The sequence below is a fragment of the Streptomyces sp. ISL-96 genome, assembly GCF_018614035.1.
In the GTDB taxonomy this organism is placed as follows: Bacteria; Actinomycetota; Actinomycetes; order Streptomycetales; family Streptomycetaceae; genus Streptomyces.
On sequence record NZ_JAGGPA010000055.1, the window covers coordinates 55676 to 110726 of the forward strand.

66 protein-coding genes and 1 pseudogene (2 of these 67 cut by a window edge) are annotated in these 55051 nt (G+C 68.9%); 57 read left to right on the forward strand and 10 right to left on the reverse strand.

What is annotated here, in order from left to right; all coding sequences use genetic code 11:
- From rplB to truA, 27 genes are all read left to right on the forward strand, one after another.
- Positions 1-552 carry the 3' portion of a 50S ribosomal protein L2 gene (gene rplB / locus J7E96_RS29040; protein WP_069927446.1) on the forward strand. Its footprint begins 285 nt before the window's first position, so the window shows 552 of its 837 coding nt (coding positions 286-837); its start codon lies beyond the left edge, outside the window; the stop codon is at positions 550-552.
- 12 nt (positions 553-564) lie between these two features.
- Positions 565-846, forward strand: coding sequence for a 30S ribosomal protein S19 (gene rpsS, locus J7E96_RS29045; protein ID WP_138894198.1), 282 nt, complete (start codon positions 565-567; stop codon positions 844-846).
- A 41-nt stretch (positions 847-887) separates the two neighbouring features.
- On the forward strand, positions 888-1235 hold the full coding sequence (gene rplV, locus J7E96_RS29050) for a 50S ribosomal protein L22 (protein ID WP_069927445.1): 348 nt from the start codon (positions 888-890) through the stop codon (positions 1233-1235).
- Complete coding sequence (gene rpsC / locus J7E96_RS29055) at positions 1235-2080, forward strand: 30S ribosomal protein S3 (RefSeq protein ID WP_214974338.1); 846 nt, start codon at positions 1235-1237, stop codon at positions 2078-2080. The genes rplV and rpsC overlap by 1 nt, the downstream gene beginning before the upstream one ends.
- A gap of 5 nt (positions 2081-2085) precedes the next feature.
- Positions 2086-2505: a 50S ribosomal protein L16 gene (gene rplP, locus J7E96_RS29060; protein ID WP_028812370.1), complete on the forward strand. Its 420-nt coding sequence runs from the start codon at positions 2086-2088 to the stop codon at positions 2503-2505.
- Complete coding sequence (gene rpmC / locus J7E96_RS29065; RefSeq protein WP_030368408.1) at positions 2505-2729, forward strand: 50S ribosomal protein L29; 225 nt, start codon at positions 2505-2507, stop codon at positions 2727-2729. Before rplP ends, rpmC begins: the two co-directional genes overlap by 1 nt.
- On the forward strand, positions 2729-3013 hold the full coding sequence (rpsQ, locus tag J7E96_RS29070) for a 30S ribosomal protein S17 (RefSeq protein WP_028812368.1): 285 nt from the start codon (positions 2729-2731) through the stop codon (positions 3011-3013). The genes rpmC and rpsQ overlap by 1 nt, the downstream gene beginning before the upstream one ends.
- Before the next feature lie 102 nt (positions 3014-3115).
- Positions 3116-3484, forward strand: a complete 369-nt coding sequence (gene rplN, locus J7E96_RS29075) for a 50S ribosomal protein L14 (RefSeq protein WP_003974257.1) — start codon at positions 3116-3118, stop codon at positions 3482-3484.
- A 2-nt stretch (positions 3485-3486) separates the two neighbouring features.
- On the forward strand, positions 3487-3810 hold the full coding sequence (rplX, locus tag J7E96_RS29080; protein WP_069927444.1) for a 50S ribosomal protein L24: 324 nt from the start codon (positions 3487-3489) through the stop codon (positions 3808-3810).
- A complete protein-coding gene (gene rplE, locus J7E96_RS29085; protein WP_028812366.1) occupies positions 3810-4367 on the forward strand; it encodes a 50S ribosomal protein L5 in 558 nt (185 codons plus the stop codon). Before rplX ends, rplE begins: the two co-directional genes overlap by 1 nt.
- A 2-nt stretch (positions 4368-4369) precedes the next feature.
- Positions 4370-4555, forward strand: coding sequence for a type Z 30S ribosomal protein S14 (locus J7E96_RS29090; protein ID WP_004571834.1), 186 nt, complete (start codon positions 4370-4372; stop codon positions 4553-4555).
- 210 nt (positions 4556-4765) lie between these two features.
- Positions 4766-5164: a 30S ribosomal protein S8 gene (gene rpsH / locus J7E96_RS29095; RefSeq protein ID WP_028812365.1), complete on the forward strand. Its 399-nt coding sequence runs from the start codon at positions 4766-4768 to the stop codon at positions 5162-5164.
- Positions 5165-5185: 21 nt separating this feature from the next.
- Positions 5186-5725 (forward strand): 50S ribosomal protein L6, encoded by a 540-nt coding sequence (rplF, locus tag J7E96_RS29100; protein ID WP_215135511.1) that lies wholly within the window; start codon positions 5186-5188, stop codon positions 5723-5725.
- 3 nt (positions 5726-5728) lie between these two features.
- Positions 5729-6112 (forward strand): 50S ribosomal protein L18, encoded by a 384-nt coding sequence (gene rplR / locus J7E96_RS29105; protein ID WP_028812363.1) that lies wholly within the window; start codon positions 5729-5731, stop codon positions 6110-6112.
- Positions 6113-6158: 46 nt separating this feature from the next.
- Positions 6159-6764: a 30S ribosomal protein S5 gene (rpsE, locus tag J7E96_RS29110; protein WP_214899101.1), complete on the forward strand. Its 606-nt coding sequence runs from the start codon at positions 6159-6161 to the stop codon at positions 6762-6764.
- Positions 6764-6946, forward strand: a complete 183-nt coding sequence (gene rpmD / locus J7E96_RS29115; protein WP_028812361.1) for a 50S ribosomal protein L30 — start codon at positions 6764-6766, stop codon at positions 6944-6946. The genes rpsE and rpmD overlap by 1 nt, the downstream gene beginning before the upstream one ends.
- Position 6947: 1 nt before the next feature.
- Positions 6948-7403 (forward strand): 50S ribosomal protein L15, encoded by a 456-nt coding sequence (gene rplO / locus J7E96_RS29120; protein ID WP_215135513.1) that lies wholly within the window; start codon positions 6948-6950, stop codon positions 7401-7403.
- A 235-nt stretch (positions 7404-7638) separates the two neighbouring features.
- Positions 7639-8952 (forward strand): preprotein translocase subunit SecY, encoded by a 1314-nt coding sequence (gene secY, locus J7E96_RS29125; protein ID WP_215135515.1) that lies wholly within the window; start codon positions 7639-7641, stop codon positions 8950-8952.
- Positions 8952-9614, forward strand: a complete 663-nt coding sequence (locus tag J7E96_RS29130) for an adenylate kinase (protein ID WP_215135517.1) — start codon at positions 8952-8954, stop codon at positions 9612-9614. Before secY ends, J7E96_RS29130 begins: the two co-directional genes overlap by 1 nt.
- Before the next feature lie 103 nt (positions 9615-9717).
- On the forward strand, positions 9718-10554 hold the full coding sequence (gene map / locus J7E96_RS29135) for a type I methionyl aminopeptidase (RefSeq protein ID WP_215135519.1): 837 nt from the start codon (positions 9718-9720) through the stop codon (positions 10552-10554).
- Between the two features lie 254 nt (positions 10555-10808).
- Positions 10809-11030 (forward strand): translation initiation factor IF-1, encoded by a 222-nt coding sequence (gene infA / locus J7E96_RS29140; protein ID WP_003956442.1) that lies wholly within the window; start codon positions 10809-10811, stop codon positions 11028-11030.
- 59 nt (positions 11031-11089) lie between these two features.
- Positions 11090-11203, forward strand: a complete 114-nt coding sequence (gene rpmJ / locus J7E96_RS29145) for a 50S ribosomal protein L36 (RefSeq protein ID WP_009740505.1) — start codon at positions 11090-11092, stop codon at positions 11201-11203.
- Between the two features lie 190 nt (positions 11204-11393).
- Complete coding sequence (rpsM, locus tag J7E96_RS29150; protein ID WP_028812356.1) at positions 11394-11774, forward strand: 30S ribosomal protein S13; 381 nt, start codon at positions 11394-11396, stop codon at positions 11772-11774.
- A gap of 65 nt (positions 11775-11839) precedes the next feature.
- Positions 11840-12244: a 30S ribosomal protein S11 gene (gene rpsK, locus J7E96_RS29155; protein WP_003956432.1), complete on the forward strand. Its 405-nt coding sequence runs from the start codon at positions 11840-11842 to the stop codon at positions 12242-12244.
- A 163-nt stretch (positions 12245-12407) separates the two neighbouring features.
- A complete protein-coding gene (locus tag J7E96_RS29160; protein WP_003956430.1) occupies positions 12408-13430 on the forward strand; it encodes a DNA-directed RNA polymerase subunit alpha in 1023 nt (340 codons plus the stop codon).
- A gap of 138 nt (positions 13431-13568) precedes the next feature.
- Positions 13569-14066, forward strand: coding sequence for a 50S ribosomal protein L17 (gene rplQ / locus J7E96_RS29165; protein WP_214974324.1), 498 nt, complete (start codon positions 13569-13571; stop codon positions 14064-14066).
- An 87-nt stretch (positions 14067-14153) separates the two neighbouring features.
- The gene (truA, locus tag J7E96_RS29170; RefSeq protein WP_215135521.1) at positions 14154-15026 is read left to right on the forward strand and encodes a tRNA pseudouridine(38-40) synthase TruA; all 873 of its coding nucleotides are present in this window, start codon (positions 14154-14156) and stop codon (positions 15024-15026) included.
- Here truA and J7E96_RS29175 read toward each other — a convergent pair.
- Entirely contained in the window at positions 15000-15887 is an 888-nt protein-coding gene (locus J7E96_RS29175) for a hypothetical protein (protein ID WP_215135523.1), read from the reverse strand. The genes truA and J7E96_RS29175 overlap by 27 nt on opposite strands.
- 47 nt (positions 15888-15934) lie before the next feature.
- Between J7E96_RS29175 and J7E96_RS29180 the strand changes: the two genes are divergently transcribed.
- The 4 genes from J7E96_RS29180 to glmM all read left to right on the forward strand — a co-directional run bounded on the left by J7E96_RS29180 (position 15935) and on the right by glmM (position 20293).
- On the forward strand, positions 15935-17563 hold the full coding sequence (locus J7E96_RS29180; protein WP_215135525.1) for an ABC-F family ATP-binding cassette domain-containing protein: 1629 nt from the start codon (positions 15935-15937) through the stop codon (positions 17561-17563).
- 227 nt (positions 17564-17790) lie between these two features.
- Positions 17791-18234: a 50S ribosomal protein L13 gene (gene rplM / locus J7E96_RS29185; protein ID WP_215135527.1), complete on the forward strand. Its 444-nt coding sequence runs from the start codon at positions 17791-17793 to the stop codon at positions 18232-18234.
- Positions 18235-18279: 45 nt separating this feature from the next.
- Positions 18280-18807 (forward strand): 30S ribosomal protein S9, encoded by a 528-nt coding sequence (gene rpsI / locus J7E96_RS29190; RefSeq protein WP_214974318.1) that lies wholly within the window; start codon positions 18280-18282, stop codon positions 18805-18807.
- A 127-nt stretch (positions 18808-18934) separates the two neighbouring features.
- A complete protein-coding gene (glmM, locus tag J7E96_RS29195) occupies positions 18935-20293 on the forward strand; it encodes a phosphoglucosamine mutase (RefSeq protein WP_215135529.1) in 1359 nt (452 codons plus the stop codon).
- On the opposite strand, the gene J7E96_RS29200 is transcribed toward glmM, so the two are convergent.
- Complete coding sequence (locus J7E96_RS29200; protein ID WP_215135531.1) at positions 20290-21234, reverse strand: DUF389 domain-containing protein; 945 nt, start codon at positions 21232-21234, stop codon at positions 20290-20292. The genes glmM and J7E96_RS29200 overlap by 4 nt on opposite strands.
- 12 nt (positions 21235-21246) lie before the next feature.
- Positions 21247-22248, reverse strand: coding sequence for a type I pantothenate kinase (gene coaA, locus J7E96_RS29205; RefSeq protein WP_215135533.1), 1002 nt, complete (start codon positions 22246-22248; stop codon positions 21247-21249).
- Between the two features lie 78 nt (positions 22249-22326).
- Here coaA and glmS point away from each other — a divergent pair, with 78 nt between their 5' ends.
- The 7 genes from glmS (at position 22327) to J7E96_RS29240 (ending at position 29502) form a co-directional block, all read left to right on the forward strand.
- A complete protein-coding gene (glmS, locus tag J7E96_RS29210) occupies positions 22327-24204 on the forward strand; it encodes a glutamine--fructose-6-phosphate transaminase (isomerizing) (protein WP_215135535.1) in 1878 nt (625 codons plus the stop codon).
- A gap of 4 nt (positions 24205-24208) precedes the next feature.
- Entirely contained in the window at positions 24209-24577 is a 369-nt protein-coding gene (locus J7E96_RS29215) for a holo-ACP synthase (protein WP_215135537.1), read from the forward strand.
- A 13-nt stretch (positions 24578-24590) separates the two neighbouring features.
- Positions 24591-26090, forward strand: a complete 1500-nt coding sequence (locus tag J7E96_RS29220; protein WP_215135539.1) for an NAD(P)H-hydrate dehydratase — start codon at positions 24591-24593, stop codon at positions 26088-26090.
- 216 nt (positions 26091-26306) lie between these two features.
- Positions 26307-27449, forward strand: a complete 1143-nt coding sequence (gene alr / locus J7E96_RS29225; protein WP_251070611.1) for an alanine racemase — start codon at positions 26307-26309, stop codon at positions 27447-27449.
- A 12-nt stretch (positions 27450-27461) separates the two neighbouring features.
- On the forward strand, positions 27462-28697 hold the full coding sequence (locus J7E96_RS29230) for an alpha/beta fold hydrolase (protein ID WP_215135541.1): 1236 nt from the start codon (positions 27462-27464) through the stop codon (positions 28695-28697).
- Positions 28669-29181, forward strand: a complete 513-nt coding sequence (tsaE, locus tag J7E96_RS29235) for a tRNA (adenosine(37)-N6)-threonylcarbamoyltransferase complex ATPase subunit type 1 TsaE (RefSeq protein ID WP_215135543.1) — start codon at positions 28669-28671, stop codon at positions 29179-29181. Before J7E96_RS29230 ends, tsaE begins: the two co-directional genes overlap by 29 nt.
- 138 nt (positions 29182-29319) lie before the next feature.
- Positions 29320-29502: a hypothetical protein gene (locus J7E96_RS29240; RefSeq protein WP_215135545.1), complete on the forward strand. Its 183-nt coding sequence runs from the start codon at positions 29320-29322 to the stop codon at positions 29500-29502.
- 23 nt (positions 29503-29525) lie between these two features.
- On the opposite strand, the gene J7E96_RS29245 is transcribed toward J7E96_RS29240, so the two are convergent.
- Complete coding sequence (locus J7E96_RS29245; RefSeq protein ID WP_308296184.1) at positions 29526-30095, reverse strand: hypothetical protein; 570 nt, start codon at positions 30093-30095, stop codon at positions 29526-29528.
- Between the two features lie 112 nt (positions 30096-30207).
- Between J7E96_RS29245 and tsaB the strand changes: the two genes are divergently transcribed.
- The 5 genes from tsaB to J7E96_RS29270 all read left to right on the forward strand — a co-directional run bounded on the left by tsaB (position 30208) and on the right by J7E96_RS29270 (position 33389).
- Positions 30208-30876 (forward strand): tRNA (adenosine(37)-N6)-threonylcarbamoyltransferase complex dimerization subunit type 1 TsaB, encoded by a 669-nt coding sequence (gene tsaB / locus J7E96_RS29250; RefSeq protein ID WP_215135549.1) that lies wholly within the window; start codon positions 30208-30210, stop codon positions 30874-30876.
- Positions 30877-30893: 17 nt separating this feature from the next.
- Positions 30894-31403, forward strand: coding sequence for a ribosomal protein S18-alanine N-acetyltransferase (rimI, locus tag J7E96_RS29255; RefSeq protein ID WP_215135624.1), 510 nt, complete (start codon positions 30894-30896; stop codon positions 31401-31403).
- Positions 31396-32496, forward strand: coding sequence for a tRNA (adenosine(37)-N6)-threonylcarbamoyltransferase complex transferase subunit TsaD (gene tsaD, locus J7E96_RS29260; protein ID WP_215135551.1), 1101 nt, complete (start codon positions 31396-31398; stop codon positions 32494-32496). The genes rimI and tsaD overlap by 8 nt, the downstream gene beginning before the upstream one ends.
- Positions 32493-32756: a hypothetical protein gene (locus J7E96_RS29265; RefSeq protein WP_215135553.1), complete on the forward strand. Its 264-nt coding sequence runs from the start codon at positions 32493-32495 to the stop codon at positions 32754-32756. Before tsaD ends, J7E96_RS29265 begins: the two co-directional genes overlap by 4 nt.
- A gap of 111 nt (positions 32757-32867) precedes the next feature.
- The gene (locus J7E96_RS29270; RefSeq protein WP_215135555.1) at positions 32868-33389 is read left to right on the forward strand and encodes a hypothetical protein; all 522 of its coding nucleotides are present in this window, start codon (positions 32868-32870) and stop codon (positions 33387-33389) included.
- Between the two features lie 46 nt (positions 33390-33435).
- Here the strand turns inward: J7E96_RS29270 and J7E96_RS29275 are convergent, their stop codons facing one another.
- The gene (locus J7E96_RS29275) at positions 33436-34629 is read right to left on the reverse strand and encodes a methyltransferase domain-containing protein (RefSeq protein ID WP_308296187.1); all 1194 of its coding nucleotides are present in this window, start codon (positions 34627-34629) and stop codon (positions 33436-33438) included.
- 82 nt (positions 34630-34711) lie between these two features.
- Here J7E96_RS29275 and J7E96_RS29280 point away from each other — a divergent pair, with 82 nt between their 5' ends.
- The 4 genes from J7E96_RS29280 to groL all read left to right on the forward strand — a co-directional run bounded on the left by J7E96_RS29280 (position 34712) and on the right by groL (position 38797).
- The gene (locus tag J7E96_RS29280) at positions 34712-35656 is read left to right on the forward strand and encodes a polysaccharide deacetylase family protein (RefSeq protein WP_215135557.1); all 945 of its coding nucleotides are present in this window, start codon (positions 34712-34714) and stop codon (positions 35654-35656) included.
- The gene (locus J7E96_RS29285) at positions 35653-36534 is read left to right on the forward strand and encodes a polysaccharide deacetylase family protein (protein WP_308296185.1); all 882 of its coding nucleotides are present in this window, start codon (positions 35653-35655) and stop codon (positions 36532-36534) included. Before J7E96_RS29280 ends, J7E96_RS29285 begins: the two co-directional genes overlap by 4 nt.
- Positions 36535-36777: 243 nt before the next feature.
- Positions 36778-37086 (forward strand): co-chaperone GroES, encoded by a 309-nt coding sequence (gene groES / locus J7E96_RS29290; RefSeq protein WP_215135559.1) that lies wholly within the window; start codon positions 36778-36780, stop codon positions 37084-37086.
- Positions 37087-37180: 94 nt separating this feature from the next.
- Positions 37181-38797 (forward strand): chaperonin GroEL, encoded by a 1617-nt coding sequence (groL, locus tag J7E96_RS29295; RefSeq protein WP_215135561.1) that lies wholly within the window; start codon positions 37181-37183, stop codon positions 38795-38797.
- A 72-nt stretch (positions 38798-38869) separates the two neighbouring features.
- Here the strand turns inward: groL and J7E96_RS29300 are convergent, their stop codons facing one another.
- Positions 38870-39565 (reverse strand): ester cyclase, encoded by a 696-nt coding sequence (locus tag J7E96_RS29300; RefSeq protein ID WP_215135563.1) that lies wholly within the window; start codon positions 39563-39565, stop codon positions 38870-38872.
- A gap of 216 nt (positions 39566-39781) precedes the next feature.
- Here J7E96_RS29300 and J7E96_RS29305 point away from each other — a divergent pair.
- A pseudogene (locus J7E96_RS29305) lies at positions 39782-40942 on the forward strand (DUF2264 domain-containing protein); the annotation flags it as partial.
- 16 nt (positions 40943-40958) lie between these two features.
- Here the strand turns inward: J7E96_RS29305 and J7E96_RS29310 are convergent.
- Both J7E96_RS29310 and J7E96_RS29315 read right to left on the reverse strand, forming a co-directional pair.
- On the reverse strand, positions 40959-41732 hold the full coding sequence (locus J7E96_RS29310) for an SDR family oxidoreductase (protein WP_215135565.1): 774 nt from the start codon (positions 41730-41732) through the stop codon (positions 40959-40961).
- A gap of 70 nt (positions 41733-41802) precedes the next feature.
- Positions 41803-42456, reverse strand: coding sequence for an MOSC domain-containing protein (locus J7E96_RS29315; RefSeq protein WP_215135567.1), 654 nt, complete (start codon positions 42454-42456; stop codon positions 41803-41805).
- An 80-nt stretch (positions 42457-42536) separates the two neighbouring features.
- On the opposite strand from J7E96_RS29315, the gene J7E96_RS29320 reads away from it, so the two are divergent.
- The gene (locus tag J7E96_RS29320) at positions 42537-43433 is read left to right on the forward strand and encodes a LysR family transcriptional regulator (RefSeq protein ID WP_215135569.1); all 897 of its coding nucleotides are present in this window, start codon (positions 42537-42539) and stop codon (positions 43431-43433) included.
- 80 nt (positions 43434-43513) lie between these two features.
- Here the strand turns inward: J7E96_RS29320 and J7E96_RS29325 are convergent, their stop codons facing one another.
- Complete coding sequence (locus J7E96_RS29325; protein ID WP_215135571.1) at positions 43514-43855, reverse strand: WhiB family transcriptional regulator; 342 nt, start codon at positions 43853-43855, stop codon at positions 43514-43516.
- Between the two features lie 391 nt (positions 43856-44246).
- Here J7E96_RS29325 and J7E96_RS29330 point away from each other — a divergent pair, with 391 nt between their 5' ends.
- The 6 genes from J7E96_RS29330 (at position 44247) to J7E96_RS29355 (ending at position 50081) form a co-directional block, all read left to right on the forward strand.
- Entirely contained in the window at positions 44247-44858 is a 612-nt protein-coding gene (locus J7E96_RS29330; RefSeq protein ID WP_003948568.1) for a response regulator transcription factor, read from the forward strand.
- A gap of 259 nt (positions 44859-45117) precedes the next feature.
- The gene (locus J7E96_RS29335) at positions 45118-45693 is read left to right on the forward strand and encodes a sigma-70 family RNA polymerase sigma factor (RefSeq protein WP_028812321.1); all 576 of its coding nucleotides are present in this window, start codon (positions 45118-45120) and stop codon (positions 45691-45693) included.
- A 149-nt stretch (positions 45694-45842) separates the two neighbouring features.
- Positions 45843-47345, forward strand: a complete 1503-nt coding sequence (gene guaB, locus J7E96_RS29340; RefSeq protein ID WP_215135575.1) for an IMP dehydrogenase — start codon at positions 45843-45845, stop codon at positions 47343-47345.
- 106 nt (positions 47346-47451) lie between these two features.
- Positions 47452-48576 carry a GuaB3 family IMP dehydrogenase-related protein gene (locus tag J7E96_RS29345; RefSeq protein WP_215135577.1) on the forward strand — a complete coding sequence of 375 codons (1125 nt, stop codon included), beginning with the start codon at positions 47452-47454 and terminating at the stop codon, positions 48574-48576.
- Between the two features lie 340 nt (positions 48577-48916).
- Complete coding sequence (locus tag J7E96_RS29350) at positions 48917-49405, forward strand: hypothetical protein (RefSeq protein ID WP_215135578.1); 489 nt, start codon at positions 48917-48919, stop codon at positions 49403-49405.
- 460 nt (positions 49406-49865) lie between these two features.
- Positions 49866-50081 (forward strand): hypothetical protein, encoded by a 216-nt coding sequence (locus tag J7E96_RS29355; protein WP_215135580.1) that lies wholly within the window; start codon positions 49866-49868, stop codon positions 50079-50081.
- Positions 50082-50254: 173 nt separating this feature from the next.
- On the opposite strand, the gene J7E96_RS29360 is transcribed toward J7E96_RS29355, so the two are convergent.
- Positions 50255-51517, reverse strand: coding sequence for a nucleotide sugar dehydrogenase (locus tag J7E96_RS29360; RefSeq protein ID WP_215135582.1), 1263 nt, complete (start codon positions 51515-51517; stop codon positions 50255-50257).
- A gap of 242 nt (positions 51518-51759) precedes the next feature.
- Between J7E96_RS29360 and J7E96_RS29365 the strand changes: the two genes are divergently transcribed.
- Together J7E96_RS29365 and J7E96_RS29370 are read left to right on the forward strand one after the other, a co-directional pair.
- Positions 51760-53469 (forward strand): glycerol-3-phosphate dehydrogenase/oxidase, encoded by a 1710-nt coding sequence (locus J7E96_RS29365; RefSeq protein WP_215135584.1) that lies wholly within the window; start codon positions 51760-51762, stop codon positions 53467-53469.
- Between the two features lie 271 nt (positions 53470-53740).
- Positions 53741-55051: the 5' portion of a serine/threonine-protein kinase gene (locus J7E96_RS29370; RefSeq protein WP_215135586.1), read on the forward strand. 603 nt of this gene lie beyond the right edge of the window; 1311 of the gene's 1914 nt are visible here — the first part of the coding sequence; the start codon lies at positions 53741-53743; the stop codon falls past the right edge of the window.

Here is a 55051-nt window from a genome sequence, read left to right on the forward strand (position 1 = left end):
CACTACGCAGACGGCGAGAAGCGCTACATCATCGCACCGCGTGGCCTCACGCAGGGTGACCGGATTGAGAACGGCCCTGGCGCCGACATCAAGCCCGGCAACAACCTGGCGCTGCGCAACATCCCGGTCGGTACGACCATCCACGCCATCGAGCTTCGGCCCGGCGGCGGCGCGAAGTTCGCCCGTTCCGCGGGTGCCTCCGTGCAGCTGCTGGCGAAGGAGGGCACGATGGCCCACCTTCGTATGCCTTCCGGTGAAATCCGCCTGGTCGACGCCCGCTGCCGCGCCACGATTGGCGAGGTCGGCAACGCCGAGCAGTCGAACATCAACTGGGGCAAGGCCGGCCGCATGCGCTGGAAGGGCGTCCGCCCGACCGTTCGTGGTGTCGCGATGAACCCCGTTGACCACCCGCACGGTGGTGGTGAGGGCAAGACTTCCGGTGGTCGTCACCCGGTCAGCCCGTGGGGTCAGAAGGAAGGTCGTACTCGCTCGCCGAAGAAGGCATCGAGCAAGTACATCGTCCGCCGCCGCAAGTCGAACAAGAAGCGCTAGGAGCGGGTTTAGATGCCGCGCAGTCTCAAGAAGGGGCCCTTCGTCGACGGACACCTCGTAAAGAAGGTGGACGTCCAGAACGAAGCTGGCACCAAGAACGTCATCAAGACCTGGTCCCGGCGCTCGATGATCATTCCCAGCATGCTGGGTCACACCATCGCGGTGCACAACGGCAAGATTCACGTCCCGGTGTTCGTCACCGAGTCGATGGTCGGCCACAAGCTCGGCGAGTTTGCGCCGACCCGCACCTTCCGCGGCCACGTCAAGGACGACCGCAAGTCGAAGCGCCGCTAAGGCGGGGTGCGATGACTATGAACGACACCGAAGGGACAACCATGGAAGCCAGGGCCCAGGCGCGGTACATCCGCGTCACGCCCATGAAGGCCCGCCGCGTGGTGGACCTTATCCGTGGCATGGATGCCACGGAGGCTCAGGCGGTCCTGCGTTTCGCCGCGCAGGCCGCGAGCGTGCCGGTAGGCAAGGTGCTTGACAGCGCCATTGCCAACGCTGCGCACAACTACGACCACACGGACGCCTCCTCGCTGGTCATCAGCGAGGCGTACGTCGACGAGGGCCCGACCCTGAAGCGGTTCCGTCCGCGTGCTCAGGGCCGTGCCTACCGGATCCGCAAGCGGACCAGCCACATCACCGTGGTCGTCAGCAGCAAGGAAGGTTCCCGGTAATGGGCCAGAAGGTAAACCCGCACGGGTTCCGGCTCGGCATCACCACGGACTTCAAGTCCCGTTGGTACGCCGACAAGCTGTACAAGGACTACGTCAAGGAAGACGTCGCCATCCGCAGGATGATGACGTCCGGCATGGAGCGCGCCGGCATCTCGAAGGTTGAGATCGAGCGCACCCGTGACCGCGTGCGTGTGGACATCCACACCGCACGTCCGGGCATCGTCATCGGCCGCCGTGGCGCCGAGGCCGACCGCATCCGCGGCGACCTCGAGAAGCTCACGGGCAAGCAGGTCCAGCTGAACATCCTCGAGGTCAAGAACCCCGAGATGGACGCTCAGCTGGTTGCTCAGGCCGTTGCCGAGCAGCTCTCGTCCCGCGTCTCCTTCCGTCGCGCCATGCGTAAGAGCATGCAGGGCACGATGAAGGCCGGCGCCAAGGGCATCAAGATCCAGTGTGGTGGCCGTCTCGGCGGCGCCGAGATGTCCCGGTCCGAGTTCTACCGCGAGGGTCGTGTGCCGCTGCACACGCTGCGCGCGAACGTGGACTACGGCTTCTTCGAGGCCAAGACGACCTTCGGCCGTATCGGCGTGAAGGTCTGGATCTACAAGGGCGACGTCAAGAACATCGCCGAGGTCCGTGCCGAGAACGCCGCGGCCCGTGCGGGTAACCGCCCGGCCCGTGGTGGCGGCCCGGCCGACCGTCCGGCCGGTGGCCGTGGTGGTCGTGGTGGCGAGCGTGGCGGCCGCGGCCGCAAGCCGCAGCAGGGTGCACCGGCAGCAGAGGCCCCCAAGGCCGACGCTCCCGCCACCTCTGCTCCGGCTGAGAGCACCGGAACGGAGGCCTGACCGAAATGCTGATCCCTCGTAGGGTCAAGCACCGCAAGCAGCACCACCCCAAGCGCCGCGGTATGGCGAAGGGTGGCACTGAGGTCGCATTCGGCGAGTACGGCATCCAGGCGCTGACCCCGGCGTACGTGACGAACCGCCAGATCGAGGCTGCTCGTATCGCGATGACCCGCCACATCAAGCGTGGCGGCAAGGTCTGGATCAACATCTACCCGGACCGTCCGCTCACGAAGAAGCCTGCCGAGACCCGCATGGGTTCCGGTAAGGGTTCTCCGGAGTGGTGGATCGCGAACGTGCACCCGGGTCGGGTCATGTTCGAGCTGTCCTACCCGAACGAGAAGATTGCTCGTGAGGCGCTCACCCGCGCTGCTCACAAGCTTCCGATGAAGTGCCGGATTGTTCGGCGCGAGGCAGGTGAGTCGTGATGGCGGCCGGTATCAAGGCGACCGAGCTGCGCGAGCTCAACGACGAGGACCTCGTCGCGAAGCTCCGTGAGGCCAAGGAAGAACTGTTCAACCTCCGCTTCCAGGCGGCGACCGGACAGCTCGAGAATCACGGCCGGCTCAAGTCCGTCCGTAAGGACATCGCCCGGATCTACACCCTGATGCGCGAGCGCGAGCTGGGCATCGAGACGGTGGAGAGCGCCTGATGAGCGAGAAGAATGTGACTGAGACGACTGAGCAGCGCGGATTCCGCAAGACCCGTGAGGGTCTCGTCGTCAGCGACAAGATGGACAAGACTGTCGTCGTCGCTGTCGAGGATCGCGTCAAGCACGCCCTGTACGGCAAGGTCATCCGCCGTACGAACAAGCTCAAGGCTCACGACGAGTCCAACGCCGCAGGCGTCGGCGACCGCGTCCTCATCATGGAGACGCGTCCGCTGTCGGCGAGCAAGCGCTGGCGCATCGTCGAGATCCTCGAGAAGGCCAAGTAATAACCCCTGAGGGGTATCCCTCAGGGCAGTTCCGCCAGGCTCGGTGAGGGGTCTCCGTAAGGAGCCCCTCGCCGGGAACCGGCAGACGATCAGGAGATAGACGTGATCCAGCAGGAGTCGCGACTGCGTGTCGCCGACAACACGGGTGCGAAGGAAATTCTCACCATCCGTGTTCTCGGTGGCTCGGGTCGCCGCTACGCGGGCATCGGCGACGTCATCGTCGCCACCGTCAAGGACGCGATCCCCGGCGGCAACGTGAAGAAGGGTGACGTCGTCAAGGCTGTCATCGTTCGCACCGTCAAGGAGCGCCGCCGTCCGGACGGCTCGTACATCCGCTTCGACGAGAACGCCGCTGTCATTCTCAAGAACGACGGCGACCCTCGTGGCACCCGTATCTTCGGCCCGGTGGGCCGTGAGCTGCGCGAGAAGAAGTTCATGAAGATCATCTCGCTCGCGCCGGAGGTGCTGTAAGCATGAAGATCAAGAAGGGCGACCTGGTTCAGGTCATCACCGGTAAGGACAAGGGCAAGCAGGGCAAGGTCATTCTGGCCGTGCCCCGCGAGAACCGTGTCCTGGTCGAGGGTGTCAACCGGGTCAAGAAGCACACCAAGGCCGGTCAGACCGCTCGCGGTTCGCAGACCGGTGGCATTGTGACGACTGAGGCCCTGATCCACGTCAGCAACGTTCAGCTGGTTGTGGAGAAGGACGGCAAGAAGGTCGTTACCCGCGTCGGCTACCGCTTTGACGACGAGGGCAACAAGATCCGCGTTGCCAAGCGGACCGGTGAGGACATCTGATGACTACCACCACCGCACCGCGCCTCAAGCTGCGCTACCGCGAGGAGATCGCGGGCAAGCTGCGTGAAGAGTTCTCGTACGAGAACGTCATGCAGATCCCCGGTCTCGTCAAGATCGTGGTCAACATGGGTGTGGGCGACGCCGCCCGCGACTCCAAGCTGATCGATGGCGCCATTCGCGACCTCACCACGATCACGGGCCAGAAGCCGGCCGTCACCAAGGCCCGGAAGTCCATCGCGCAGTTCAAGCTGCGCGAGGGTCAGCCGATCGGCTGCCACGTCACCCTCCGCGGTGACCGCATGTGGGAGTTCCTGGACCGTACGCTGTCGCTCGCGCTGCCGCGTATCCGTGACTTCCGTGGTCTGTCGCCGAAGCAGTTCGACGGCCGTGGCAACTACACCTTCGGTCTCACGGAGCAGGTCATGTTCCACGAGATCGACCAGGACAAGATCGACCGGGTCCGGGGCATGGACATCACCGTGGTCACCACGGCGACCAACGACGACGAGGGTCGTGCCCTCCTTCGTCACCTCGGCTTCCCGTTCAAGGAGAACTGACCGTGGCGAAGAAGGCCCTGATCGCTAAGGCGGCCCGCAAGCCGAAGTTCGCTGTGCGCGCGTACACGCGTTGCCAGCGCTGCGGCCGGCCGCACTCCGTCTACCGCAAGTTCGGCCTGTGCCGCGTGTGCCTTCGTGAGATGGCTCACCGTGGCGAGCTGCCGGGCGTAACCAAGAGCTCCTGGTAGTACGGGACTTCCCGTACTCCGGATGCTCTCGGTAAGTATCTGGTCGGCAGGAGCCCGACACCGCATGCCGTAGGCTTGCGGGGTTGGGCGCCTGCCGCCCTGACCGACTTACTACGCCGTAGGTCCCCGCACCGCACCCGTCCCGCCACTGAGTGGGGAGAGGGATGGCGCATACAGGAAACCCCGGCGAGAGAGGCCGAAGGCCAATTCATGACCATGACTGATCCGATCGCGGACATGCTGACTCGTCTGCGTAACGCGAACTCGGCGTACCACGACACCGTGGCTATGCCGCACAGCAAGATCAAGTCGCACATCGCGGAGATCCTCCAGCAGGAGGGCTTCATCACTGGCTGGAAGGTCGAGGACGCCGAAGTTGGCAAGTCCCTCGTCCTCGAGCTGAAGTTCGGCCCGAACCGTGAGCGCTCCATTGCGGGCATCAAGCGGATCTCGAAGCCGGGTCTGCGCGTTTACGCGAAGTCCACCAACCTGCCGAAGGTCCTCGGCGGCCTGGGCGTGGCAATCATCTCCACGTCCCACGGTCTCCTGACCGGCCAGCAGGCAGGCAAGAAGGGCGTAGGTGGGGAAGTCCTCGCCTACGTCTGGTAGTCGGGAACGGAGGAAAAGCTAATGTCGCGAATCGGCAAGCTCCCCATCCAGGTTCCCGCCGGTGTGGACGTCACCATCGATGGCCGCACGGTCGCGGTGAAGGGCCCCAAGGGTTCCCTCTCGCACACCGTCGCCGCGCCGATCGAGGTCACCAAGGGCGAGGACGGCACCCTCTCGGTGCTGCGCCCCAACGACGAGCGTCAGAACAAGGCCCTCCACGGCCTGTCCCGCACGCTGGTGGCGAACATGATCACCGGCGTGACCACGGGTTACACGAAGGCGCTCGAGATCAGCGGTGTCGGTTACCGCGTCCAGGCGAAGGGCTCCAACCTGGAGTTCGCCCTGGGCTACAGCCACCCGATCGTCGTTGAGGCCCCCGAGGGCATCACCTTCAAGGTCGAGTCGCCCACGAAGCTCAGCGTCGAGGGCATCGACAAGCAGAAGGTCGGCGAGGTCGCCGCTAACATCCGCAAGCTGCGGAAGCCCGACCCGTACAAGGCCAAGGGCGTCAAGTACGCCGGCGAGGTTATCCGCCGCAAGGTTGGAAAGGCGGGCAAGTAAGCCATGGCATACGGTGTAAAGATCGCCAAGGGTGACGCGTACAAGCGCGCTGCCATCAAGCGCCGCCACATCCGCGTCCGCAAGCACGTCTCCGGTACGCCGGAGCGTCCTCGCCTGGTCGTGACGCGCTCCAACCGCAACATCGTGGCTCAGGTCATCGACGACATCGCGGGCCACACGCTCGCGTCGGCGTCGACCCTGGACGCCTCGATCCGCGGCGGAGAGGCCGACAAGAGCGCCCAGGCCCAGCAGGTCGGCGCGCTTGTCGCCGAGCGTGCCAAGGCTGCCGGCGTCGAGGCCGTCGTGTTCGACCGTGGTGGCAACAGGTACGCCGGGCGCATTGCCGCTCTGGCTGACGCCGCCCGCGAAGCCGGGCTGAAGTTCTAAGCCCCGGTTCCGGGACTAACGGACGTAACAGAGAGAGGTAAATCCAATGGCTGGACCCCAGCGCCGCGGAAGCGGTGCCGGTGGCGGCGAGCGGCGGGACCGGAAGGGTCGCGACGGTGGCGCTGCCGCCGAGAAGACCGCTTACGTTGAGCGCGTTGTCGCGATCAACCGCGTTGCCAAGGTTGTCAAGGGTGGTCGCCGCTTCAGCTTCACCGCGCTGGTCGTGGTGGGCGACGGTGACGGCACTGTAGGCGTCGGATACGGCAAGGCCAAGGAAGTTCCCGCGGCCATTGCCAAGGGCGTTGAAGAGGCCAAGAAGAGCTTCTTCAAGGTTCCGCGCATCCAGGGCACCATCCCTCACCCGATTCAGGGCGAGAAGGCCGCGGGCGTCGTTCTGCTCAAGCCGGCTTCCCCCGGTACCGGCGTTATCGCCGGTGGCCCGGTGCGTGCTGTGCTCGAGTGCGCCGGCGTTCACGACATCCTGTCGAAGTCGCTCGGCTCGTCGAACCCGATCAACATCGTGCACGCGACTGTGACGGCCCTCAAGGGTCTGCAGCGTCCCGAGGAGATCGCGGCTCGCCGTGGTCTGCCCCTCGAGGACGTGGCCCCCGCGGCCCTGCTCCGTGCTCGTGCTGCGGGAGCGGGTGCGTAATGGCCCGTCTCCAGATCACGCAGACGAAGTCGTACATCGGCAGCAAGCAGAACCACCGCGACACCCTGCGTTCGCTCGGGCTCAAGCGCCTGAACGACGTGGTTGTCAAGGAGGACCGCCCCGAGTTCCGCGGAATGGTTCACACCGTCCGCCACCTCGTGACGGTTGAGGAGGTCGACTGACATGGCGGAAAACAACCCGCTGAAGGTCCACAACCTCCGGCCCGCCCCGGGTGCCAAGACCGCCAAGACCCGTGTGGGTCGTGGCGAGGCGTCCAAGGGTAAGACCGCAGGTCGTGGCACCAAGGGCACCAAGGCCCGTTACCAGGTTCCGCAGCGCTTCGAGGGCGGGCAGATGCCCCTCCACATGCGTCTGCCGAAGCTCAAGGGCTTCCGGAACCCGTTCCGCACCGAGTACCAGGTCGTGAACCTGGACAAGCTCGCCGACCTCTACCCGCAGGGTGGAGAGGTCACGGTGGCCGATCTGGTCGCCAAGGGTGCGGTTCGTAAGAACGAACTCGTCAAGGTGCTCGGCGCCGGCGAGATCTCCGTGGCGCTGACGGTGACGGTTGACGCCGTTTCCGCCTCCGCCAAGGAGAAGATCGCTGCCGCTGGCGGCACCGTCACCGAGCTCGTCTGAGAGACGAGCCCGATGGCTTGAACATCGACCGGGGATGCCTCACATATGGGGCATCCCCGGTTGGTCGTTCCAAGGGGGGCATCGTCGCCGGTATGGTGGCGTGCACCGTTAACTTCCGTGCGGTGCGTCCGCACGGCTTTTGACTGCTATTTGTTGCATTCGTTGTTCCGTCGGATTCGTCGATCCTCAATACCGTCACCTCTGACGCAGTAGCGCGGGGGTCGCAGGAGGCACCGTGCTCACCGCGTTCGCCCGGGCGTTCAAGACGCCCGACCTGCGCAAGAAGCTGCTCTTCACACTGGGCATCATCGTGCTGTACAGGCTCGGGGCCCATGTTCCGGTTCCCGGCGTCAACTACAAGAACGTGCAGATCTGTGTCGACTCGGCAGAGACGGGCGGGCTCTTCGGGCTCGTCAACCTCTTCAGCGGTGGCGCCCTGCTGCAGATCACGATCTTCGCGCTCGGCATCATGCCGTACATCACGGCGAGCATCATCCTCCAACTTCTGACCGTGGTGATCCCGCGACTGGAGGCCCTCAAGAAGGAGGGACAGTCCGGTACCGCCAAGATCACGCAGTACACGCGTTATCTGACGGTCGCCCTGGCCGTGCTGCAGGGCACCGGCCTGGTGGCCACCGCCCGTAACGGCGCCATCTTCCAGGGCTGTCAGGTCGCTGATCAGATCGTCCCGGACAAGTCCATCTTCATCACCCTGGTGATGGTCATCACGATGACCGCCGGCACCGCGGCCGTCATGTGGCTCGGTGAGCTCGTCACCGACCGCGGCATCGGCAACGGCATGTCGATCCTGATGTTCATCTCGATCGCCGCCGGCTTCCCGGGCGCCCTGTGGGCCATCAAGAAGCAGGGAGATCTCGCGAACGGCTGGATCGAGTTCGGTGTGGTGATCCTGGTCGGCTTCGCCATGGTCGGCCTCGTGGTCTTCGTCGAGCAGGCGCAGCGCAGGATCCCCGTGCAGTACGCGAAGCGCATGATCGGGCGGAAGTCCTACGGCGGTACGTCCACTTATATTCCGCTGAAGGTCAACCAGGCCGGTGTGATCCCGGTCATCTTCGCCTCGTCGCTGCTCTACATCCCGATGCTCATCGTTCAGTTCAGCGGTGGTGGCGCAAGCTCCAGCTGGGGCACGTGGATTCAGGCGAACTTCGTCGATGGCAAGCCCATCTACATCGCCACCTACTTCCTGTTGATCGTGTTCTTCGCCTTCTTCTATGTGGCGATTTCGTTCAACCCCGAGGAAGTCGCCGACAACATGAAGAAGTATGGTGGCTTCATCCCGGGTATCCGGGCAGGTCGGCCTACCGCCGAGTACCTGAGCTACGTGCTCAACCGGATCACTTGGCCGGGCTCGCTGTATCTGGGTCTGATCGCTCTTGTGCCGACGATGGCGTTGGCGGGCTTCGGCGCGAACCAGGACTTCCCCTTTGGTGGAACAAGCATCCTCATCATCGTGGGTGTGGGTCTCGAGACCGTGAAGCAGATCGAGAGTCAGCTCCAGCAGCGCAATTACGAAGGGTTCCTCCGCTGATGCGAATCGTCCTCGTCGGGCCGCCCGGTGCCGGCAAGGGAACGCAGGCTGCTTTCCTTGCCAAAAACCTGTCGATCCCGCACATCTCAACGGGCGACCTCTTCCGCGCCAACATCAGCCAGGGCACTGCCCTTGGCAAGCAGGCGAAGGCGTTCATGGACGCCGGCAACCTGGTGCCGGACGAGGTCACCATCGGGATGGCCAAGGACCGCATGGCCCAGGAAGACGCCAAGGGCGGCTTCCTGCTGGATGGCTTCCCGCGGAACGTCTCGCAGGCCGTGGCGCTCGACGAGTCGCTGAAGGCCGAGGGGCAGCAGCTGGACGGCGTGCTGGACCTGGAAGTCCCCGAGGACGAGGTCGTGAAGCGGATCGCGGGTCGCCGTACCTGCCGCAACGACTCGAGCCACGTCTTCCACGTGACCTACAGCCCGCCCAAGCAGGACGGCGTCTGCGATGTCTGCGGCGGCGAGCTCTACCAGCGCGGCGACGACACCGAGGAAACGGTGCGGCGCCGGCTGGAGGTCTACCACAGTGAGACCGAGCCGATCATCGACCACTACAAGGCTCAGGGCCTGGTGGTCACCATCTCCGCGCTGGGCAAGGTCGACGAAGTGACCAAGCGCGCGATGGAAGCCCTGAAGAAGTCCTCCGCCGAGGGCTGATCGAGCAAGCAGTGCAACGGTTGCGGCCGCGGTGTCCGAGAGGCGCCGCGGCCGTACTGTTGGGCGGGTACCAGTAGTTACAGCGAATGTGGAAGGCACACGCATGGTGGAGATCAAGACCCCCGAGCAGATCGCGAAGATGCGCGAGGCGGGGCTGGTCGTCGCCGCCGTCCACGCGGCCACGCGTGAGGCGGCCGTGCCGGGCGCCACCACCAGGGACCTGGACGAGGTGTCCCGCAAGGTGCTCGCCGAGCACGGTGCGAAGTCGAACTTCCTCGGGTACGGCGGTTTCCCCGCCACCATCTGTACGTCGGTCAACGAGGTCGTCGTCCACGGCATCCCGGACGAGAAGACGGTCCTCAAGGACGGCGACATCATCTCGATCGACGCCGGCGCGATCATCGACGGCTGGCACGGCGACGCGGCGTACACCGCCTTCGTGGGTACGGGGCACGCGCCCGAGCTGATCGAGCTGTCGCGGGTGACCGAGGAGTCGATGTGGGCGGGCCTCGCCGCGATGAAGCTGGGCAACCGGCTCGTCGACATCTCCAAGGCGATCGAGTCGTACATCCGCCGCCAGCCGCGTCCGGCGACGGGTAAGTACGGGATCATCGAGGACTACGGCGGGCACGGCATCGGCTCCGAGATGCACATGGACCCGCACCTGCTGAACTACGTCACGCGCAAGCGTGGCAAGGGCCCGAAGCTGGTCCCCGGCTTCTGCCTGGCGATCGAGCCGATGGTGAGCCTCGGTACGGCGCAGACGGATGTCCTGGAGGACAACTGGACCGTCGTCACCACCGACGGGTCCTGGTCCTCGCACTGGGAGCACTCGGTGGCGCTGACCGAGGAGGGACCGCTGGTCCTGACCGCGGTGGACGGCGGGAAGGCGAAGCTGGCGGAGTACGGGGTCACGGCCGCGCCCGATCCGCTGGGCTGACCCGGTTCGGCGGACGGAGTCCGGCGCAGCCGCTCGAAGCTTCTGAGGCGCCCCCGGGCGCCGAGCCCGCGAGGGCGGCGTTGAGAAGCGGCTCCGCTGGGCTGAACGGCGTAACGATCTTGACTGTTGGGCACACTTGCCGGATTCGTCTTTTCCGGGTGCCTGACGTAGACTGACTCGTCGGCTCGCGTGTACCCGTATGCCTGCATACGGATGCGTGAGTCGATCAAGGTAGCCGATTCGAAGGGCGAAGCGTGGCCAAGAAGCAAGGTGCCATCGAAATCGAGGGCACCGTGATCGAGTCCCTCCCGAACGCAATGTTCAAGGTGGAACTTCAGAACGGTCACAAAGTCCTAGCGCACATCAGCGGCAAGATGCGTATGCACTACATCCGCATCCTCCCGGATGACCGGGTCGTTGTGGAGCTGTCTCCGTACGACCTGACGCGTGGCCGGATCGTCTACCGCTACAAGTAGATCTTGCCCGCGCCCCGTGTTCCACGGGGTGATGGCACCGACCCGGAGAACCTCACCCCATGAAGGTCAAGCCGAGCGTCAAGAAGATCTGCGACAAGTGCAAGGTGATCCGCCGTCACGGCCGGGTCATGGTCATCTGCGAAAACCTGCGCCACAAGCAGCGCCAGGGCTGACGTACGACCCCCTGCATCTCGCAGAACTTCGCGCGACGCACGTAAAAACGTAATTACGCAGAACCCAGTGCCCACGGGTGCTGACACCTCCGGCGGAGGCCGGGGACCTGGTCCGTACGCTCCCTGACGGGAGTGGTCGGTGGCCACGGAGCGGTTCTGCGGAAGACCTCCGAGCAAACAGGAGCCATGAATGGCACGCCTTGAAGGCGTTGACCTCCCGCGCGAAAAGCGTATCGAGGTCGCCCTTACCTACGTCTTCGGCATCGGTCGTACCCGTGCCCAGGAGACTCTCGCCGCTACCGGCGTGAACCCGGACACGCGCGTTCGTGACCTGGCCGAAGAGGACCTGGTCAAGATCCGCGAGTACGTCGACGTCAACTTCAAGACCGAGGGTGACCTCCGTCGCGAGGTGCAGGCCGACATCCGCCGCAAGGTTGAGATCGGCTGCTACCAGGGTCTGCGTCACCGCCGCGGCCTGCCGGTTCACGGCCAGCGCACCAGCACGAACGCTCGTACCCGCAAGGGCCCGCGTCGCGCGATCGCCGGCAAGAAGAAGCCGGGCAAGAAGTAGTCCTCAGCCGGACGCTTATCAGCGGTCTTCGCTGTAGGACCGACCACCTCCCGTAGGAGATATAGATGCCCCCCAAGGGTCGTCAGGGCGCCGCCAAGAAGGTGCGCCGCAAGGAAAAGAAGAACGTCGCTCATGGGCACGCCCACATCAAGAGCACGTTCAACAACACGATCGTTTCGATCACCGACCCCTCGGGCAACGTGATCTCCTGGGCCTCCGCCGGCCACGTCGGCTTCAAGGGCTCGCGCAAGTCCACTCCTTTTGCCGCGCAGATGGCCGCCGAGTCGGCTGCCCGTCGCGCGCAGGAGCACGGCATGCGCAAGGTCGACGTCTTCGTCAAGGGTCCCGGCTCCGGCCGTGAGACCGCGATCCGCTCCCTCCAGGCCACTGGCCTCGAGGTCGGCTCGATCCAGGACGTCACCCCCACCCCGCACAACGGCTGCCGCCCTCCCAAGCGCCGCCGCGTCTGACGCTTCGCGTCCGACTCTGGTTGTTGCAGTGCGTTCGGAGTGAAGACCGACCTTCACTTCCGAACGCGTTGTACTCGGGCGGTACGGTCCTTCGGGCCGTGCCGCCCGTACCCTTGTAACAGTTGGCATCAAATAGTGGGTGCCAAGACTGGAGGCATTTCTCATGCTTATCGCTCAGCGTCCGTCGCTGACTGAAGAGGTCGTCGACGAGTACCGCTCGCGGTTCGTGATCGAGCCCCTCGAGCCGGGCTTCGGTTACACCCTCGGCAACTCCCTGCGTCGTACGCTCCTCTCCTCGATCCCCGGTGCCGCTGTCACCAGCATCCGGATCGACGGCGTCCTGCACGAGTTCACCACCGTGCCGGGTGTCAAGGAGGACGTGACCGACCTCATCCTCAACATCAAGCAGCTGGTGGTTTCCAGCGAGCACGACGAGCCGGTTGTTATGTACCTGCGCAAGCAGGGTCCCGGCCTGGTCACCGCTGCTGACATCGCCCCGCCGGCCGGTGTCGAGGTCCACAACCCGGACCTCGTCCTCGCGACGCTGAACGGCAAGGGCAAGCTGGAGATGGAGCTGACCGTCGAGCGCGGTCGCGGCTACGTCTCCGCCGTCCAGAACAAGCAGGTGGGCCAGGAGATCGGCCGTATTCCGGTCGACTCCATCTACTCGCCGGTGCTCAAGGTCACGTACAAGGTCGAGGCGACCCGTGTCGAGCAGCGCACCGACTTCGACAAGCTGATCGTCGACGTCGAGACCAAGCAGGCCATGCGCCCGCGTGACGCCATGGCGTCCGCCGGTAAGACCCTGGTCGAGCTGTTCGGTCTGGCGCGCGAGCTCAACATCGACGCCGAGGGCATCGACATGGGCCCGTCGCCGACGGACGCCGCGCTCGCTGCCGATCTCGCGCTGCCGATCGAGGAGCTTGAGCTCACCGTTCGTTCGTACAACTGCCTCAAGCGTGAGGGCATCCACTCCGTGGGTGAGCTCGTGGCGCGCTCCGAGGCCGACCTGCTCGACATCCGCAACTTCGGTGCGAAGTCGATCGACGAGGTCAAGGCGAAGCTGGCCGGCATGGGCCTGGCCCTCAAGGACAGCCCGCCCGGATTCGACCCGACCGCCGCCGCCGACGCCTTTGGCGCCGACGACGACGCGGACGCCGGTTTCGTCGAGACCGAGCAGTACTGATCATGCCCGGCGCCGGCGACTGAGGCTTTGTCCTCAATCGCCGGACGGGCTTGATGTGAAGACTTCCGCGCGGCGGCCGCCTCGCGGGAACTGACACCGGTACCTGATACGGCCGGTGCAGACATGAGGAGAATCACCATGCCGCGTCCCGCAAAGGGTGCCCGTCTGGGCGGCAGCGCCGCGCACGAGCGTCTGCTTCTCGCCAACCTGGCGAAGTCGCTGTTCGAGCACGGCCGCATCACGACGACCGAGGCCAAGGCCCGCCGCCTGCGCCCCGTCGCCGAGCGTCTGGTCACCAAGGCGAAGAAGGGCGACATCCACAACCGTCGCCTGGTGCTGCAGACGATCACGGACAAGAGCGTCGTTCACACGCTCTTCACCGAGATCGCTCCGCGGTACGAGAACCGCCCCGGTGGTTACACCCGCATCACGAAGATCGGCAACCGTCGTGGCGACAACGCCCCGATGGCGGTCATCGAGCTCGTCGAGGCCCTGACCGTGGCGCAGGCCGCCACCGGTGAGGCCGAGGCCGCGACGAAGCGTGCGGTCAAGGAAGACGCCCTCAAGAAGGACGAGGCTGTCGAGGACGCCGCTCCGGCCGCCGAGGCTGCCGAGGGTGAGTCCAAGGACGCCTGAGCGTTCTGCCACCACTGGGCGGGCCCGCATCACCCTTCGGGGCGGTGCGGGCCCGTTCTGTTTTTGTTGCTTTGAGAGGATTTGCGGGTGAGCGAGGGCATTGAGGGAGCGGCTCCCGGGTTCGTGCGGGTGCGGCTGGACCTTTCGTACGACGGGAAGGACTTTTCCGGGTGGGCGAAGCAGACCGAGCGGCGCACGGTCTGCGGTGAGATCGAGGACGCGCTGCGGACCGTGACGCGGTCCTCGGTGACGTACGAGCTGACGGTCGCCGGGCGTACGGACTCGGGCGTGCACGCGCGCGGCCAGGTCGCGCACGTCGACCTGCCCGAGGACGTGTGGGCCGAGCACCACGACAAGCTGCTGCGGCGGCTCGCGGGGCGGCTGCCGCACGATGTGCGGGTCTGGAAGGTCACGGAGGCACCCCCGGGGTTCAACGCCCGGTTCGCGGCCGTCTGGCGGCGCTACGCGTACCGCGTGACCGACAATCCGGGGGGCGTCGACCCGCTGCTGCGCGGACATGTGCTCTGGCACGACTGGCCGCTGGACGTCGACGCCATGAACCGGGCGGCCGAGAAGCTGGTCGGCGAGCACGATTTCGCGGCGTACTGCAGGCGGCGGGAGGGCGCCACCACCATTCGCACCTTGCAGGAGCTCAGCTGGGAGCGGGGCGCGGACGGTGTCATCACCGCTACCGTGCGCGCCGATGCCTTCTGCCACAACATGGTGCGGTCGCTGGTGGGCGCGATGCTGTTCGTGGGCGACGGGCACCGGGACGCGGACTGGCCGGGGAAGGTGCTGGCGGCGGGCGTACGGGACTCGGCCGTCCATGTCGTACGCCCGCACGGCCTCACGCTGGAAGAGGTGGGCTATCCGGCTGACGAGCTGCTGGCGGCGCGTGCCCGGCAGGCCCGCAACATGCGGACGCTGCCCGGGTCACCCGGCGGCGGTGGCTGCTGCTGACGCCTGGGTCTTTCCGCGCTGGTGGATCTGGCGGAAGGTGAACTCCGCGAGGTCGTCGCCGGTCGTGAAGACGTCCTGGTCGGACTCTGTGACGTTCTTGCCGCTGGTGAAGCCGGCGACGGTGAAGTAGGCGTAGCGGCCGTAGGCGTTGGTCGTCTTGCGGCAGATCGAGCCGCCCCGGCAGAAGGTCGGGACGCCGGCGCCGGGGAGGGAGGCCAGGCCGCCGCTCGCCTGCTCCTTGGCCTGCTGGGCCTGGGCGGCGGTGTCGAAGACCGCGACGCCGATGGTGACGGCCACGCCGTCCTTCGCGTACGTCGCGCGGATGACCTGGTCGCAGCCGTTGCTGGCGAGTACGGAGCCCAGCGCTCCCTGGGTCGCGGCGGAGCAGCTGGTGGTGCGGTTCGTCGCGCCCTTGGCGTACGCGCGGTCGCCCATCTTCAGCTTCTTGCCGGGGAAGAGGGTGTCGGCGCTCAGCGGCAGCTTGTCCTTCTGCGCGCTGGAGATGAAGTCCCTGGGGTTCGGTGGGGGCGGGGGCGCCTGGGAGGAGAAGGACGGGCCCGGCTGGGCGGACTCGGTGGGGAGGGTTTCGGGGGTCGGCAGCTCGGTCGCCGTGGTGTTGTTGGGGTCTGTGTTGTTGTTTGTGGTGACTACCGCTGTGGCGACGATCGCGCCGACTATCGCGGTCGCCAGGACGCCGCCGCCGATGTACATCCACCGCTTGCGGCGGGCGCGGGCGGCGGAGGCGTCGGCGAGTGCCGCCCAGTCCGGCGTGTCGGGTGCGGTGTGTGTTCCGTACGGATCCTGAGGGCTCTGCTGTCCCTCGGGGCCACCCCAGGAGGGCCCCCCTTGCCCAAAGCTCATGCCGCGCATCCTAATCCGGTTGGGTGATGCGGCGGACGGCGGCGACAATGCGGAGCATGGGACATCTTGAGGCCGCACACGTCGAGTACTACCTGCCGGACGGGCGGCCGTTGCTCGGCGACGTCTCCTTCCGGGTCGGGGAGGGCGCTGTCGTGGCCCTGGTGGGGCCCAACGGAGCGGGCAAGACGACCCTGCTCAAGCTGATCTCGCGGGAGCTGCAGCCGCATGGCGGCTCGGTGACGGTGAGCGGCGGGCTCGGGGTGATGGGGCAGTTCGTGGGGTCCGTACAGGACGAGCGGACGGTGCGGGACCTGCTGGTCTCGGTGTCCCAGGAGCGCATTCGGGAGGCCGCCGCGGCCGTCGACCGGGCCGAGCACGGGATCCTGACCGTGGACGACGAGAAGGCGCAGATGGCTTATGCGCAGGCGTTGTCCGACTGGGCGGAGGTCGGCGGGTACGACGCCGAGACCGTCTGGGACATGTGCTCCATGGCGGCGCTGGGGATTGAGTACGACAAGGCGCAGTTCCGCGAGGTGCGGACGCTCAGTGGGGGTGAGCAGAAGCGGCTTGTGCTGGAGGCGCTGCTGCGGGGGCCCGATGAGGTGCTGCTGCTGGACGAGCCGGACAACTATCTGGACGTGCCCGGCAAGCGGTGGCTGGAGGAGCGGCTGAAGGAGACCCGCAAGACGGTCTTCTTCGTGTCGCACGACCGTGAGCTGCTTTCGCGGGCCGCCGAGAAGATCGTGAGCATGGAGCCCGGCGCGACGGGGGCCGACGCGTGGGTGCACGGCGCCGGGTTCGACACCTTCCACGAGGCGCGGGCCGAGCGGTTCGCCCGGTTCGAGGAACTGCTGCGCCGGTGGGAGGAGGAGCGGGCGCGGCTCAAGGCGCTGGTGCTGAGGCTGCGGGGGCAGGCGGCGAGCAGCCCCGACATGGCCTCGCGGTACCGGGCCATGCGGACGCGGTTCGAGAAGTTCGAGGAGGCGGGGCCGCCGCCGGAGCCGCCGCGGAAGCAGGACATCCGGATGCGGCTGCGGGGCGGGCGCACGGGGGTGCGGGCCGTGGTGTGCAAGGGGCTTGAGCTGAGCGGGCTGATGAAGCCGTTCGACCTTGAGGTCTATTACGGGGAGCGGGTCGCCGTGCTCGGGTCGAACGGGTCCGGCAAGTCGCACTTCCTGCGGCTGCTCGCCGGCGAGGACGTCAAGCACACGGGGGAGTGGAAGCTGGGCGCGCGGGTGGTGGCCGGGCACTTCGCGCAGACGCACGCGCATCCCGAGCTGGTCGGGCGGACGCTCGTCGACATTCTGTGGTCCGAGCACTCCAAGGACCGGGGCGGGGCGATGGGCATGCTGCGGCGGTACGAGCTGGAGCGCCAGGGGGACCAGGCGTTCGACCGGCTGTCGGGTGGGCAGCAGGCGCGGTTCCAGATCCTGCTGATGGAGCTGGAGGGGACGACAGCGCTGCTGCTGGACGAGCCGACGGACAACCTTGACCTGGAGTCCGCCGAGGCGCTCCAGGAGGGGCTGGAGGCGTACGACGGGACGGTGCTGGCCGTTACGCACGACCGGTGGTTCGCGAAGGCCTTCGACCGGTATCTGGTGTTCGGGTCGGACGGTGTGGTGCGGGAGACGGCGGAGCCGGTGTGGGACGAGCGGCGGGTGGATCGGGTCCGGTAGGCGCCTGCGCCGGGCCGTTTTGACCCGTACGGGGCAGGCGGGTAAGCTTCCAGTTCGTTATGCGTATTGGCTTGGTCGTTCTCACGCGAGGGGCCCTTACGCCGGTCCACCGGGCCGATGACCAGCGGCAGGCAGACGGGTTGCGTCCCCGAATGCCGCCACGGCTGTCGTGATCGTCCGGGTGGCCTTGTCAGGACCCACTCACTGAAGAAGCGAAGGCTACGACCGTGCGTACGTACAGCCCCAAGCCCGGCGATGTCACGCGCCAGTGGCACATCATCGACGCGCAGGACATCGTCCTGGGCCGTCTGGCGACGACTGCCGCCACCCTCCTGCGGGGCAAGCACAAGGCGATCTACGCCCCGCACATGGACATGGGCGACTTCGTCATCATTGTCAACGCCGAGAAGGTTCACCTCTCCGGCAACAAGAAGACCCAGAAGATGGCGTACCGCCACTCCGGTTTCCCGGGCGGTCTCCGTTCGGTGCGCTACGACGAGCTGCTGGCGAAGAGCCCCGAGAAGGCCGTAGAGAAGGCCATCAAGGGCATGATCCCCAAGAACACCCTGGGTCGCCAGATGCTCTCGAAGCTGAAGATCTACGCAGGTCCCGAGCACCCGCACGCTGCCCAGCAGCCGGTGCCGTTCGAGATCACCCAGGTCGCGCAGTAGTTCCGGCCACACCCCCCTAAGAACGAAAGAAATCTGAGGAGAATCGTGGCCGAGACCACTGCAGAGACCCCCGTCGAGGGCACCGAGGCTGAAGAGACCTTCGCCGAGGTGACGACGTTCGAGTCCGAGGTGCCCGTCGAGGGTGAGTACACCTCCGAGTCGCTCGCAGGCCGCTTCGGCGACCCGCAGCCCGCCGCCGGCCTGGGCCGTCGCAAGAACGCCATCGCCCGCGTCCGGATCGTTCCGGGCACCGGCAAGTGGAAGATCAACGGGCGTACGCTCGAGGACTACTTCCCGAACAAGGTTCACCAGCAGGAAGTCAACGAGCCCTTCAAGGTGCTCGAGCTCGACGGCCGCTACGACGTCATCGCCCGCATCGCGGGTGGCGGTGTCTCCGGTCAGGCCGGTGCGCTCCGTCTCGGTGTCGCCCGTGCGCTGAACGAGGCGGACGTGGACAACAACCGCGCCACGCTGAAGAAGGCCGGCTTCCTCTCCCGCGACGACCGTGCGGTCGAGCGCAAGAAGGCCGGTCTCAAGAAGGCCCGTAAGGCGCCGCAGTACAGCAAGCGCTAATCCGCCTGCTCGCCTGTATCAGACGTTCGCCCCGGCGGCACCTCGTGTGCTGCCGGGGCGTTCGTTTATCGCTTTCTGGCTTTTCTCGCTTTGTAGCTGCATTTTCGGAGCATTTCGGAGGACACCAGTGGGACGACTCTTCGGCACTGACGGTGTGCGCGGTGTCGCCAACGCGGACCTGACGGCTGAGCTCGCGCTCGGTCTGTCGGTCGCGGCGGCGCACGTGCTCGCCGAGGCGGGCACCTTTGAGGGGCATCGGCCGACCGCCGTGGTCGGACGTGATCCGCGTGCGTCTGGGGAGTTTCTGGAGGCCGCCGTCGTGGCGGGCCTCGCGAGCGCGGGCGTGGACGTGCTGCGGGTCGGTGTCCTGCCGACCCCCGCGGTGGCGTACCTCACCGGGGCGCTCGGTGCCGATCTCGGCGTCATGCTCTCCGCGAGCCACAACGCCATGCCGGACAACGGTGTCAAGTTCTTCGCGCGCGGTGGGCACAAGCTCCCCGACGAGCTGGAGCACCGCATCGAGGCCGTGTACGAGCAGCACAGGGCCGGCGAGCCGTGGGCCCGGCCGACCGGGTCGGGCGTCGGCCGCGTTTCCGACTACGACGAGGGCTCCGACCAGTACATCGCCCATCTCATCGGTGTACTGCCGAACCGGCTCGACGGCGTCAAGGTCGTGCTGGACGAGGCCCATGGGGCTGCCTCGCGCGTCTCGCCGGAGGCCTTCGCCCGGGCGGGCGCCGAGATCATCACCATTGGCGCCGACCCCGACGGGCTGAACATCAACGACGGGTGCGGGTCCACGCACCTGGAGATGCTCCAGGCCGCCGTCGTCGAGCACGGTGCCGATCTTGGTGTCGCGCACGACGGGGATGCCGACCGGTGTCTGGCCGTGGACGCCGAAGGGCGTGAGGTCGACGGGGACCAGATCCTCGCCGTGCTCGCGCTCGCCATGCGGGAAGCCGGTCAGCTCCGTAAGAACACCGTGGTCGGCACCGTCATGTCGAACCTCGGCTTCAAGCTGGCCATGGAGCGCGAGGGCATCCAGCTCGTACAGACCGCCGTCGGCGACCGGTATGTGCTGGAGTCGATGAAGGCCGAGGGGTACGCCCTCGGTGGCGAGCAGTCCGGGCATGTGATCGTGCTCGACCACGCGACCACCGGCGACGGCACCCTCACCGGCCTGATGCTGGCCGCGCGGGTGGCCGCCACCGGGCGTACGCTCGCGGACCTCGCCGGGGTCATGAGCCGGCTGCCGCAGATCCTCATCAACGTGCCCGACGTCGACAAGTCGCGCGTCACCACCTCAGCCGAGCTGGCGGCCGCCGTCGCCGACGCCGAGCGTGAGCTGGGCGCCACCGGACGGGTACTGCTGCGGTCCTCGGGCACCGAGCCGCTGGTGCGGGTCATGGTCGAGGCGGCCGACATCGAGCAGGCGAAGGCGGTCGCGGGGCGGCTCGCCGATGTGGTGAAGTCCGCGCTCGGTTAGGCGGTCTTGTTCGCTGTACGCTCGCGCTGCCTTGCCCAGAGGTACTTCTGGACGAGCAGCGTGAGCGTACCGGCGACGACGATGCCGAGCAGGTTGAGCAGGAGCTGCTCGGAGGAGCCCCACGTCTGCTTCACCTGGCCGTAGCTCAGCGCCACGGCCGCGTTGGCCGCCGCCGGGACCGTCGTCACCGAGATGGCGACGCCGACCAGGGCGCCGGACTTGGCCGACGTGAGGGACAGCATGCCGGCCGCGCCCGCCAGTACGGCCACTACGAACGACAGCCGGTCCGGGGCGTAGATGAAGCCCGTGTTGGGGCGCTTCGCGGCCAGCATGGACTCGGTGAACAGGTTCGTCGCGTCCATGAAGAGGCTGAACAGGACCGTCACCGCCATCGCCGCCGCGAAGCCCACGATCAGTGCGGCGAACGAGCGCCAGGCCAGCTTCGGGGTGCGCTGCACCAGCGCCGTGCAGAAGCCGGCCAGCGGGCCGAACTCCGGGCCCACCGCCATCGCGCCCACGATCAGGATCGCGTTGTCGAGCACCACACCGCAGGCCGCGATCATCGTCGCCAGCGACAGGAACGCGATGTAGGTGACGGAGAGAGTCGACTCCTCGTGCGTCGCCTCTGACAGCTGCTCCCACAGCACCGCGTCCGCGCCCTCGCCCGGTGCGTCCTTCTCCGCCTTCGCGGCGCGGGTGGAGAGGGAGAGGTCGATGCTCTCCACGGCGATCGAGCCGCATTCGTCGATGCCCATCGCGCGGAGCGTGTTGATGAGGTCGTCGCCCGCCTCGCGCGCCACGTCGCACATGATCAGGTCGCCTGCCGGGTCGCGGGCGGCCCCGGGGAGAACGGCGACGTGTGCGGTGCCCACCGTCTTCTCCACCGTGCTTATGACCTCGTCGGTGCGGTCGGCAGGGACGATCAGGCGGAGGTGAAGCACGGTGTCGGTCCCTCAGAGTTTGCGGAGTGAGAGGCGTTTGACCTTGTGGTCGGGGCCCTTGCGCACAACCAGCGTGGCACGGCCGCGTGTTGGCGCCACGTTCTCCAGCAGGTTGGGCTTGTTGATGGTCCGCCACATCGTACGGGCGTAGTCCAGGGCCTCTTCCTCGGAGACCTGGGTGTACTTCCTGAAGTAGGAGGAGGGGTCCTGGAATGCCGTATCGCGCAGTTTGCGGAAGCGGTTGAGGTACCAGGTCTCGATGTCCTCGGCGCGCGCGTCGACGTACACGCTGAAGTCGAAGTAGTCGGCGAGACCGACCCGGGTGCGGCCGTCCTTGCCGGGGAGGGCGGGCTGCAGGACGTTCAGGCCCTCGACGATCAGGATGTCGGGGCGGCGGACCGTGAGGCGCTCGCCGGGCACGATGTCGTAGATCAGGTGGGAGTAGACGGGGGCGGTCACCTCGTCCTTGCCCGCCTTGATGTCGGCGACGAAGCGGGTGAGGGCTCGTCGGTCGTACGACTCCGGGAAGCCCTTGCGCGAGAGGAGGCCGCGCTTCTTGAGCTCCTCCATGGGGTGGAGGAAGCCGTCGGTGGTGAGCAGCTCGACGTGGGGGTGCTCGGGCCAGCGGGCCAGCAGGGCCTGGAGGAGGCGGGCGACGGTTGATTTGCCCACGGCTACGCTGCCGGCCACTCCTATGACGAATGGGGTGCCGCGCTGGGAGCCGTGGCCGTTGGCGGCGTCGCCGAGGAAGGTGTTCAGGGCGCCGCGCAGCCCCGAGGTCGCCTGTACGTAGAGATTGAGCAGGCGGGAGAGGGGGAGGTAGACGTCCCGTACCTCGTCGAGGTCGATGACGTCGCCCAGGCCGCGGAGCTTTTCGAGCTCCTCCGCGGTGAGGGGGAGGGGGGTCTTCTCGCGCAGCGCGCTCCACTCCGCCCGGGTGAGGTCCAGGTACGGCGAAGCGTCTGCCCGGCGCTGGGTGCCTCGCTGGGTGCCTTGTGGCGGCGAAGTGATCACATGGACATTGTCGGGTGCGCGGGGCTGTCGTGGGTGGTGTGCTCGGTCACGTGGGGGCGTCGGCCGTAGGGTGCGGACATGTGCGGAATCGTGGGGTACGTCGGCGGGCAGTCGGCGCTTGATGTTGTCGTCGCGGGACTGAAGCGGCTCGAATACCGGGGTTACGACTCGGCGGGTGTGGCCGTTCTCGCCGACGGGGGCCTGGCCGCGGGGAAGAAGGCGGGCAAGCTCGTCAACCTGGAGAAGGAACTGGTGGGTCGGCCGCTGCCGGCCGGGACCACGGGCATCGGGCACACCCGGTGGGCCACGCACGGCGGGCCGACGGATGCCAACGCGCATCCGCATCTGGACAACGCGGGGCGCGTCGCCGTCGTACACAACGGGATCATTGAGAACTTCGCGTCGCTGCGGGCCGAGCTCGCCGAGCGCGGGCACGAGCTGGGCTCGGAGACCGATACCGAGGTCGTGGCGCATCTGCTGGCCGAGTCCTTCTCCTCGTGCGGGGACCTGGCGGAGTCGATGCGGCTGGTGTGCCGGCGGCTCGACGGGGCGTTCACGCTGGTCGCCGTGCACGCGGACGAGCCGGATGTGGTGGTGGGGGCGCGGCGGAACTCGCCGCTGGTGGTGGGTTTGGGGGAGGGCGAGGCCTTTCTCGCGTCCGACGTGGCGGCGTTTATCGCGCATACGCGGTCGGCGGTCGAGCTGGGTCAGGACCAGGTGGTCGAGCTGCGGCGGGACGAAAGCGGTGGGGGCGGAGCAGCGGGGGTGTCGGTCGCGGTGACTGATTTCGACGGTGCGCCGGCACAAGTGCGGTCGTACCACATCGACTGGGACTCCTCCGCGGCCGAGAAGGGCGGCTACGACTACTTCATGCTCAAGGAGATCGCCGAGCAGCCGAAGGCTGTCGCCGACACCTTGTTGGGGCGGATCGATGCTTCCGGCTCGCTGCGGCTCGATGAGGTGCGGATCCCAGATGCCGTGCTGCGGGAAGTCGACAAGGTTGTGGTGGTCGCCTGCGGGACCGCCTTTCATGCGGGGATGATCGCGAAACTGGCCATTGAGCACTGGACGCGGATTCCCTGCGAGACCGAGCTGGCGAGCGAATTCCGGTATCGCGATCCCATTCTCGACTCGCGGACGCTGGTGATCGCGATCTCGCAGTCCGGCGAGACCATGGACACGCTGATGGCGCTGCGGCACGCGCGGGAACAGGGCGCGAAGGTACTGGCCGTATGCAATACGAATGGGTCGACCATTCCGCGGGAATCGGATGCGGCGCTCTACACGCATGCCGGGCCTGAGGTCGCCGTCGCTTCCACCAAGGCCTTTTTGACGCAGCTGGTGGCCTGTTATCTGGTCGCGCTTTATCTGGCGCAGGTGCGCGGGGCGAAGTGGGGGGACGAGGTCCGGGGCGTGGTGCGCGAGCTGTCAGAGATCGCGGGGGAGGTGGAGCGGGTCCTGGAGACCATGGAGCCGGTGCGGGAGCTGGCCCGGTCGCTGGCGGGGAAGGACACGGTGCTGTTCCTGGGGCGGCATGTGGGGTATCCGGTGGCCCTGGAGGGAGCACTCAAGCTGAAGGAGCTCGCCTATATGCATGCGGAGGGATTCGCCGCCGGTGAGCTGAAGCACGGGCCCATCGCTCTTATCGAGGACGATCTGCCGGTTGTCGTTGTTGTTCCTTCGCCTCGGGGGCGGTCTGTTCTGCACGACAAGATCGTGTCGAATATTCAGGAAATCAGGGCGCGGGGGGCCCGGACGATCGTGATCGCGGAGGAGGGGGACGAGGCGGTTGTTCCGTACGCCGATCATTTGATTTGGATTCCGGCCACACCGGTCCTTTTGCAGCCGTTGGTTTCCACTGTGCCGCTACAGGTTTTCGCGTGCGAGTTGGCTACCGCTCGGGGCAATGAGGTTGATCAGCCGCGGAATCTGGCCAAGTCCGTGACGGTGGAGTGAGCGCGTGATCATTGGGGTTGGGATTGACGTTGCCGAGATCGAGCGCTTCCGGTTGTCGATGGAACGTACGCCGCATCTGGCCGACCGGCTGTTCCTGAAGAGCGAGTTGAACCTGCCGAGCGGTGAGCGGCGCGGCATCGCCTCGCTCGCCGCCCGGTTCGCGGCGAAGGAGGCCCTGGCGAAGGCGCTGGGCGCGCCGGCCGGGCTGCACTGGACGGACGCGGAGGTGTACGTCGAGGACAGCGGGCAGCCGCGGCTGCGGGTGAGCGGGACGGTGCTGGCGCGGGCGGAGACGCTGGGAGTGCGGTCCTGGCATGTCTCGCTCAGTCACGACGCGGGGATCGCTTCCGCGGTTGTCATTGCCGAAGGGTGAGGTGTTTTTGCAGATGCGTGCTGCTTATGGCGTGGAGACCGTGCGGACCGCCGAGCGGGAGCTGATGGCCCGCCTCCCTGAGGGTGCGCTCATGCAGCGGGCCGCGGCCGGGATCGCGGCGGTGTGCGCGGGGCTGCTGGGGCGTGTTTACGGGTCGCGGGTGGTTCTGCTCGTCGGGAGTGGGGACAACGGGGGCGACGCGCTGTACGCGGGCGCGCGGCTGGCCCGGCGGGGGGCGGGGGTTTCCGCTGTGCTGCTCAACGCGGAACGGGTGCATGGGGGTGGACTTGCGGCGTTGCGGCGGGCTGGGGGGTCTGTGGCCGGTGAGGCATTTGGGGCCCTTGCACGGGCGGATCTTGTGATCGACGGGATCACCGGGATCGGGGGGAAGGGCGGGTTGCGGGACGCCGCTGTGCCGTTGGTGCGGGCCGCGCGGGACTCGGGGGCGGTTGTCGTCGCCGTGGACCTGCCCAGCGGGGTCGAGGCGGACAGTGGGGAGGTGCGGGGGGAGTGCGTGCGCGCCGATGTGACGGTCACCTTCGGTGCGTACAAGCCCGGGCTGCTGATCGACCCCGCGCGGGAGTACGCCGGAGTCGTGCGGCTGGTCGAGCTCGGGCTCGATCTCGAAGCGGCGGAGGCGGACGTCGAGGCGCTGCAGCACGACGATGTGGCCGCGCTGCTGCCGGTTCCGGGGGCGGAGAGCGACAAGTACCGGCGCGGAGTGGTGGGCGTCGTGGCCGGGTCGGAACGGTATCCGGGGGCGGCGGTGCTCGCGGTGGCGGGGGCGCTGCGGGGTGGCGCCGGGGCTGTGCGGTACGTGGGGCACGGGGCGGACGCGGTCATCGCGCGCTTCCCGGAGGCGCTGGTGCACGCGGGGCCGGCGTCGAAGGCGGGGCGGGTTCAGGCCTGGGTCGTCGGGCCGGGGCTGGGGGAGGACGCGGGCGGGGCGCTGGGGGATGTGCTGGCGTCCGATGTGCCGGTGCTGGTCGATGCGGACGGGTTGCGGCCGCTGGAGCCGGCGATGGTACGGGGGCGGGACGCGCCGACGCTGCTCACGCCGCATGCGGGGGAGGCGGCGGCGCTGCTCGGGGTTTCGCGGGAGGAAGTGGAGTCGGGGCGGCTGGTCGCGGTGCGGGAGCTGGCGGCGCTGTACGGGGCGACTGTGCTGCTGAAGGGGTCTACGACGCTGGTGGCGTCGGCTCCGGGGGCGGGGGCGGGTCCCGGGTTTGTGGGGGCGCGGCCGGTGCGGGTGAATCCGACGGGGACGCCCTGGCTGGCCACGGCGGGGAGTGGCGACGTGCTGTCGGGGCTTGCGGGGGCGCTGCTGGCGGCGGGGCTGGGGGCGGTGGACGCGGGGTCGGTTGCGGCGTACGTGCACGGGCTGGCGGGGCGGCTGGCGGCGGGTGGTGCGCCGGTGGGGGCGCTTGACGTGGCGGATGCGGTGCCGGGGGCTTGGCGGGGGGTTGTGGGGCGGGGGCGGGCCGCTCCGGGGGCACCGTTCGGGACTGCATGATTTAGGCGCGAAGCGGTGCCTTCCGCGAAGCCCGCGTCCTGCCCACAAATCACGCTCTACGTCCCGAACTACACCCCCTGCGCGTCCCGCCCCCTCGCGTTGTGGCTCTCCTGGCGGGCCCGTCTCGTCTCCTCCAGGGTGGCTGGTGTTGGGCTGGGGGTGTGAGGTGCGGCGGGGGTGGCGTGGGGCTCTGAGACACTTGGCGCGATGACCGCGATGACTCATACCCCCATGCGCGCCCGCGCCGAGATCGACCTGGCGGCCCTTCGGGCCAACGTGCGGGCTTTGCGTGCTCGCGCGGCGGGTGCCGAGTTGATGGCCGTGGTGAAGTCGGACGCGTACGGCCACGGCGCCGTGCGCTGTGCCCGCGCGGCTCTCGACGCGGGGGCGACCTGGCTGGGCACCGCGACGCCCGAAGAGGCGCTGGCGCTGCGCGCCGCCGGGTTCGACGGGCCGCTGCTGTGCTGGCTGTGGACCCCCGGCGGGCCCTGGCGCGAGGCGGTCGAGGCGGGCATCGACGTATCCGTGAGCGGGATGTGGGCGCTGGAGGAAGTGGTTGCGGCGGCGCGTGCGGCGGGGCGAGTGGCGCGCGTACAGCTGAAGGCCGACACCGGGCTGGGGCGCAATGGGTGCCAGCCTGCCGACTGGCCCGAGCTGGTGCGGCGCGCCCTGGAGGTCCGGGACGCTGTCAGGGTTACCGGGCTCTGGTCGCATTTCGCCTGTGCGGACGAGCCGGGGCATCCGTCGATCGACGTTCAGCTGGCTGTCTTCCGGGATCTGGTGGACTACGCCGAGAAGGCCGGTGTCGAGCCGGAGGTTCGGCACATCGCCAACTCGCCTGCCACGCTGACCCTGCCCGCGACCCATTTCGATCTCGTACGGACCGGCATCGCCATGTACGGCGTTTCCCCGAGCCCCGAGCTCGGCACGCCCGCGGACTTCGGGCTGCGGCCCGTGATGACGCTCGCTGCCTCTGTGGCGCTGGTCAAGCGGGTTCCGCAGGGGCACGGAGTCAGTTACGGGCATCACTATGTGACGGGCGAGGAGACCAGGCTTGCGCTGATTCCCGTCGGGTACGCCGACGGCATTCCGCGCCACGCGTCCGGCAGCGGGCCCGTGCTCGTCGGAGGCAAGTGGCGCCGGGTCGCCGGGCGGGTCGCCATGGACCAGTTCGTGGTCGACCTCGGGGCCGATGTGGTGGAGCCGGGGGACGAGGCTCTGCTGTTCGGTCCCGGCGACCGGGGGGAACCGACCGCCGAGGACTGGGCGCAGGCCGCCGGGACCATCGCGTACGAAATTGTCACCCGCATCGGATCGCGGGTACCGCGCGTCTATGTGAATGAGGACCCCGAAAGCTAGGAGAGCGGCACCGTGAGCGAGAGCAGCGCGCCCGGCGTGGTGGAGGTGGCGGCGGAGGCCGCGACCGCCGCCGCCAACGGCAACTGGCGGCGGGCGGGTGTGGCCGGCGCCGCGATAGGTGTGGTCGCGGCGGGCGCCGCCGCCGGTGTTGCCCTTGAGCGGCTGACGGTCGGCCGCGGCATGCGGAAGAAGGCACGGCTCGCGCTGGATGCCTCGGGTCCGTACGGCGCTCTGCGCGGGATGCCGGGGCAGGCCCCGGCGGACGACGGGACCGAGATCTACTACGAAGTGGACGAGGTGGAGGCGGACGGCGCCTCGTCGGGACCGCGACGGCGCCGGCTCTTCGGGCGTAAGACTCCGGCTCCTGTGACGGTCGTGTTCAGCCACGGCTTCTGCCTGAGTCAGGACTCCTGGCATTTTCAGCGGGCCGCCCTGCGGGGTGTGGTGCGGACCGTCCACTGGGACCAGCGCAGCCACGGGCGTTCGGAGCGCGGTGCGGCACAGGGGCGTGGTGTCGCGGTTGATATCGAGCAGCTGGGACGCGATCTGAAGGCCGTCATCGACGCCGCCGCGCCCGAGGGGCCGCTGGTGCTGGTGGGGCACTCCATGGGCGGCATGACGATGATGGCGCTGGCGGATCAGTTTCCTGAGATCGTCCGCGAGCGTGTGGTCGGTGCTGTTTTCGTCGGTACGTCGTCGGGGAAGCTCGGCGAGGTCAATTTCGGGCTGCCGGTCGCCGGTGTGAACGCCGTACGCCGCGTCCTGCCGCGCGTGCTGCGCGCCCTCGGTACGCAGGCGGAGATCGTCGAGCGTGGGCGGCGGGCGACGGCGGATCTGTTCGCCGGGCTCATCAAGCGTTATTCGTTCGGCTCGAAGGAGGTCGATCCGGCCGTGGCGCGGTTCGCGGAGCGGCTGATCGAGGGGACGCCGATCGACGTGGTCGCCGAGTTCTATCCGGCGTTCACCAATCACGACAAGGCGGACGCGCTGGAGATCTTCGCCGAGGTGCCGGTGCTGGTGCTCGCGGGCGACAAGGACCTGGTGACGCCCAGCGAGCACAGCGAGGGCATCGCGGATCTGCTGCCGGACGCCGAGCTGGTGATAGTCCCCGACGCCGGGCACCTGGTCATGCTGGAGCACCCCGAGGTGGTCACCGACCGGCTCGCGGATCTGCTGGCGCGGGTGGGCGCCGTACCGGCAGCCGCTAACGTTGGGACGTATGGAAGCACCGCACAGCCCGGCGGCTGATGTCACCGCCGTTCTTACTGTTCACTCGCCCGAATTGATGCAGGAGTTCGGGCGCCGGCTCGCCAAAGTGCTGCGGCCCGGCGATCTCGTGATGCTCACCGGCGAGCTCGGCGCGGGCAAGACGACGCTGACGCGCGGGCTCGGTGAAGGGCTCGGGGTGCGCGGCGCCGTGACGTCGCCCACGTTCGTCATCGCGCGCGTCCACCCTTCGCTGACCGGCGGTCCGGCGCTGGTGCATGTGGACGCGTACCGGCTGGGCGGCGGGCTCGACGAGATGGAAGACCTCGACCTCGATGTCTCGCTGCCCGACTCCGTGGTGGTGGTGGAGTGGGGCGAGGGGAAGGTCGAGGAGCTGTCGGACGACCGGCTGCACGTGGTCATCCACCGGGCGGTGGGGGACTCCGACGACGACGTGCGTGAGGTGACCGTGCGCGGTATCGGTGCACGGTGGGCCGGGGAGGACCTGGCCGCGCTGGGTGCCTGACGGAGTCTGGCGTCCGTACGTTCCGACAAGACGTCGGCAAGATGTTGCGCCGGTGCCGCCGCGCGTGGTCACATGGATACCGAGACCTGGTTAGGCCTACCTAACCACGCCTGCTCAACCGGAGCCCAGGAGGCATCCATGCCGGCTTCAGAACGCGACGCGCAAGAGCCTGTCTCCATGCGCGACCTACTGGCCTCGTGTGCGGCGGCCACGGCGGTCTCCACACCGCCGCGGGAGCCTGATGTGGCAGATGTGGCAGATGTGGCAGATGCTGCTGAGGTGCCCGTCGAGGAGCGCTCGGAACAGCGCGACGCCGCGTAGGTCTGTAATCCTTACGAGCGTATTTACGGGACGACGACGACCTTCACGCCGACCGTCGCGAAGCTCCACATCGCGTCGCCGTCGGCGCGCAGCATGCGCACGCCGCCGGTCCTGCTCTTCGGGTCCGGGCTCGGCATCGAGCCGTCGACCGCGGCGCTGAAACCGATCGGGACGCCTTCGAAGGTCAGGAACCGTACGACGTGTTCGACCTGGACTCCGTCGGAGCCGGTGATGATTCCCGAGCGTGAGCCCACCGCGTACGTACCGGGCGGCGGGCTGACCGTGCTCGGCACGACCTTGAACGTCCTGGTCGCCTTGCCCTTGCCGTTCACCAGCCACACCCGCCGCTCGGCCAGCGAGTAGACGACGCGGGTGCCCGTGCCCGACTGGGCCGGCACCGCCAGTACGTCCTTCACCACGGCCGGTCCCTTGGGCGGCTGCGAGGCGTGCGCCGCGGGGGTCTTGCCGACGGCGGGTTCGGCGAGCTGGGCGGGGGAGGGGGCGCTCGCCGACGCCTGGTAGGCGAGGAAAGCGACCGCCGCCACGGCTGCCGCGGTGAGCCCGGCCACGATTCCCGAGCTGCTCCTTGCCACCTTGCTCCACCTCATGTTCGTACTGCGCGCGTATTTGTGGTGACGGTAGCAGCCGGGGCCGGGAAGGACGGGGGACGCCGTGCGACCCGTGCGCGGGCCGTAGGCTGTTTGTGTGCTCCTGCTCGCCGTTGATACCGCCACTCCAGCCGTCACCGTCGCCCTCCACGACGGTGATTCCGTCGTCGCCGAGGCCGGCCAGGTCGACGCACGCCGTCACGGGGAGCTGCTGCTGCCCACCGTCGACCGGGTCCTCGCCGAAGCCGGTCTGAAACTCGACGCCGTGACGGGGGTCGTCGTGGGCGTCGGCCCCGGTCCGTACACCGGGCTGAGGGTCGGGCTGGCGACGGCCGAGACCTTCGGCCTCGTCCTCGGGGTGCCGGTCCACGGGCTGTGCACCCTGGACGGGCTGGCGTACGCCGCCGGGCTGGCCGGGATCACCGGGCCCTTCGCCGTGGCCACCGACGCGCGGCGCAAGGAGGTCTACTGGGCGCGGTACGCCGATGCCCGCACGCGCGTCTCCGAGCCCGCCGTCGACCGGCCCGCCGACATCGCCGAGCAGCTCGCGGACCTGCCGGTCGTCGGCTCCGGGGCTCTCCTTTACCCCGGGGAGTTCCCCGACGCGCGCGGACCCGAGCACCAGTCGGCGGGCGCGCTGGCGTCGCTGGCGGCGGAGAAGCTCGCGGCGGGGGAGGCCGGGGCGTTCCTGCCGCCGCTGCCGCTGTATCTGCGCCGGCCCGACGCGCAGGTCCCCAAGAACTACAAGGTGGTCACCCCGAAGTGACCGCGAGCTTGAGAGAAATGCGCTGGTGGGACATCGACCCGGTGCTCGAACTGGAGCGGGAGCTGTTCCCCGAGGACGCCTGGTCGCCCGGCATGTTCTGGTCCGAGCTCGCCCACGCGCGCGGGCCGCGGGCCAGCCGCCGCTATGTGGTGGCCGAGGAGGAGGACGGCGCGCTCGTCGGGTACGCCGGGCTTGCCGCCGCCGGGGGCCTCGGCGACGTACAGACCATCGCTGCCGCCCGTGATCAGTGGGGGACCGGGCTCGGGTCCCGGCTGCTCACCGAACTGCTGGGGCACGCGAGCGCCTTCGAATGCGCCGAGGTGCTCCTCGAAGTGCGCGTCGACAACACGCGGGCGCAGAAGCTGTACGAGAGGTTCGGCTTCGAGCCGATCGGCTTCCGGCGCGGCTACTACCAGCCCGGCAACATCGACGCGCTCGTGATGCGGCTGACGACGACGACCGACCCGGCGGAACCCGTGACCTCCGTACAAGAACAAGAACAAGAAACCGGGATTCACCATGGCTGACGAACCGCTCGTCCTCGGCATCGAAACCTCCTGCGACGAGACCGGCGTCGGCATCGTCCGCGGTACGACCCTCCTCGCCGACGCGATCGCGTCGAGCGTCGACGAACACGCCCGCTTCGGCGGTGTGGTGCCGGAGGTCGCCTCGCGCGCGCACCTGGAGGCGATGGTTCCGACGATCGAGCGCGCGCTGAAGGAGGCCGGGGTCGCCGCTTCGGATCTGGACGGCATCGCGGTTACGGCGGGTCCGGGGCTGGCGGGTGCGCTGCTGGTGGGGGTGTCCGCGGCGAAGGCTTACGCGTACGCGCTCGGGAAGCCGCTGTACGGCGTGAACCACCTGGCCTCGCACATCTGCGTCGACCAGCTGGAGCACGGTCCGCTGCCCGAGCCGACGATGGCGCTGCTGGTGAGCGGCGGGCACTCGTCGCTGCTGCTCGCCCCTGACATCACGAGCGACGTACGACCGATGGGCGCGACGATCGACGACGCGGCGGGCGAGGCGTTCGACAAGATCGCGCGGGTGCTGGATCTGGGCTTCCCCGGTGGCCCTGTCATCGACCGGCTGGCGAGGGAGGGCGATCCGAAGGCGATCGCGTTCCCGCGCGGTCTGACCGGGCCGCGCGACGCGGCGTACGACTTCTCCTTCTCCGGCCTGAAGACGTCGGTGGCGCGGTGGATCGAGGCCAAGCGCAGGGCGGGCGAGGAGGTGCCGGTGCGGGATGTGGCGGCGTCGTTCCAGGAGGCGGTCGTCGACGTACTGACGCGGAAGGCGGTGCGGGCCTGCAAGGACGAGGGCGTCGACCACCTGATGATCGGCGGCGGCGTGGCGGCCAACTCGCGGCTGCGGGCGCTGGCGGCGGAGCGGTGCGAGCGGGCCGGCATTCAGCTGCGGGTGCCGCGGCCGGGTCTGTGCACGGACAACGGGGCGATGGTGGCGGCGCTCGGTGCGGAGATGGTGGCGCGGGGGCGGGCGGCGTCGGACTGGGATCTGTCGGCGGATTCTTCGCTGCCGGTGACTGAGCCGCATGTGCCGGGTGCCTCGGCTCATGCGCATGACCACGTGCATGAGGTCAGCAAGGACAACCTCTACTCATGAGCGTCGTGCTGATGTGGGAGGCCCGCGCCGTCGAGGGGCGGGGCGCGGAGCTGTTGGAGTGGGCGCGGGCGCAGGCCCGGGTCCTGGCGGGTGAGCCGGTGCGCAGGGAGATCTTGCGGGCGCCGCAGGACCGGGTGCTCGTGATGACGTGGTGGGACGCGGAGTACGACGCCGGCCTGCCGGAACTGCCGGAGCCTGAGCGGGGGTTGGTTACGCGGGCGGTTCATCGCTGGCGTTTCGAGTCGGTCGACGCGGCCTGACGTAGTGTCGGGCGCATGTCTCGCCGTACGCCCCTGCCTCCGCCTCCGCCGCCCGAGCACATACGGGCCTGGCCCGGTCCGGAGGCGATGCTCGCCGACCGGGCGCGGGCCATGGACGAACTGATCGCGCGCGACCTCGGAGCCGGGCGGCTGGTGCGGTTCTGGCTGCTGGTGGGGGGTGCGGCGCTCGGGTGGGGGATCGTCGGGGCGGCCCTTCAGGCGTTCGATGGGCCGGGCGACCCGCTCACCGCGATCTTGGGCGCGGGGTTCGGTGCGGTTGGTCTGGCGTGCGTTGTGGTGTGTTGGATCTTCATCGGGATGGGTGTGTGGCGCGACCGTACGGTCCGTCAGCTGGTGGTGGACTGGGCTGAGGTGGGGCGCGGCCACGGTTTTTCCGCCGCGCAATGGCGACTTCCCGGGCTCAGCCTGGCGTGGCTGCTGTCGTCGGTCGTGGTGTGCGGGCTCGGGTTGTGGTCGTCGCTGGGGTTCGCGGTGCGGGCGCGGCCGGGTTCTGAGACTTACGCGGATGCGGTGTTCTTCATCGGGCTCGGGGTCATTTTGTGGGTGGCCGGGCTGTTCGGGGCGGTGAAGGCGGTGAAGCACTACCGGTGGGCGGTGCGGGCGCTTCGGTAAGGGGCGGGTTGGGGAAGCCCCCGGCAGGACACCGGCCAGCGCAGCGCTACGGGGCCGGGTGGCCGATCAGGACCGTCGGGGCGCCCGCGACTCGGGTGAGGAAGACCGTCGCCGAACGCGGGCCGGACAGTTTCATCTTGCGGCGGAGTTCCTCCGGCTCGATCGCCGAGCCGCGCTTCTTCACCGTCAGTACGCCGACCCCCCGCTCCCGCAGCAGCGCCTTCAGCTTCTTCAGGCTGAACGGGAGCTGGTCGGTGATCTCGTAGGCGGTGGCGTACGGAGTGGGGTGGAGTTCGTCCGCCGTCACGTACGCGATCGTCTCGTCGATCAGGCGGCCGCCCACCTGCCGCGCCACCTCCGCCACCAGATGCGAGCGGATCACCGCGCCGTCCGGCTCGTACAGGTAGCGGCCGACCTTGCCCGGCTCCGGATCCGGCAGGCCGGTGCCGAGGAGGCTGTGCGGGCCGGGGAGCAGGGTGGCCCGGATCGCCTTCGGGGCCGTGCCGAACCAGAACACCGCCTCCTTCACGTCGCCGCCGTCCGAGATCCACTCCGCTTCGGCGTCGTCCGGCACCGCCTCGTGCGGAACGCCCGGTGCGATCTTGAGTGCCGCGTGTGCGGACGTAAGGGCGGCTTCGATCGCCCAGGAGAGCGGCGGGGAGTACGCCTCCGGGTCGAAGATCCGGCCACGGCCGCCGCGTCGCGCCGGGTCTGCGAAGACCGCGTCGTACGGGGATGTGTCGATGGTCGTTACGTCGGCGCAGCGGACCTCGATGAGCGAGGCGAGGCCCAGCTCCTCCGCGTTGGCGCGCGCCACCTCCACCGTCAGCGGGTCGCGGTCGACCGCCAGGACCGAGATCCCGGCGCGGGCCAGCGCGATCGCGTCGCCGCCGATGCCGCAGCACAGGTCCGCCACGCTCCGTACGCCGAGCGCGGCGAAGCGCCCGGCGCGGTACGTCGCCACGGTCGTGCGGGTGGCCTGCTCGACGCCGTTCGGGGTGAAGAACATCCGGTACGCGTCCTCGGCGCCGAACTTCGCCACCGCCCGCTGCCGCAGCCGGGCCTGCCCGAGCGCCGCCGAGACCAGCGGGGCGGGGTGATCGCGGCGCAGCCGCGTCGCGGTCGCCAGCTCGTCCGCGGGGTTGTGGTCGCGGAGCGCGGCGAGGAGGGCGCGGCCCTCTTCGGTGCGCAGGGCGGCGAAGGATTCCACGGCGTCAGGGGTGTCGTTCACGCGGTCAATTGTGGGCCAGCCGGGGGACGGGGCGCGCCCGGTCGCGGTGTCGCCCCGACGACGGTGTCGTGGGCTGACAAGATCCATCGCCATGCAACTAGTACGACAAAAGGAAGAAATGATCGGGAAAGGTGGCCGGCAGGCCCGTATGGTCCTGGCCGTCCTCCTCGTCGCCGCCATCGTCTCCGCATGCGCCACCGAGCCCGCCGGCACGCCGGAGCCGGGCGGACAGCGCGCCGCCGCACCCCCCGCCGGCCAGGAGCAGGCGTACCGGCAGGGGCCCGCCCGGGATCTGGCCGGGTACGCCGAGCAGCTGCGGCGCGCCCAGACCGTGCGCGTCGCCGCCGCCAAGAAGTGGGGGCTCGCACAGCCGCCGCTCGCCGCACCCCCGCCGCCCGCCGTGAAGCCGAAGATCACCACGCGCAAGGGCTTCGGGGCGGGGCGCGGGCTGCCGCCCGTCTTCACCACCGTCCCGGTCGAGGAGAAAGTCGTCTTCCTGACGATGGACGACGGCGCGGAGAAGGATCCGAGGCTGCTGCGGATGATGACCGAGCTGGGCATCCCCTACAGCGCGTTCCTCAGCAACTACCTGGTGCGTGAGAACTACGGCTACTTCGAGCGGATGCAGGCGCGCGGCGTGTCCCTGCACAACCACACCCTCAATCACCGCTACATGCCCGGCCTTTCCTATGCCCAGCAGAAGCACGAGATCTGCGGAATGCAGACCGTCCTCCAGAAGCGGTACGGCAAGCGGCCCCGGCTCTTCAGGCCGCCGTACGGCAACTACAACGCCGACACCCTGCGCGCCGCCCGCTCCTGCGGCATCAAGGCCGTGCCGCTGTGGGCCGCCGAGGCGTTCCCGGACCGGATGGAGTGGCGCGAGTGGGACCGCGACCTGCATCCCGGCGACATCATCCTCACGCACTTCCGCGGCAAGAAGCAGTGGAAGGGCACCATGCCGGACATGATCCGGCGGGTCATGAAGACGGTCACCGCCAAGGGGTACGCCGTCGCCAGGCTGGAGGACTACCTGTGAGGCGCGGGCACCGGCCGCTGGCCGGACTGCTGGCGGCCGGTGCGCTCGCGCTCACCGGATGCGCGCAGTCGGTGGACCCGATCGAGCGGCTGGGGAGGAAGGCGGTGCGCAGCGTGGCGCCGAAGGTCGAGGGGGCGGGGGCGGCGGGGGCGGTGGGAGCCGGCGGGGCCGCGGCCGCCGGGGTGCACGGCGCACCGGCCCCGCGCGCCGGGGCGTACGCGCGGTGGGGACTGCGGGAGCCGCTCCGTCCGGCGCCGGCGCCTCCGGTCCGTAAGCCGGCCCGGCCTTTCGTGGTGGACCGCGTACCGACCCGCGACAAGGTCGTTTTTCTTACCTTTGATGACGGTGCTGAGCGCGATCCGGAGTTCGTGCGGATGGTGGACGAGCTCAATCTGCCGATCAGCATGTTTCTGACGGACAGCGTGGCCTCGCCCGGGTACGACCACTTCGACCGGCTGAGGCGGGCGGGCGGCGGCCTCAGTACGGTGCAGAACCACGCGGTCGGCCACGTCTACCTGCCCGGCCTCCCGTACGCCGGACAGCGCGCCCAGATCTGCGGCCAGCAGGACCGCCTGGAGGCCCGCTTCGGCGCGCGGCCTCGGCTCTTCCGGCCGCCGTACGGGGCGTACAACAACCAGACGCTGCGGGCGGCGGGCGACTGCGGGGTGGACGCGGTGGTGCTGTGGGGTGCGTCGATGCAGATCAACGACCTGCGGTACGCGCACGGCGACCGGCTGCGGCCCGGCGACATCGTGCTCGCGCACTTCCGGGGGCCGGATGAGCTCAAGGGCTCGACGATCAGTGAGATGACGTCGCGGATGTTGCGCCGGATCCAGGAGCAGGGCTTCGCTGTGGCACGGCTGGAGGACTACCTCTGACGGCGGGCGCGGCGGCCCGTGCGGCGCCCGGGCACAGGCGCGTCCGTCAACACGTACGGCGGCGTCGGATTGGCACTCCGCTTGACCGAGTGCTAACCGCGTCATAGTCTCGGCGTTGGCACTCTCCAGTGGGGAGTGCCAGCAGTAGCGACGGGCAGGTCCGGCACCCGCGACGACGGAACCACCTGGTCGCCACCCAAAATCAGTTAACCCCGTGAGATCTCCGAAGGGGGAGACCGGACCGTGACGACCACCAGCTCCAAGGTTGCCATCAAGCCGCTTGAGGACCGCATTGTGGTCCAGCCGCTCGACGCCGAGCAGACCACGGCCTCTGGCCTGGTCATCCCGGACACCGCCAAGGAGAAGCCCCAGGAGGGCGTCGTCCTGGCCGTGGGCCCGGGCCGCTTTGAGGACGGCAAGCGCCTTCCGCTCGACGTGGCCGTCGGCGACGTCGTGCTGTACAGCAAGTACGGCGGCACCGAGGTGAAGTACAGCGGCGAGGAGTATCTCGTCCTCTCGGCTCGCGACGTGCTCGCGATCATCGAGAAGTAGTTCGCCCGAAGATTGCTTTTGAACTGCGCCCCTGGCCCCCAGCGACAGCCGGGTGGCCCGGGGCGCATTTCGTTTGAGAGGACAGAGAAGCTCCATGGCGAAGATTCTGAAGTTCGACGAGGACGCCCGTCGCGCCCTCGAGCGCGGCGTCAACAAGCTTGCCGACACGGTGAAGGTGACGATCGGCCCCAAGGGCCGCAACGTCGTCATCGACAAGAAGTTCGGCGCCCCCACCATCACCAACGACGGTGTCACGATCGCGCGCGAGGTCGAGCTCGACGACCCGTACGAGAACCTTGGCGCCCAGCTCGTGAAGGAGGTGGCGACCAAGACCAACGACATCGCGGGTGACGGCACCACCACCGCCACCGTGCTGGCCCAGGCGCTGGTCCGCGAGGGCCTGCGCAACGTCGCCGCCGGCGCTTCCCCGGCCGCCCTGAAGAAGGGCATCGACGCCGCGGTCAAGGCGATCTCCGAGGACCTCCTCGCGAACGCCCGCCCGATCGAGGACAAGTCCGACATCGCCGCCGTGGCCGGGCTCTCCGCCCAGGACTCGCAGGTCGGCGAGCTCATCGCCGAGGCGATGGACAAGGTCGGCAAGGACGGTGTCATCACTGTCGAGGAGTCCAACACCTTCGGCCTGGAGCTCGACTTCACCGAGGGCATGGCCTTCGACAAGGGCTACCTGTCGCCGTACATGGTGACCGACCAGGAGCGTATGGAGGCCGTCCTCGACGACCCGTACATCCTGATCCACCAGGGCAAGATCGGCTCGATCCAGGACCTGCTCCCGCTGCTGGAGAAGGTCATCCAGGCCGGCGCGTCCAAGCCGCTGCTGATCATCGCCGAGGACGTCGAGGGCGAGGCCCTGTCGACCCTGGTCGTCAACAAGATCCGTGGCACCTTCAACGCCGTCGCGGTGAAGGCTCCCGGCTTCGGTGACCGCCGCAAGGCCATGCTCGGCGACATCGCCACCCTCACCGGTGCGACCGTCATCGCCGAAGAGGTCGGTCTCAAGCTCGACCAGGCCGGTCTCGACGTGCTGGGCTCCGCCCGCCGTGTGACCGTCACCAAGGACGACACGACGATCGTCGACGGCGGCGGCGACTCCGCCGAGGTGACCGGCCGCGTCAACCAGATCAAGGCCGAGATCGAGTCCACGGACTCCGACTGGGACCGCGAGAAGCTCCAGGAGCGCCTCGCGAAGCTGGCCGGCGGCGTGTGCGTGATCAAGGTCGGCGCCGCCACCGAGGTGGAGCTCAAGGAGAAGAAGCACCGTCTGGAGGACGCCATCTCCGCGACCCGCGCCGCGGTCGAGGAGGGCATCGTCTCCGGTGGTGGCTCCGCTCTGGTCCACGCCGCCAAGGTGCTCGAGGGCGGCCTCGGCATGACCGGCGACGAGGCGACGGGTGTCGCGGTCGTCCGCCGCGCCGTCGTCGAGCCGCTGCGCTGGATCGCCGAGAACGCCGGCCTCGAGGGCTATGTCATCACCGCCAAGGTGAGCGAGCTCGACAAGGGCCACGGCTTCAACGCCGCGACCGGCGAGTACGGCGACCTGGTCAAGGCCGGCGTCATCGACCCGGTCAAGGTCACCCGCTCCGCGCTGGAGAACGCCGCGTCCATCGCGTCGCTGCTGCTCACGACCGAGACCCTGGTCGTCGAGAAGCCGGCCGAGGACGAGGCGGACGCCGGTCACGGCCACAGCCACTGACGTCGTACGTCGCACAAGGCCCTCGTTCCCACCGCTGAGCAGCGGTGGGAACGAGGGCCTTTCGCGTACGTGTCAGCGCATGGCGCCGATCTGCCGCATCAGGCCCATGGCGTCCATGTGCCACCAGCCTTCCTGGATCTTGCCCTCGTGGCAGCTGAAGACCGTGGTGCCCGTCATGGTGCACTTCTTGCCCGTGGGAGCGACACCCATGAACTCACCCTTGTGAGTGCCGGTCCAGGTCCACAGCGTCACCACGTCGTCGCCCTCGGCCACCTGCTTGGTGATCTCGAAGCTGAAGTCGAAGCCGTTGCGCCAGGTGGTCACGTCGCTCCTGATGACGTCGGCGCCGGCCGTGGTGTCCTCCTCCTTCATGATGTCGTGGTCCCGGTAGTCGGCCGCGAACACCTCTTCGACGGCGTCGAGGTTGCCGCCGACGGCGATCTCGTCGAAGAACCGGTTGCACAGGTCCTTGTTCAACTGTTCGTCGCGGACCACATCGAGGTCGGTGAACGACGGCATCCCGTCACAGAGCGCCACCATCTCCTGGAAGGTGCGGTCGGTCTCCGGCAACTGGGAGTTCTTCATCGCCTCTTCGTACGATGGGAATTCGACGATCTCGACGTAGTGGTTCTTCTCGGACCGGTCATTGCCGATGATGTTGTGGGTGGCAGTCCGCTTGCCCTTGGTCTGCTCGGTCCACCTGTCCATGAGGCGGTTCATGTCTTCCAACCGCTCGGTCTTGTAGTCGATCAGCTGTACGAATTTCACGACGTCTCCCGAGCCTGCGAGTGGGGTATCGGATACGTCCATTTTAGTGAAATATGGCGTTTGTGCCGTCTCGGCCGAGTCGTAAGGGTCGTACCCGCACCCCAGGAGGCGCCGAGGTGGCTTCAGCAGAGTTTGATCATTCAACCGCGATCCATTGACCTTCGATCGGTCCAGCTTCTAGATTCCGGCACGGACTCCGGCAAGCAGGGGAGCATCATGCCGTTCGGGAACCGCGACGACTGGGAATCGACGGCGGACCAGCTCCTGCTGGCCGTACGCCCCCACGCCACCCCGCGCCGCGCCCTGATCAACCTCCCCGGCTCCCGCCCCAGTTGCTCCGGGCCGCGCTCCGACGGTCTCGAAGGCTATGCGCGTACGTTCCTGCTCGCCGCTTTCCGGGTCGCCGGCGCGCAAGGCCACGACCCGCACGGCCACCTCGCCCGCTACGCCGAAGGCCTCACCGCGGGCACCGAAAACCCGGTGAGCGACAGTGAGTTGACGCCCGCAGCCCCCGAGTCCTGGCCGCTCATGGCGGACGTACGCCAAGCCGTCGTCGAATCCGCCTCCATCGCCCTCGCCCTGCGCCTCACCCGCCCCTGGCTCTGGGACACCCTCGACGAGCGCACCCGCGCCCGCACCGTCGACTGGCTGCTGCCCGCCCTCGCCCCGTCCCCCGTCGACAACAACTGGTGGCTCTTCGGCCTCACCGTCGCCGGATTCCTCCAGGACCTCGGCATCGAGACCGACCGCGCGCGGGGCACCATCGACCGCTCCCTCGCCCGCATCGAGGAATGGCACCTCGGCGACGGCTGGTACAGCGACGGCCCCAACCGCGCCTTCGACCACTACAACGCCTGGGCCCTGCACTTCTACCCCGTCCTGCACGCCCACCTCGCGGGCGACGAAGCACTCCTCGCCCGCTACGGCCCGCGCCTGCACGCCCAACTCGAAGCCGGGACCAGGATGTTCGACGCCAACGGTGCCCCCATGCCGTACGGCCGCTCCCTCACCTACCGCTTCGCCGCCGCGGCCGCCCCCTGGCTCGGCGCACTCACCGGCCACACACCCCTCACGCCGGGCGCCACCCGCCGCCTGGCCTCCGGCACCCTGCGCTACTTCCTCGACCGGGGCGCGGTCGGCGCCGACGGGCTGCTGACGCTGGGCTGGCACGGCCCGTACGCCCCGGTCATCCAGGGCTACTCAGGCCCGGCCTCCCCCTATTGGGCCGCCAAGGGCTTCCTCGGCCTCCTCCTCCCCGCCCACCACCCGGCCTGGACCGACCCCGAAGAGCCGCTGCCCGCCGAGACCCGGGACGCCGTCACCACCCTCGGCCCGCCGAACATGCTGATCCAGTCCACGGCGGCCGACGGTCTCGTACCAAGCTTCGGCCGGGTCACTGAGGTCCGTACTTCCGGCCCGTCTTCGAACTGATCCCTCCCAGCAGCCCACGAGGCGCCAGCTTCACCGCGCCCATCAGCGCCTTGTACCGCGGGTCAGGCACCGACACCGTCTTCCCGCGCGCCAGATCACCCATCGCCGCCGCCACCAGCTTGTCCGCGTCGAGCCACATCCACCCCGGGATGTTGTCCGTCCCCATCCCGGCCCGCTCATGGAATTCCGTACGTACGAAACCGGGGCACAGCGCCATCAGCCGCACCCCGCTCCCCGCCAGGTCCCGGGCCGCGCCCTGCGTGAACTGCACGACCCACGCCTTCGAGGCGCCGTACGTCCCGCGCGGTACGAAGGCGGCGACGGACGCGACGTTGACGACGCCGCCGCGCCCCCGCTCCTTCATGCCGGCCGTGGCAGCCGCCGTCAGCCGCAGAACCGCCTCGCAGTGCACCTTCAGCATCGTCAGCTCGTCGGCCATGGACACTTCGAGGAAGCGCCCCTTGTTGCCGAAGCCCGCGTTGTTGACCAGCAGATCCACCGGATGCCTGCGGTCCGACAGCCGCGCCTCGACGGACGCGATCCCGGCGTCCGTCGACAGGTCCGCGGTCAGCACCTCCGCCTCGATGCCGTGCAGATCGTGCAGTTCTGTCGCCTGTTCCTGGAGCCGCTCGGTGTCGCGGGCCACCAGCACCAGGTTGTGCCCGTCCGTGGCGAGGCGCCGCGCGAAGGCGGCGCCGATGCCTGCTGTCGCTCCGGTAATCAGTGCAGTCGTCATGCGGGGCACGTTAGTGCCCCGCCTGTCCCTGCCGCCCGCCCCGCCCGCCAGGCTTTGCGGCCCAGGACTGTCAGGAGACGTACTTGCGCGCCGCCAGTGCCTCCAGGTGCAGCGCCTCACCGGCCGCGAGCGTGCGCGGCAGCAGCTCGCGCTCCGTCGTCGCGGCCCTGAACTGCAGGCTGACCGTGACGTCGTGGTCCGGCCGGTGCAGGATCTCGATGGCGTCGCCCGCCCGTATCCCGCCGGGCTCGATCACGCGCAGGTACGCCCCGGGAGCGGCCTGCCGCGTGAAGCGCTTGACCCAGCCCTTCTCGCCGAGGGCCTGCGCGAACGTACGGCACGGAATGCGGCTGGAGGTCACCTCCAGGACCAAGGCGGCGCCGACGCGCCAGCGTTCGCCGATGAGCGCGCCGTTCACGTCGAGCCCGAGGGTGGTGAGGTTCTCGCCGAACGAGCCGTTGGCCAGCGTGCGCCCCAGCTCGCGCTCCCAGCCGTCGAGGTCCTCGCGCGCGAAGGCGTACACCGCCTGGTCGTCACCACCGTGGTGGCGCTTGTTGCACACGGCGTCCCCGACCAGGCCTCCCGCCCCGACGCCCTTGGGCCCGGGCGCCACCACCCGAACGGGCCCGTCGACGGGCTGCTTGTTGATGCCGGTGGTGCCACCCGGAGCGTCGGCGTAGTCCATGGCCTCGGCGCGGCCCATGTTCACGGTCAGAAGCTTCATGGCCGAACGTTAACCGGCCATGACTCAAAGTCGCTCGCCAGTAATCTGCGGCAAACCCAAGAGGCGCTTATGCTTGAAGGGTGATCGAAGCCCGTCATCTCCGTATCCTGCGCGCCGTGGCCGCCACCGGCTCCTTCTCCGCCGCCGCGCGCGAACTCGGCTGCACGCAGCCCGCCGTGAGCCAGCAGATGAAGGCCCTCGAACTGTCCGCCGGCACCACGCTGCTCATCCGTACGGGCCGCGAGATGCGCCTCACCCAGGCGGGCGAGGTCCTGGTCCGGCACGCGGTCGGCATCCTCGCCGGGCTGACCGCCGCCGAGGAGGAGGTCGCCGCCATCGCGGGCCTGCGCGCCGGACGCGTACGCCTGGTGTCGTTCCCCAGCGGCAGCTCCACCCTCGTCCCCACCGCGCTGGCCGCCCTGCGCGCCGCCCACCCCGGCACCCGCGTGTCGCTGGTCGACGCGGAGCCCCCGCGCTCGGTCGAGATGCTGCGCGAGGGCGACTGCGACGTGGCGCTGGCGTTCCGTTACGGGCCCGGCGGCGCCGCCGAGGACTGGAACGACCTGGTCGTACGCCCGCTGCTCACCGACCGTCTCGTCGGCCTGGTCCCCGAGGGGCACCGGCTCGCGGACGCGGGTCAGGTCGGCATCGGGGAACTGGCCGACGAGCCGTGGATCGCGGGCTGCCCGCGTTGCCGCAGTCAGCTGGTCGAGGCGTGCGAGAGCGCGGGCTTCACGCCCCGGATCGATTTCGCGACCGACGACTACCCGGCCGTGATCGGCCTGGTCGGCGCCGGCCTGGGGGTCGCGGTCCTGCCCGAGCTGGCGATGGAGTCCGTACGTCCGAAGGGTGCGCGCACCGTGGCGGTGGAACCGGCCGTGCGGCGCGAGATCGTGGCGCTCACACTCCCGGACCTGGCTCAGGTGCCGGCGGTGGCGGCCACACTCGACCAGCTGGCGCTGGCCGCGGCTCGCTGAGCGGCGTCAATGCAGGGGGCTGATGCGGTCCTCGGCGCTGGCTGCGGTCCTTGGTGCGGCCATGGCGCAGAAACGTTCCTTCAGAGGGTTGGCTTCATGTGGTCGGCGTGGGTGGCGGGCCCGGTCGAAGCCGTGATGAGGCGGTTGCGCGCGCGGCCCATCAGCTCTTCTCGCTCGTCCTCGGTCAGTCCGCCCCATACGCCGTAGGGCTCACGCACCGCAAGGGCGTGCGCCGCACATTCCGCGCGTACCGGGCACCTCATGCAAACCTCCTTAGCCGAGTTCTCACGCGCACTCCGCGCCGCGCCCCGCTCTCCCTCCGGATGAAAGAAGAGCGAGCTGTCCACCCCGCGGCACGCTGCGAGCAGCTGCCAGTCCCACAGGTCGGCGTTGGGTCCGGGAAGGCGGGAGAAATCTGCCATTGCTTGTCCCCTTGCATCGATGCATCGAGAGTGCGTCTGGACCGTGAGGTGGCATCTACTTGTGCAAGTAGATGTAAATATGACTCATTGCGAATCTAGCCACAGACACCAGCAAAACGGAAGAAAAGCCGCTAAATGGGGCATAGCTTTACTTTCGGGGTGTGGCAACCTCTGATGCGCTTCTCTGCGACCGAGCCCTCACGTAGAGTGCCGATGGCGGCCGTCCGACCCGTAACTCTTTCGAGTGACCGTCGTTGAGAGTGCGAGGCGGTTGAAAGAACAAGCGATCGGGCAAGTGTCCGAGAGCGTCAACCGCACAGGTGACGAAATATGTACCAGCCTGGAGGCTCAAGGTGACGCGCAGCAGCTGTGAGAGCCGCGGAGGACAGCTATGACATCCGTCCTCGTCTGCGACGACTCCCCGCTTGCCCGAGAGGCGCTCCGCCGGGCGGTCGCGACCGTGCCCGGTGTGGAGCGCGTGACGACAGCGGCGAACGGCGAGGAAGTGCTCCGCCGCTGGGGCGCCGACCGCTCGGACCTGATTCTGATGGACGTACGCATGCCCGGTCTGGGCGGCGTCGAGACCGTGCGCCGGCTGCTCTCCGCGGACCCGGGCGCCCGGATCATCATGCTCACGGTCGCCGAAGACCTCGACGGGGTCGCGCTCGCGGTCGCCGCGGGTGCCCGCGGCTACCTGCACAAGGACGCCTCGCGCGCCGAACTGCGTGCGACCGTCACCCAGGCGCTCGCCGACCCGACCTGGCGGCTCGCCCCGCGCCGGCTCAGGTCGGCGGAGATGGGTGCGGCGCCGACGCTCACCGCGCGTGAGATCCAGGTGCTCGAAGGCATGAGCCACGGACGCTCCAACGCCGAGATCGGCCGTGAGCTCTTCCTTTCGGAGGACACGGTCAAGACCCACGCCCGGCGGCTCTTCAAGAAACTCGGCGCCTCGGACCGGGCGCACGCGGTCGCGCTCGGATTCCGCTGGGGCCTGGTCCGTTAGGACCGGGACCGGTGCGCTCCCGCGCGGGTGCTGTTACGACGTGCCCCGTCCGCCGTCCGGCGGGCGGGGTCACGGACGCCCGTGCCCCTTTCCGTCGCCGATGCCGCATCCTTGAGGGGTGGAGTTCCTCGGGGACGATTCGGTCGAGCGGGAGGGGAGGGCTCAGGAGATGAGTTCCGGCGTACCTGCTCATAACGCTTCGGTGCACAACTACGGACGTGGTGCCGCGGATGGCTCGGGGTCAAGGCACCATGGACCGATGCGCGACGACGAGACGACGGTGATCGGTGCACTCGTCCGACGTGCCGTCGAGGGCGACGAGCAGGCGACGCACGATCTGCTGGCCCGCGTCCATCCGCTGGCTCTGCGCTACTGCCGCACCCGGCTGAGCCGACTGCCCGGTGACGCCCGCCACTTCGTGGAGGACCTGGCGCAGGAAGTCTGCGTCGCGGTCCTCATGGCGCTGCCGCGCTACAAGGACACCGGAAGGCCCTTCGAGGCCTTCGTCTTCGCCATCGCCGCGCACAAGGTCGCCGACCTCCAGCGCGCCGCGATGCGTCACCCCGGTTCGACCGCCGTGCCGTCCGACGAGATGCCGGAGCGGCCCGACGACTCCCTCGGCCCCGAGGAGCGCGCGCTGCTCAGCAGCGACGCCGAGTGGGCGAAGAAACTTCTGGCAAATCTTCCCCAGGCGCAGCGCGAGCTGCTGGTGCTGCGGGTCGCGGTCGGGCTCACCGCCGAGGAGACCGGGCAGATGCTGGGCATGTCCCCGGGTGCCGTGCGGGTCGCGCAGCATCGCGCGCTCAGCCGGCTGCGGGCGCTCGCCGGGCAGTAACGGCCGATGCGCCCGGTCCTCCCGCGTGCCGTGCCTGCCGTACGAACGTACAGACTCTGTGGGTGATCTTGCTCGTGGAATGAGACACGTTGCGATCCCGTTAGCATGGACATCCGCGCCGAGCAAGACCATTTGGGAAGGTGTCAGGCATGACTGCCAACGTCGATGGAGTGCCCGAGAAGTTCGCGATGCTCGGGCTTACCTACGACGACGTGCTGCTGCTGCCTGGCGCGTCGGACATGGCCCCCGACCAGATCGACACTTCCTCGTACATCTCGAAGAACGTACGGGTGAACGTCCCGCTGCTGTCCGCCGCGATGGACAAGGTCACCGAGGCACGCATGGCCATCGCCATGGCCCGCCAGGGCGGCGTCGGTGTCCTGCACCGCAACCTGTCGATCGCCGACCAGGCCAACCAGGTCGACCTCGTCAAGCGCTCCGAGTCCGGCATGGTGACCGACCCGATCACCGTGCGCCCGGACACCACGCTCGGTGAGGCCGACGAGCTGTGCGCCAAGTTCCGCATCAGCGGCGTGCCGGTGACGGACGCGGCGGGCAAGCTGCTCGGCATCGTCACCAACCGCGACATGGCCTTCGAGACCGACCGCGCCCGCCAGGTCCGCGAGATCATGACGCCGATGCCGCTCGTCACGGGCAAGGTCGGCATCTCCCGCGTCGACGCGGTCCAGCTGCTGCGCCGCCACAAGATCGAGAAGCTTCCGCTGGTCGACGACTCGGGCATCCTCAAGGGCCTCATCACGGTCAAGGACTTCGTCAAGGCCGAGAAGTACCCGAACGCCGCCAAGGACGCCGAGGGCCGGCTGCTCGTCGGCGCGGCCGTGGGTGTCGCCGGTGACGCGTACGAGCGCGCCCAGGCACTCATCGAGGCGGGCGTCGACTTCGTCGTCGTCGACACCGCGCACGGTCACTCCCGGCTCGTCGGCGACATGGTCGCCAAGATCAAGTCGAACTCGACGGTCGACGTCATCGGCGGCAACGTCGCCACCCGCGACGGCGCCCAGGCGCTCATCGACGCCGGCTGCGACGGCATCAAGGTGGGCGTCGGACCCGGCTCCATCTGTACGACCCGCGTCGTCGCCGGCATCGGCGTCCCGCAGGTCACCGCGATCTACGAGGCCTCGCTCGCCGCGAAGGCGGCCGGTGTGCCGGTCATCGGCGACGGCGGCCTCCAGTACTCCGGCGACATCGCGAAGGCGATCGTCGCGGGCGCCGACACGGTGATGCTCGGCTCGCTGCTCGCGGGCTGCGAGGAGTCGCCGGGCGAGCTGCTCTTCATCAACGGCAAGCAGTTCAAGTCGTACCGCGGCATGGGCTCGCTCGGCGCGATGCAGTCCCGCGGCCAGGCCAAGTCGTACTCCAAGGACCGGTACTTCCAGGAGGGCGTCGGCACCGACGACAAGCTCGTCCCCGAGGGCATCGAGGGCCAGGTGCCCTACCGGGGTCCGCTCTCCGCCGTCGTGCACCAGCTCGCGGGCGGCCTGCGTCAGTCGATGTTCTATGTCGGCGGCCGGACGATTCCGGAGCTTCAGCAGAACGGCCGGTTCGTACGGATCACCTCGGCGGGCCTCAAGGAGAGCCACCCGCACGACATCCAGATGACGGTCGAAGCGCCGAACTACAGCAGGAAGTAACCTCGCACGTACACGCTGAGGGGCGGCCCCGGAGATTCCCGGGGCCGCCCCTCGCATGTGTGTCGGGGATACTGGAACGGCATACCAAGAGGGAAAGGCCACACACGTGACTGAGATCGAGATCGGGCGCGGCAAGCGCGGCCGCAGGGCGTACGCGTTCGACGACATCGCCATCGTGCCGAGCCGGCGCACCCGGGACCCGAAGGAGGTCTCGATCGCCTGGCAGATCGACGCCTATCGTTTCGAGCTGCCGTTCCTGGCCGCTCCGATGGACTCTGTCGTCTCGCCGCAGACCGCCATTCGCATCGGTGAGCTGGGCGGTCTGGGCGTACTGAACCTCGAAGGTCTGTGGACGCGGTACGAGGACCCGGAGCCGCTGCTCCAGGAGATCTCGGAACTCGACGACGAGACCGCGACCCGCCGCCTCCAGGAGATCTACGCCGCCCCCATCAAGGCGGACCTGATCGGGCAGCGCATCAAGGAGGTGCGCGACTCGGGTGTCGTCACCGCCGCCGCGCTGTCTCCGCAGCGTACGGCCGAGTTCTCCAAGGCCGTCGTCGACGCCGGTGTCGACATCTTCGTGATCCGCGGGACCACGGTCTCCGCCGAGCACGTGTCGGGCGCCGCCGAGCCGCTGAACCTCAAGCAGTTCATCTACGAGCTCGACGTCCCGGTCATCGTGGGCGGCTGCGCGACGTACACCGCCGCGCTCCACCTGATGCGTACGGGCGCGGCCGGTGTCCTCGTCGGCTTCGGCGGCGGCGCCGCGCACACCACGCGCAACGTGCTGGGCATCCAGGTGCCGATGGCGACCGCGGTCGCCGATGTGGCCGCGGCGCGCCGCGACTACATGGACGAGTCCGGCGGCCGGTACGTGCACGTCATCGCCGACGGCGGCGTGGGCTGGTCCGGCGACCTGCCGAAGGCCATCGCCTGCGGCGCGGACGCCGTGATGATGGGCTCCCCGCTGGCCCGCGCGACGGACGCGCCGGGCCGCGGCCACCACTGGGGCATGGAGGCCGTCCACGAGGACGTGCCGCGCGGTAAGCGCATGGACCTGGGCGCGGTCGGCACGACCGAGGAGATCCTCCTCGGCCCGTCGCACACCCCGGACGGTTCGATGAACCTGTTCGGTGCGCTGCGCCGCTCGATGGCGACGACGGGCTACAGCGAGCTCAAGGAGTTCCAGCGCGTCGAGGTGACGGTCTCCCCGGCCGAGCACAAGCGCTGAGACACCCGGCCGAACCTTGGGGCCTGAAACGCCGACCGAGCGTTTCAGGCCCCGTGCTGTGTCCGGCTTCCACACCGGCCCTGTGGGCTGACGGCTCGTCGGATCGCTTGGAGGGAGGCTCGGGATACTGGATGCTCAGATCTTGATCAAATTGAATCGAAGTGCCATCCAGCCTCTCCTGGAGGGCGGTAGGTTTGTTCTGTACAGGACGGTCGGCGCCCGGGGGAACACGGCTGTCGGCCGTGGACGGCTATCGCTCCGTTGGTGGGGCGGTGGAAAAGAGGGGGATCCTTTGCGGAAGAGTACGTTTGCATTCGGCCGTGCCGGCCGGAGCTCTGTCGTGGTCCTGGCCCTGGTGGCCGGAATTCTTGGTGTGGCGGCAGGACCCAGTGCCGCAGCCCAGAAGAGCTGCGTGACGCGTATGAAGGACGATTTCGGCAAGGTCAAGACTTACAACTGGTGCAACATCAAGAAGGTCAAGTATGTCGGTCTGCAGACGGGCAAGAACTACATCTCGATAGTGCAGGGGCGAGGCCCCATGACTCTCACGCTCACGGCCACGGAAACTGTGAGCAACACCAAGAGCTCCTCGATCGATGTAAGTGCTGGAGCGGTTTCCGCGGCGGTTGGCTTTGATGTGACCAGGTCGCGGACGAAGAGTATGGCCGGCAGCTGGGTCGTTCCCAAGGGCAAGTTCGGGACGCTGAAGGCCTATCCGGTGTACAAGGCCTATTCTTTCAAGGCTTACAGCAAGGTGGATGGCAAGTACGTCGGCAAGGGAGTGGCCCGCAAGGCCATTGGGTATCGCTACGCGCATTCGGCGAGGTAGCTGGTCCTGCGCCTGGAAGTGGCCAGTCAGCCCGGTCGCATCACGCCCAATGCAGCGAGAGGGCCCGGTACCTGACGGGACGCTGTTGGTCAATTCGGGCCCTGGCGTGACATCGGCTCCCAAGACCTGGTGTGGTCTTGGGAGCCGACGTGTCGCAGCCGAAGGAGCCAGGTGGGATTCCGGTGGAGACGGTGCGGGTGGCTCGGGCGGCTTTCCCGAAGGGGAGCCTGGATATCCGGGTCCGGGATGAGCTGGGTTCGCGGAGACGATGCGGTCGGCGCTGAACGCGCTCTACCCAGGCCGCCCCCGACTGGCTGATTAAGGTCGCCGAGCCGAACTGGTTCAAGCACCGGGTCGGGAGCCGTCTCCGACCACAGCTGATGATCAGCGCGAAGCCGAAGAGCTGGCCGAGGAAGACGCCGGCCAGGGCGAGCGGAACACCGATGCCTGGCAGGACCGGGTGGCGGCCGCCGACCTTGTCGAGGGCCAGGCCGACCAGGGCGCCGACACCGTGAGCGACATAGCCGATCTGGGTGTAGTTGCCATCCTCGTTCGCCAGGGCGCGCGTCAGGCCGCCGTAGACAAGGACACCGACAATTACGGCGACGACGCCTGTGCCGAAGCGCCGAGGCCGACATTGCTGAGCGCGGGTACCGGGGCGGGTGCCGCCGGGTAGGCATCTCCCGCGAAGGGGTTGCCGACAGGCGGTGGAACGGGCTTGCTCACGGTGGATCCCCTGGGAACGAGACGCGTCGCACTAACGTGCGAGCGTAGATCCCGGAGGCTAGCAGCCCGGTCCGACGGTTCGGCATTGCGTTATCGAGCTGTTGGCCTGCGGCTGTTGGGGACTCAGAGGCGGTGGCTCGCACCCGTCGGGGACGCGCCGCGGGTGTCGAGGAGGAGCTGGGCCTTCACCGCGAGGGCCTGGAGGTCGTACGTGCGGTGGTTCTGCAGGAGCACCGTCAGGTCGGCGTTGGCGGCCGCCTCGTACAGGGAGTCGGCGCGGGGGACGGGGACGTCGCGTACGCGCCAGTCGGGGACGTGCGGGTCGTGGTAGCCGACCTGGGCGCCCAGGTCCATCAGGCGGGTGGCGATCTCCTGGGCGGGGGAGCCCTGCTGGTCGGCGAGGTCCGGTTTGTACGTGATGCCGAGCAGCAGAACGCGGGCGCCGCGGGCGGATTTGCCGTGCTCGTTGAGGAGCGTGGCGCAGCGCTGGATGACGTACTGCGGCATGCGCCCGTTGATCTCCTGCGCGAGGCCGACCATGCGGAGCGGGTGGCCGGGGGTGCGGCTGCCGTGCGGGATGTAGTTGGGGTCGACGGGGACGCCGTGGCCGCCGACGCCGGGGCCCGGGCGGAATGCCTGGAAGCCGAAGGGCTTGGTCTCGGCGCAGCGGATGACGTCCCACAGGTCGACCCCGAGGTCGTGGCAGAGCACGGCCATTTCATTGACCAGGGCGATGTTGACGTGCCGGTAGTTCGTTTCCAGTACGCCGACGGTCTCGGCCTCGCGCGGGCCGCGCGCGCGGACGACCTTGTCGGTGAGGCGCCCGTAGAAGGCGGCGGCCGATTCGGTGCAGGCGGGGGTGAGGCCGCCGATGACCTGCGGGGTGCCGGCGTAACTGCGCAGCCGGTTGCCGGGATCCACCCGGCTGGGGGAGTAGGCCAGGTGGAAATCGCGGCCGGCCCGCAGCCCGGAGCCCTCTTCGAGGATGGGGCGCAGGAATTCTTCTGTGGTGCCGGGGTATGCGGCGGATTCGAGCAGCACGGTGGTGTGGGGGCGCAGTTGCGCCGCCAGGGCCCTGGCGGCGTCGCCGACGGCGCTCAGGTCGAGCGTACGGTCGGCGCCGAGCGGGGTGGGGGCGCAGATGACGGCGGTACGGACCCGGCCGAGCTCGGCCGGGGCGGTGACGGTACGGAAGCCTCCGGCGAGCATGCGGCGCAGGTCGGCGGCGGTGAGGGAGCCGTCGGCCGGGGCGCGCCCCGCCGCGAGGTCCGCGAGGAGGCGTGGGTCGGTGTCGTAGCCGATGGTGTCGATGCCGGAGGCGACCGCGGCCTGGGCGAGAGGCAGGCCGAGGTGGCCGAGTCCGATGACGGCGAGATCTGCGGGCATGGCGGTGGGCCGTCCTTCCCAATAGCCGGAGGGGAGGCAACAGGCAAGCCCTGTGGACAGTTCGGGCGAGCGCAATTTCAGACTAAGCGTAAATATGACCGTTATGCGGCATTGTGCGGGGCCGGGGTGCGGGAGTGTTGTCCACCGCTGTCCACAGGCGGTGGCTGAAGTCGGGCAGCGCAGACAGAATCGAGGGGGCAGGGATGTGATCCCGGCCACCCCGACCACTACGGGAGGCAGCAGTGAGGACAGCGACACTGGGACCCGCCGAGCGCGCCGAGGCGCTCGCGGCGATGGCCGATGGTGAACTGGACGTGCTTGTCGTGGGCGCGGGAGTGGTCGGTGCGGGGACGGCTCTGGACGCCGTCACGCGCGGGCTTTCGACCGGACTGGTCGAGGCGCGGGACTGGGCGTCGGGCACGTCGAGCCGGTCGAGCAAGCTGATCCACGGCGGGCTGCGCTATCTGGAGATGCTCGACTTCGCGCTCGTACGGGAGGCCCTGAAGGAACGCGGACTGCTGCTGGAGCGCCTCGCGCCACATCTGGTGAAACCCGTGCCGTTCCTCTACCCGCTCCAGCACAAGGGCTGGGAGCGGTGGTACGCCGGATCGGGCGTGGCGCTGTACGACGCGATGTCGGTGTCGTCCGGGCACGGGCGCGGACTGCCGATGCACCGTCACCTCTCGCGCAAGCGCGCCCTGCGGGTCGCGCCCGCGCTGAAGAAGGACGCCCTGGTCGGCGCGTTGCAGTACTACGACGCCCAGATGGACGACGCCCGCTATGTGACGACACTGGTGCGCACGGCCTCGCAGTACGGCGCACACGTCGCCAACCGGGCCAGGGTGGTCGGCTTTCTGCGCGAGGGCGAGCGGGTCGTCGGGGCGCGGGTGCAGGATGTGGAGGGCGGCGGGGAGTACGAGGTGCGGGCCCGGCAGGTCGTCAACGCGACCGGCGTGTGGACGGACGACACGCAGGCGCTGATCGGGGAGCGCGGGCAGTTCCACGTGCGGGCGTCCAAGGGCATTCACCTGGTGGTGCCGAAGGACCGGATCCACTCGTCGACCGGGCTGATCCTGCGGACCGAGAAGTCGGTGCTGTTCGTCATCCCGTGGGGACGGCACTGGATCGTCGGTACGACCGACACCGACTGGGACCTCGACAAGGCCCATCCGGCGGCGTCCAGCGCGGACATCGACTACCTGCTGGAGCACGTGAACTCGGTGCTGGCGGTGCCGCTGACACGCGACGACGTGCAGGGCGTGTACGCGGGCCTCCGGCCGCTGCTGGCCGGGGAGTCGGACGCCACCAGCAAGCTCTCGCGCGAGCACACGGTCGCTCATCCGGTGCCGGGGCTCGTGGTGGTCGCGGGCGGCAAGTACACGACGTACCGCGTGATGGCGAAGGACGCCGTGGACGAGGCGGTCCACGGCCTCGACCAGCGGGTCGCCGAGTGCGTCACGGAGGACGTGCCGCTCGCCGGGGCCGAGGGGTACCGGGCGCTGTGGAACGCGCGGGCGCGGATCGCGGGGCGGACGGGGCTTCATGTGGTGCGGGTGGAGCACCTGTTGAACCGGTACGGCTCGCTGGCCGAGGAACTGCTCGACCTGATCGCCCGCGACCCGTCGCTGGGCGATCCGCTGAGCGCTGCGGACGACTACCTGCGGGCGGAGGTGGTGTACGCCGCCTCGCACGAAGGGGCGCGGCACCTGGACGACGTACTGACACGGCGTACGCGCATCTCCATCGAGACCTTCGACCGGGGGACGCGCAGTGCGCGCGAGTGCGCGGAGCTGATGGCGCCGGTGCTGGGGTGGGACAAGGAGCACATCGCGAAGGAGGTCGAGCACTACGAGAAGCGGGTCGAGGCGGAACGGGAGTCGCAGCGGCAGCCGGACGACCTGACGGCCGACGCGGCGAGGCTGGGGGCGCCGGACATCGTGCCGATCAAATGAGCCGATCCGGGAGCCGATCCGGCCGCCGATTTGGTGACTGGCCGTAATGCGGCGAACTCGGCCGGGTGGCGGGGAGGTTCGGTGGAGCTGCCCTGAAACTGCTGTGACCTGCGCGTGGTCCCTTTTGTTCGCGCTGTGAAGAGGGCCCGGTGACCCGGGACCACGATCGGTCGCGCGGTGAGGGACAATGAAGGCTCTGCCAGGGCGTGTTACTGCATCACCCTGGAACGCAGCCATCGCGGGCGAAAATCAGGGATCGCAGAGGGGACGCATGTCGGAGGCGGAGCAGTCCAAGGACACCCAGGGGCGTCTTCTCGCTGGGCGGTACCGGCTCGGTGAGGTGCTCGGCCGGGGCGGCATGGGCACGGTATGGCGCGCCGTCGACGAGACGCTGAGCCGCACTGTCGCAGTGAAGGAACTGCGCTTCCCCACGAGCATCGACGAAGAGGAGAAGCGCCGGCTCATCACGCGCACGCTGCGTGAGGCGAAGGCGATCGCCCGGATCCGCAACAACGGCGCCGTGACCGTCTACGACGTCGTCGACGAGGACGACCGGCCGTGGATCGTCATGGAGCTGATCGAGGGCAAGTCGCTCGCCGACGTCGTGCGCCAGGACGGCCTGCTGACGCCGCGCCGCGCCGCCGAAGTGGGCCTCGCCATCCTCGACGTACTGCGCGCCGCGCACCGCCAGGGCATCCTGCACCGCGACGTGAAGCCGTCCAACGTCCTGATCTCCGAGGACGGCCGCGTCGTCCTGACCGACTTCGGCATCGCACAGGTCGAGGGTGACCCGTCGATCACCTCGACCGGCATGCTGGTGGGCGCTCCGTCGTACATCTCGCCGGAGCGGGCCCGTGGTCACAAGCCGGGTCCGGCCGCCGACCTGTGGTCGCTGGGCGGGCTGCTGTACGCGTCGGTGGAGGGCACGCCGCCGTACGACAAGGGGTCCGCCATCGCGACCCTCACGGCCGTCATGACCGAGCCGCTCGACCCGCCCAAGAACGCGGGCCCGCTGGAAGAGGTCATCTACGGCCTGCTGGCCAAGGACCCCGCCCAGCGGCTCGACGAGGCGGGTGCGCGCGCGCTCCTCAACGACGTGATCCACCTGCCCGAAAAGCCGGACGAGACCGAGCCGCCGCTGGACGTAACGCGGGTGGCGGCGCTGCCGCCCGTTCCCGAGGACGTGCTCAGTGCGGTGCGGCCGGCCAGGAGCGACGCCGGGGCGGACGCGGGTCCGGCCGCGAGCGAGCGGCTGCGGGGCGCGCTGAAGTCCGTACGCAACGCGGCGGCGGCCCAGGCCGCCAAGCAGAAGCAGGCTGCGCAGGCGCGGTCCCGGGCGGAGCCCGGACCGGGCGCGGGCGCGAGGCCGCCGGCGCGGGCCTCGCTGACCGACGTCGTACCGCGGCGCACGCTGGTGATCGTGGCCGTGGTCGCGGCGCTCGCGGTGCTCGGCACGGTGCTCGCTGTCGCGCTGAACGGGCCGGACGACTCCGACCAGGGCAAGTCCAAGAAGCCGGTGCCCGCTTCGAGCGGCCCCACCACGGGCGACTCGGACAAGGGCAAGGAAACGGACGGCGGAAAG

Coding starts and splice junctions, on each gene's coding strand:
- rpsS (WP_138894198.1), top strand. CDS start 565: ATGCCGCGCAGTCTCAAGAAGGGGCCCTTCGTCGACGGACACCTCGTA.
- rplV (WP_069927445.1), top strand. CDS start 888: ATGGAAGCCAGGGCCCAGGCGCGGTACATCCGCGTCACGCCCATGAAG.
- rpsC (WP_214974338.1), top strand. CDS start 1,235: ATGGGCCAGAAGGTAAACCCGCACGGGTTCCGGCTCGGCATCACCACG.
- rplP (WP_028812370.1), top strand. CDS start 2,086: ATGCTGATCCCTCGTAGGGTCAAGCACCGCAAGCAGCACCACCCCAAG.
- rpmC (WP_030368408.1), top strand. CDS start 2,505: ATGGCGGCCGGTATCAAGGCGACCGAGCTGCGCGAGCTCAACGACGAG.
- rpsQ (WP_028812368.1), top strand. CDS start 2,729: ATGAGCGAGAAGAATGTGACTGAGACGACTGAGCAGCGCGGATTCCGC.
- rplX (WP_069927444.1), top strand. CDS start 3,487: ATGAAGATCAAGAAGGGCGACCTGGTTCAGGTCATCACCGGTAAGGAC.
- rplE (WP_028812366.1), top strand. CDS start 3,810: ATGACTACCACCACCGCACCGCGCCTCAAGCTGCGCTACCGCGAGGAG.
- rpsH (WP_028812365.1), top strand. CDS start 4,766: ATGACCATGACTGATCCGATCGCGGACATGCTGACTCGTCTGCGTAAC.
- rplF (WP_215135511.1), top strand. CDS start 5,186: ATGTCGCGAATCGGCAAGCTCCCCATCCAGGTTCCCGCCGGTGTGGAC.
- rplR (WP_028812363.1), top strand. CDS start 5,729: ATGGCATACGGTGTAAAGATCGCCAAGGGTGACGCGTACAAGCGCGCT.
- rpsE (WP_214899101.1), top strand. CDS start 6,159: ATGGCTGGACCCCAGCGCCGCGGAAGCGGTGCCGGTGGCGGCGAGCGG.
- rpmD (WP_028812361.1), top strand. CDS start 6,764: ATGGCCCGTCTCCAGATCACGCAGACGAAGTCGTACATCGGCAGCAAG.
- rplO (WP_215135513.1), top strand. CDS start 6,948: ATGGCGGAAAACAACCCGCTGAAGGTCCACAACCTCCGGCCCGCCCCG.
- J7E96_RS29130 (WP_215135517.1), top strand. CDS start 8,952: ATGCGAATCGTCCTCGTCGGGCCGCCCGGTGCCGGCAAGGGAACGCAG.
- map (WP_215135519.1), top strand. CDS start 9,718: ATGGTGGAGATCAAGACCCCCGAGCAGATCGCGAAGATGCGCGAGGCG.
- rpmJ (WP_009740505.1), top strand. CDS start 11,090: ATGAAGGTCAAGCCGAGCGTCAAGAAGATCTGCGACAAGTGCAAGGTG.
- rpsM (WP_028812356.1), top strand. CDS start 11,394: ATGGCACGCCTTGAAGGCGTTGACCTCCCGCGCGAAAAGCGTATCGAG.
- rpsK (WP_003956432.1), top strand. CDS start 11,840: ATGCCCCCCAAGGGTCGTCAGGGCGCCGCCAAGAAGGTGCGCCGCAAG.
- J7E96_RS29160 (WP_003956430.1), top strand. CDS start 12,408: ATGCTTATCGCTCAGCGTCCGTCGCTGACTGAAGAGGTCGTCGACGAG.
- rplQ (WP_214974324.1), top strand. CDS start 13,569: ATGCCGCGTCCCGCAAAGGGTGCCCGTCTGGGCGGCAGCGCCGCGCAC.
- J7E96_RS29175 (WP_215135523.1), bottom strand. CDS start 15,887: ATGAGCTTTGGGCAAGGGGGGCCCTCCTGGGGTGGCCCCGAGGGACAG.
- J7E96_RS29180 (WP_215135525.1), top strand. CDS start 15,935: ATGCGGAGCATGGGACATCTTGAGGCCGCACACGTCGAGTACTACCTG.
- glmS (WP_215135535.1), top strand. CDS start 22,327: ATGTGCGGAATCGTGGGGTACGTCGGCGGGCAGTCGGCGCTTGATGTT.
- J7E96_RS29220 (WP_215135539.1), top strand. CDS start 24,591: ATGCGTGCTGCTTATGGCGTGGAGACCGTGCGGACCGCCGAGCGGGAG.
- alr (WP_251070611.1), top strand. CDS start 26,307: ATGACTCATACCCCCATGCGCGCCCGCGCCGAGATCGACCTGGCGGCC.
- tsaE (WP_215135543.1), top strand. CDS start 28,669: ATGGAAGCACCGCACAGCCCGGCGGCTGATGTCACCGCCGTTCTTACT.
- J7E96_RS29240 (WP_215135545.1), top strand. CDS start 29,320: ATGCCGGCTTCAGAACGCGACGCGCAAGAGCCTGTCTCCATGCGCGAC.
- rimI (WP_215135624.1), top strand. CDS start 30,894: ATGCGCTGGTGGGACATCGACCCGGTGCTCGAACTGGAGCGGGAGCTG.
- tsaD (WP_215135551.1), top strand. CDS start 31,396: ATGGCTGACGAACCGCTCGTCCTCGGCATCGAAACCTCCTGCGACGAG.
- J7E96_RS29265 (WP_215135553.1), top strand. CDS start 32,493: ATGAGCGTCGTGCTGATGTGGGAGGCCCGCGCCGTCGAGGGGCGGGGC.
- J7E96_RS29270 (WP_215135555.1), top strand. CDS start 32,868: ATGGACGAACTGATCGCGCGCGACCTCGGAGCCGGGCGGCTGGTGCGG.
- J7E96_RS29280 (WP_215135557.1), top strand. CDS start 34,712: ATGCAACTAGTACGACAAAAGGAAGAAATGATCGGGAAAGGTGGCCGG.
- groL (WP_215135561.1), top strand. CDS start 37,181: ATGGCGAAGATTCTGAAGTTCGACGAGGACGCCCGTCGCGCCCTCGAG.
- J7E96_RS29310 (WP_215135565.1), bottom strand. CDS start 41,732: ATGACGACTGCACTGATTACCGGAGCGACAGCAGGCATCGGCGCCGCC.
- J7E96_RS29315 (WP_215135567.1), bottom strand. CDS start 42,456: ATGAAGCTTCTGACCGTGAACATGGGCCGCGCCGAGGCCATGGACTAC.
- J7E96_RS29325 (WP_215135571.1), bottom strand. CDS start 43,855: ATGGCAGATTTCTCCCGCCTTCCCGGACCCAACGCCGACCTGTGGGAC.
- J7E96_RS29330 (WP_003948568.1), top strand. CDS start 44,247: ATGACATCCGTCCTCGTCTGCGACGACTCCCCGCTTGCCCGAGAGGCG.
- J7E96_RS29335 (WP_028812321.1), top strand. CDS start 45,118: ATGCGCGACGACGAGACGACGGTGATCGGTGCACTCGTCCGACGTGCC.
- guaB (WP_215135575.1), top strand. CDS start 45,843: ATGACTGCCAACGTCGATGGAGTGCCCGAGAAGTTCGCGATGCTCGGG.
- J7E96_RS29360 (WP_215135582.1), bottom strand. CDS start 51,517: ATGCCCGCAGATCTCGCCGTCATCGGACTCGGCCACCTCGGCCTGCCT.